Here is a 57,671-nt window from a genome sequence, read left to right on the forward strand (position 1 = left end):
TACCGCGGCTGCTGGCACGTAGTTAGCCGGGGCTTCTTAGTCAGGTACCGCTTTTTTCTTCCCTGCTGATAGAGCTTTACGTACCGAGATACTTCTTCACTCACGCGGCGTCGCTGGATCAGGGTTGCCCCCATTGTCCAATATTCCCCACTGCTGCCTCCCGTAGGAGTCTGGGCCGTGTCTCAGTCCCAGTGTGGCCGTCCACTCTCTCAAGCCGGCTACCGATCGTTGACTTGGTAGGCTGCTATCCTGCCAACTATCTAATCGGACGCGGGCCCATCTCTCACCGGTATCCCTTTTTGTATATTGACATGCGTCTATATACTTTATGCGGTATTAGCAGGAGCTTCCCCCTGTTATCCCACGGTGCGAGGCAGGTTGCCCACGCGTTACTCACCCGTCCGCCACTAAGACTTTCTCTTGCTCCCCGAAGGTTACACTGAAAAAGTCTCCGTTCGACTTGCATGTGTTAAGCACGCCGCCAGCGTTCATCCTGAGCCAGGATCAAACTCTCTGTTTGATTCTCTCATTATGCCTGCCGGCATTTGTTTCCTTTTTTACTTGGTTTTTTAGGTTTTCGTTCCTTGAAACCTGCCGCTTCTTTGCGGCAAGGTGCAGCATTTATTTATAAACTTAAATTTTATTTTATAAATAACATACATAAGTATACATATATATACAATATATACATATATAAATAAATTTATACATGCTGCATTTCTTATTGTTTTTAAGAAATTTCAGGGTTGTGTGTACTGTTTAATCTTTGGTTTTCAAGGTTCAGTTCTTTGCACCGCTGTTTTATATATTTTAAAAACAGCGCAGAAGGAGGGATTTGAACCCTCGCACCGCTATTAACGATCTACTCCCTTTCCAGGGGAGCCCCTTCAGCCTCTTGGGTACTTCTGCTGAATCGGTTTTGCTAAGAGTTCTTTTTCCATCTTTATATTACTGCAAAATATGCAATAACTGCAAATATGCGGCTCGTCCGCCGACATACAGCATAAAGCCAGCGGAGAGGGTGGGATTCGAACCCACGCGCCCTTGCGGACAAACGGTTTTCAAGACCGCCTCGTTATGACCACTTCGATACCTCTCCGTAAGGTGCTTTGTTATTTTAGCCGTATAGACTTGTTTTGTCAAGCACTTTTTAATTATTTTGTAAACTATTTTAAATGATAATTATATAACTTGATTATAAGCACTATATCTGCATACTTACATCCGTATCCACCATATATGTAGTTGTGGTAAAAAATACATTTAAACATACTCATTTAAAAATAGCATAGAAAGAATCACACCTATATGATACAATATCTTAAAAATATATTAGATTCATGGAGGAAATATAATGAAGCTTGGAATTGTAGGGCTTCCAAATGTAGGAAAAAGCACATTATTCAATTCCCTTACAAAAGCAGGGGCAGCTGCAGCAAATTACCCTTTCTGTACTATTGATCCTAATGTAGGGGTGGTTGCCGTACCCGATAAAAGACTTAAGCTGCTTGGAGATTTATATAAATCAAAAAAAGTAACACCTGCAGTAATTGATTTTGTAGATATAGCAGGTCTGGTAAAAGGTGCAAGCAAAGGTGAAGGACTTGGCAATCAATTTCTTTCCAATATACGTGAATGTGATGCCATAGTTCATGTAGTAAGATGTTTTGAGGATGAGAATGTAGTACATGTCGATGGTACAGTTGATCCTATACGTGATATAGAAACAATTAATCTTGAACTTATATTTGCTGATATTGAGATACTTGAAAGGCGCATTGCAAAAACTGCAAAATCCGCTGTCAATGATAAAAAACTAAAAAAAGAGCTTGATATTATGAAAGAGCTTAAGGATATACTTGAATCCGGAAAGCCTGCAAAGATATTTATAACTGACGATGATGAAATAAGCGATTTTGTATCTTCACTGGGGCTTATAACCTATATGCCTGTAATTTATGCTGCAAATGTAGCTGAAAACGATTTAATTGATGAAGGAGAAAACAATAAATACGTTAAGGAAGTACGAAAATTAGCTTCAGAAACATCTTCAAAGGTTTTTTTAGTTTGTGCTAAAATAGAAGAAGAAATTGCACAGCTGGATGATGATGAAAAATCGGAATATCTTGAAGCATTGGGTATAAAGGAATCAGGGCTTGATAAGCTTATATCTGCAAGCTATGATCTTTTAGGACTTTTGAGTTTTTTAACATCGGGCGAAGATGAAACAAGGGCATGGACTATAAAAAAAGGAACAAAAGCTCCCGGGGCTGCAGGAAAAATTCACAGTGATTTTGAAAGAGGTTTTATAAGAGCGGAAGTAATTAATTTTCAGGATCTTATTGACTGCGGTTCATCGGCAGCGGCAAAAGACAAAGGTCTTATGAGACTTGAGGGCAAAGAATATGTTGTAAAAGACGGAGATGTGATACTTTTTAGATTTAATGTATAGACAAAAAACCAACCCTTTTCTTAAATGAGGGCTGGTTTTTTTGTAAAATAAAATCGAGACTTTTACGATTTTAAATTTACCTCAATCTTTAAAGTCGTCATCTTCTGAAAGAAATTCTTCAAATTCCTGCATATCAAGTATTTCTTCAAATGCATCAACTACAGCCTCATATTCCTCATCGCTTTCTATATTCGTCAGTTCAGGTTCCCCGTCATCTTTCTGTGTATATCTATAAAGATACACATCTTCACATTCTTCATCTTCAGGCAGAACCGCTATATACTCTCTCGTATCAACCTCAAATATATTAAGCACTATACATTCAATTTCAGTATTATCCTCAAGCTTAATTGTTACAGTAAGCTCATCACCCTCAAACAAATCGCCTTTATCATATTTATCGCTCATAAAATTCCTTTCTAAACACACTGCATCTAAATATCAGTGTCTACAAATTTACTGTTTTAATTCATTTAAAAATATAGAAGGTTCATTTTTTCCGTTAAATCCCCTTTTGCAGGTACATAAAAAAAGTCTGTCTCTAGCTCTTGTCATTGCTACATAAAACATCCTTCTTTCTTCCTCCAGTTCATCCTTTGATACCGCCTTTTTATATGGCATGATCCCCTTGTTTACATCAATTATATAGACTATTTTATATTCAAGTCCTTTTGAAGAATGAAAACTCATAAGACTTACACCGCCGCTTTTTTTTGTTTTTATTAAGCCGGAGCTGTTTGCAAGTTGTATTCGATAATCATCTATATATTTAAACCAGTCTTTAAAAGTCTTAAAACCTGAACTGCTTTCTTCAAGCTCAGATAGAATATTCAAAAAATCATAATCGTCTATACCTCTGTCATAAGCATACTCTCTTATAAAATCATCATAACCCACTGCACCTCTTATGTATTTAATTGCTCTTACCGTACTTAAGCTCTTTACTACACGAATATTATGCTCTAATTCACTAATTCTTTTAATCATATATTCCGTATCTGAATAATATGAATACAGCTGTTTAATACATGAGCATGAATCTGATCCTCTTAAAGCCTCTCTCTTTATATATCTGTTCGGATGATTTATTATCCTTAACCAGTCATTTAAACCGGCAATACCGTTTGCAACCTTAATATAAGATATTATATCTTCTGAAATCCAGTGCGAATATAAATCCGGAACGGTATCATTTATAGTAAACGGGATATTTTCCTCCATAAAAAATTTTGTAAGAAGCCTAGGCTGTATATTTATCCTATAAAGTACTGCTATATCATCATAGCACCAACCCGATTTGATATATCCTTTTATATCCTGAATAATTGACTTAAACTGATGCATAGGGCTGTTATATTCTATAATTTCAGGAGGTCTTGATTCTCTTTCTGAGGCGAAAACTTCCTTTTTAAAGCGTTTTTTATTATGTGATATAAATCTTTGTACACAATTTACTATGTGAATACCGGATCTGAAATTGATATCAAGCAGTATAGTTTCCGAATTTGGATAATCATTCTTAAAACCAAGCATAATCTCAGGTCTTGCACCTCTAAAACCATAAATAGACTGATCGTCATCTCCCACAACTGTAAGATTTTGACTGTTTCCTGCAAGCATCCTTACAATTTCATACTGTATACGATTAATATCCTGAAACTCATCAACAAGTATATACTTAAATCTCTCATTATATGCTTTCCTTATATCCTGCCTTTTTAGCAGCAGCTCATAAGCCATCAAAAGCATATCTTCAAAATCAATTTTCTTTATAAAAGCAAGCCTTTTTCCATAGCCTTTGTAAATTTCTCTAAAAACATCTGCCGCACACGATTTTGAATAGTAATACCTTATATCAATCATCTCCTGCTTTATAAGTGCAATTTCCTGTATTATTTGCGATATAAGAGTCGAAAGTTCTTCCATATCAGGTTCATACTGTTTTAAAAGCACTTTTATAATATTGTATTTTTCATCTTCATTAAGTACCTGAGCTGCATTATAGCCATAGACAGCCTTAATCATAGAAAAAAATACGGCATGAAATGTTCCCCATGTAACTCCGTCATAAACCGTGTCAATATAAGAAGATTTTGATGTGTATTCTATAAACCTCTCCTTCATCTGGAGTGCCGCCACTCTTGAAAAAGTAAGTACCAATATGCTTTTCGGTTTTACCTTAAGGTTCTTTATAAGATACTTTACTCTCATTGTAATTACAAAAGTTTTCCCTGAACCCGGACCTGCAATTACCATAAGAGGACCATTACCATAGGTAACTGCCTTCTCCTGATTTTTAGTAAGCTGTAGCATATCTTTGTCCCTTATATATGCAACAGTTTATACTTGTTACATATTTAATCATAACTGTATTACATTTCAAATAGTTTCTGATAGTGCCGTTATGCTGTTTTAAGCTTACCAATACCAATTTTTATCCTCTCAAGACTTTCTTCTTTCCCAAGTATTTCCATAATTTCAGTAGCACCTGCGGGAGTCATAAGCCTGCCTGAAAGTGCAGTCCTTAAAGGCCACATTATAAAACCTATTTTATAATTATTGCTTTCTGCATATTCACGCAGCCTACTATACAGTGAATCATTTGTATAATCGTCCATTTCTTTAAGCAGTACAAATGTTTCCTCAAGCACCTTAAGCGAGGAAGCGGCATCAGTTTTCATCTTTTTATGTATATACATGGATATATCATATTCAGGCAGTTTTTCAAAGAAATCTATGTGTGAAGCTATTTCAGTAAGCACCTCTATTCTTGTCTTCACCATAGCTGCTATCTTTTCCCTGTTAAGCGGCTTTTTTATGACTTCGTTTATGTAAGGCTCTGCCATAGCAAAAAATCTCTCTTCATCCATAGCCTTTAAATACTCACCATTCATCCACCTAAGCTTTACCATATCAAATACTGCCGGAGATTTACTTATATGCCTGTAATCAAAAGCCTTTATAAGTCCCTGCATTGAAAATATCTCCTGATTATCCTCAGGCGACCATCCAAGAAGTGCTACAAAATTTACAATCGCCTCTGCACTGAACCCTTGCTCTATTAAATCCTCAAATGAAGCATGCCCGCTTCTTTTTGAAAGTTTTTTATGCTCCTCATTGGTTATAGTAGGACAATGTATATATACAGGTATCTCCCAACCGAATGCTTCATAAAGTCTGTTATATTTAGGTGATGATGAAAGATACTCATTTCCTCTTACAATATGAGTTATCCCCATAAGATGGTCGTCAACCACATTTGCAAAATTATAAGTCGGATAACCGTCCGATTTTATAAGTACCATATCATCGAGCTCTTTATTATCAACAGTTATATCTCCATATATCTCATCATGGAAAGTTGTAGTTCCTGTATTCGGATTATTCTGCCTTATAACATAAGGCATGCCCGATTTTAAATTAGCTTCAACTTCCGCTTTTGAAAGCCCCAAACAATGCTTATCATATACAAAGATTTCCTCATCTCCAACACTGCTTTTAAGCTTTTCAAGCCTTTTTTCATCACAAAAGCAATAATATGCCTCTCCCTTTTCTATAAGCTGCTTTGCATACCCAAGGTACATCCCTGCCTTATGTCTCTCGCTCTGAACATAAGGACCACAGCCTCCATCCTTATCAGGACCTTCATCATGTATTAGTCCTGTTTTCTCCATAGTTCTATATATTATATCGACTGCACCGTCAACCTGCCTTTCTCTATCAGTGTCTTCAATACGAAGTATAAATTCTCCGCCTTCATGTTTTGCTATAAGATAGGCATATAATGCGGTACGCAGATTGCCGACATGCATCTTGCCCGTAGGACTTGGTGCAAATCTGGTTCTGATTTTCGTCATATTTATATAAATTCCTTTCAGTTTTTAAAATTGTATAAAATATGCAAAATTGCCGTGTTTCTATCATTTGAAACGAACGATAACAGTATACTCCAACATTGCAAGTAAGGCAATATTATAAAAGTTTTAATAATATCATTTCAGCAGACTCTTTATATTTTACCCACTAAAATATATGTGTACTTAAAATAATTATAAAAATATAAAGATAAATATTTATCATTATCATATAGATAGAATAATTTAAATATTATATAAGAGCATTATAATAAGGACCGGGTTTCACACAGAAAACCGGTCCTTATATTAAAAAGTATATACGATATATTTAAGCTAATGCATTTTCATAATTTTTTGAAACCTTATTCCAGTCAACTACATTAAAGAAAGCCTTTATATAATCTCCTCTAAGATTTTTATACTTAAGGTAATAAGCATGTTCCCATACATCTATACCTAATACAGGTATAAGCCCTTTTCCTTCCATGATTGGATTATCCTGATTTGGTGTTGCAGACACATAAAGCTTTCCGTTTTTATCACTTGAAAGCCATGCCCAGCCTGAACCAAATTGTCCTGCGCCTGCGGCACTTATCTTTTCTTTAAAAGCTTCAAAGCTTCCAAACTCCTTATTTATAGCTTCTGCGAGCTTGCCCTGCGGTTCTTTGGCACCGTTCGGAGCCATTATATCAAAATAAAGGTTATGATTATAGAATCCTCCTCCATTGTTTCTTATGGCCTTTCTAAGTCCTTCATCCGCAATTAAATCAAGCTCTGCAAGCAGTTTTGTGATTTCTTTTCCGTCAACCCCTGCTTTTTGTGAAGCATCATTTAAGTTCTTTGTATATGCCGCATGATGCTTTGTATAATGTGTTTCCATAGTAAGTGCATCAATATAAGGTTCAAGTGCATTAAAACCGTAAGCAAGTTCAATTTGTTTGTACATAGTAAAATCCCTCCTTAAAAATTAAAGTATATTATTTGTAAGTTGCTTTGAATTTGGCAAACTGCCATATAGACAGTTCATAATTTACCAAAATTATATGGGTTGCAAGTATATCTGAAACAATCAAATATCTTATATAAAGGATAGCATATAACAGATTAAAGTCAAGAAGAAAATGCAATAAATATGACTTTAGAAGTAAATTCGTCTATGTGCACAATATAATTGTGTAAAATTTTTATTAAATGTACAATAAGCAAAATATAGAGCTGCCGCAACGAAAAAACTCGTTAAACGACAGCTCTATACTAAAAGGTTTCAACAAGAATAAAGTCATATATTCATTAACAGGCTTTATCTGATTTTACACTTAATAGAAGTCTCTAAAATCATAATAATAATCACGTTCGCCACCAATTAAACTAACCACATCCTTATCAAGCAATTCATCATGATCTTTGTCTTTCCATAATTTTAAATCACCTTTATTCCTATTCTTGTTATAGTTATTCACATAAACTACACTTTTATCACTGAGAATTTTATGATCATAAACATCTGCTGCTATCTTTTCCGCTTTATTATCAGCATCAAGTTTATAAAGACTGTAGGTTGCATTAATACCTCTATCGCTTTCAGTCTGTAAATAAATTGTACCGTCATTTACAATGATATTATCTATATCAGGTCTTATCTTCTTACCGTCACAATAAAGTGTACCATTAAAAGAATATTCATAGTCATTATTAAGTTCATCTTTCATATAGTAAATCTTTCCGCCATATACACCGCTTATGCTGCTGACCTCATCATCCATAAGTTCAAAATTATCAACCTTACTTTCAGACAGATCAGCCTTACAAAACTCCATAGGAACTAAATAAATTTTCTTATAATCCAGACCCTCGGATTCCATTTTAAAAAAGTATTCATTAAATGTGCTGAGTTCTTTTAACATTTTTACTCTCTCATCACTAAATCTCCTAAAGTAAACTTTTTTATTTTTATTGTCAACACATACATCAATTATATAATCATTGTCCAGATTAAAACCGTAAACCTCATCACCTGATACAAAACATGTATTAAATACTTTTTTACGTATAATACCTAGTACGTAAAAAAACTCATCCGCAATATCGTCTGAAGTATCACTGTAACTCCAGCCATAGTAAGCACTGTCATAATCATAAATATCATCATCATATAAACTGTCGTATTCATCTTTGCCATATTCATACAGGCTATTGTCATCACCGTAGTCTGAGGATGTTCCATGCTTCCTGCGTTCTTCTTCAAGTGCCTCTTCTTTGTCCTTTTTATCTGTTTTTCTATAATAAAAATATTCTCCTAAAGGACTTTGTCTTTCATGATAATACTCATATATCAGTTTATCTATATCTAATTCCTTTGCTTTATCATTATCTTCTTTATCAGCTTTTTTATATTCATCATCTGATGAATAATTCATCTTCTGATTAAGACAATTTAAATAATCGCTAAAGGCTTCAGACAACTTTATTTTTTCAATATTGTTGACATCAATTTCATCAAAAAAAACCGTATTGTTTTTTATAGTATTTTCAACACGTTCATACTTGGGTATATACATATATGCATTATCAGAAAGCTTCTTTGATTCACTTGTGTTATAATAGAACACAGCACCGAAATGAAATATTTTAAATTTTTCTTTAAGAGATTTTCTGAATTCTTCCTCCATATTTAGTAGAGCATATTCCTTAAGTTCCTTATCAGATATAACTTTCTTCGTCTCAAACATATTTTTTTTATCTTCCTCACTTATTTGAGGCTTTGCAGGATTTTCAATATCAGTAGTCATATCATCATCTATAAACAAATCATATAACCTGTCATCTTTCTCCTCTATCTGGTAATAAAAATTGCCTGTTTCAGAATCTACATGCAGATTATTTATAATATCTCCCTGTGCTATAAGCTCAGGCTCAACTGTATTATCAGCACTTTCTTTAAGCCCTTTTATACAATAGAGAACCTGTTTGTCTTCTTCTTTTTTAATATAATATACAATTTTAAAGTCCTGTGAATATTTAATGCTTCCTGTCAGTATGCCGTCCTGTATCTTCTCTCTGCCCTTTTCATTATTTTTAAGATCATAATAATAAAGTGTACCTGTTTCGCATGGTTCAATGCCAGCAATCATTGAATTATAGTAAGATTTTTCTTTATAAATATCGGAACCGGTATTATCAGTATAAAAAAGCATAAGGTCCTCATCTTTATTTAAAAAATACTCCTCAACATACCCTGAAATTTTATCGGAATCATTATCTCTATATATGTATAAACCGCCTTCTGAAGACTTTTTATATAATATCTCTCCACCCTTTAATATCCTAAAATCCTCAACATCAGAAGCAATTACATTGTTTTCCCGGCTGTTATCCTCCTGATCCTTATTGTTTGATTCAGCCTTATCAGACTTTTTACCTTCTTTACCGGGTTCCATAACCTTTAATGTATTGCCTGAATTAGAACGTTCAAGATAATATAGATATTTTCCATCTTGTGAATACTGTGCGGCAGGACCATTTGTATCCATTTTATTAAAGTTATAAGTCCTGTACAAAAGGTTATTTGTATTATTTGAAAAACTATGCTCATACAGACCGTCTTTTTTTATATAAAGTACCCCGTTCTCAGTCTGTCCGTCCTTTTTAGCAGTATCATTCATCGAATCAGCATTATTTTTATTGTTTTGTGAACAACCCGATAATGCCGAAACAGCAAGTATACATGCTGTAAAAAGTACGACTGCTGTTTTTAACATCCTGCTTCTAAAGCTTTTTGTTTTAAATTCATTCTGAAACTTTTCTCTTATCACTTTCATCTTCCTCTCCTTATATAAATATTAATACCTTCCGACATATTTGCTGTTTGATTAAACTATATTTTTACCATAAATACAGGCAAATATATGCAACAAGTAATATTTTCCGGCATATTCACCGCCATGCGTTATAGTTTTTTTTGTTACAATATTAATATACCTTTAAACTGTCTCTTTGTCCATATATCTATGTATGGCATTTTTACTAAAAATCAGTTATAATGATCCCTACCTTGAATTTTATACTATTATTTTTGCATATTTATATTGTTACAAATATACAGTTCTAATGAAACGATAATAAAATCATCATTCATTGGTCGATTGTGCATGAATACAAGCATACATAGCATAAGAATAGCATAAAGTACCTGCAATGTTTAAACCGGAAATACCTGATTCAGCAGGTTCATAAATCAAGAAAATATTACAGACATACATGTTCAGATTATAAAAATACAGCAAATGGAGGCATCTATGGCTTTTGACGGTATAGTAACAGCCAATCTGGTTTTTGAACTCAATTCAAAACTTACAGGAGGCAGAATATCAAAAATATCAATGCCTGAGAGTGATGAGATAATACTTAATATAAAAAACAATTCACAAAACTATAAGCTCCTTATATCGGCAAGCCCCTCACTGCCACTTATGTATCTGACTGATGAAATCAAAAAAAATCCCTCAACTGCACCGGCTTTCTGTATGCTTTTAAGGAAACATATCGGAAATGCCCGTATTATCTCTATAAAACAGCAGGGTCTTGAGAGGATAGTTGAAATTATATTTGAACATTTTGACGAGCTTGGTGATATATGCCATAAAAAGCTATATATTGAGCTTATGGGAAAACACTCAAATATAATATTTACAGATTTATCTGACAAAATACTTGACAGTATAAAACGTATTCCCTCACATTTAAGTTCATTAAGAGAGGTTCTCCCGGGCAGAAGTTATTTTTTACCTGAATCACTTAAAAAAGCAGAACCGTTAAGTACATGTTTTGAAGAATTTTCAGTTTTACTTAGAAACTCCAAACAGAATCTGGGTAAAACACTTTATATGTCTTTTTCAGGAATAAGCCCTCTTTGTTCAGATGAAATTTGTTTAAGATGCGGTATAAACAGTGAAGCTGCCTGTGATTCATTTGATACGGATACAATAACGCATATTTACAATATATTTAATATATTGCTTGATGATGTAAAACAATCCGTATTTTATCCCCGGATTATATATAAAAATGGGGTTCCTGTCGAATTTGCATCTTTTAATTTAAGTTCATTTAAATCACCTGTTTATGAAACAGTTATTTACACAAGTATAAGCAGTCTTTTATATGATTATTACTCTCAAAAAAGCAGATATGAACGTATAAGGCAGAAAACTGCCGAATTAAGACGTCATATAAACAGCCTGCTTGAAAAAAACAATAAAAAATACGCTCTTCAGGAAAAGCAGATTATAGACAGTGATAAAAAGGAAAAATTCAAAATTTATGCAGACCTTATAAATACTTATTCATACGATCTTAAAGGCGGAGAAGATATTTTAATATGCAAAAATTATTATGATAATGACAACGAAATATCCATACCACTGGATAGTACTATGTCCGCATCAGAAAATGCAGTTAATTATTATGAAAAATATTCAAAGCTTAAAAGAACAAAAGAAGCACTTTCATCTGAAATTAAAAAAACCCGTTCAGATATAGAACACCTTAACTCAATCTTAGTATCACTCGACCTTTTGGAAGATGATGATGACCTTTTACAAGTTAAAAATGAACTTGTCCAATATGGTTACATTAAAAAAAGAAGCAGTGTTAAAGATACTAAAATAAAATCAAAACCACTTCATTTTATATCTTCAGACGGATTTGATATATTCGTGGGAAAAAATAATTATCAAAATGAAGAAATCACTTTTAAAAAGGCTGTTTCTGATGACTGGTGGTTTCATGCAAAGGGAGTGCCCGGTTCACATGTTATAATCAAATGTGAAGGAAAGGAACCTACTGACAAAACCTTTGAAGAAGCGGCAGGGCTTGCCGCATACTATTCAAAATCAGGAAAAAATTCAAAAGTTGAGGTTGATTATGTCAGAAGAAAAAATATCAAGAAAGTAAACGGTACAGCACCCGGATTTGTAATATACCATAATAACTGGTCAATGAGTATAAATCCTTCAAATAAACTTCATGAAGTTAAAAAATAACCTCCAAACCGGGTAAAGCTTTCTTTATACCGGTTTGGAGGTTTACAAAAACTTCAGGATACTCACCTGACCTACATCATTTAATGCCTGATTTAAAATTTTAAATCAGGCATTTACAATATATTTTCAAGATTATGCCTGATTGCAGTTATAAATTCCTCTGAATTAAGTATTTTTTTGATGTCTCCCGTAAAAATACCTGCCAGATCGCCTGTCATCATGCCGGATTCAATAGTTAAAAGCACCGACTTTTCAAGTTTCTTTGAAAACTCTAAAAGCTCGCTGATACCGTCCAGTTCAGCTCTCTTTTTTAATGCACCGCTCCATGCAAAAATTGTGGCAACAGAATTGCTTGAGGTGCTCTCTCCATTTAGATATCTATAATAATGCTTCTGTATAGTCCCATGTGCCGCCTCATATTCATATACTCCTTCAGGCGACACAAGAACAGAACTCATCATTGCCAGTGAGCCAAAAGCGGAGGATATAAGATCACTCATGACATCACCATCATAATTTTTAAGTGCCCATATAAATCCGCCATCAGATTTTATAACTCTGGCAGCAGCATCATCTATAAGGGTATAAAAATATTCTATGTTTTTTTCCTGAAATTTTATGCTGTATTCTTCATCATATATTTTTTGAAATATATCTTTAAAATGATGATCATACTGCTTAGATATAGTGTCTTTTGTTGAAAACCAAAGATTTTCCCCTTTATCAAGAGCATAATTCATGCAGCTCCTTGCAAAACTTTCAATTGAACTGTCAATATTATGTATTCCCTGTACTATGCCCGGACAGTCAAATTCATGTATCAGACTTCTTTCCTGCCTGCCGTCCTCATAGCTGACTACAAGCTCTGCCTTTGCTCCTTTCTGGGTATAAAGCTCAACATTTTTATAAATATCACCGTAAGCATGCCTTGCTATACTTATAGGTTTTTTCCATGTTCTTACATATGGCTGTATTCCTTTAACTATTATAGGACTTCTGAATACGGTACCGTCAAGCACAGCCCTTATAGTGCCATTTGGGCTTTTCCACATGTTTTTAAGGTTATATTCCTTAACTCTCTGGGCATTTGGAGTTATAGTGGCACACTTTACTGCTACCTTATATCTTTTAGCTGCCCTTGCCGCCTCCCATGTAACATTGTCATCTGTATAATCACGATTTTTAAGTCCTAGATCATAATATTCACTTTTCAGATTGACATAAGGACATATAAGATGTTCCTTTATAAGTGCCCATAAAACTCTTGTCATCTCATCTCCGTCCATCTCAACGACAGGGATATCCATATCTATTTTTGCCATAATTCAAGCTCTTTCTTTATCATCTGTATTTATAACAACTTAAAATGATTCAATGCAAATGCTATTTTATAAGCTCCTGCCCTCCCATATAAGGTCTAAGCTTCTCAGGAATTCTCACACTACCGTCTCTGTTTAAATTATTCTCAAGCAATGCAATAAGCATCCTTGGAGGAGCGGTTACTGTATTGTTTAAAGTATGTGCAAAATATCTGCTTCCATCCTGGCACTTAACTCTTATTCTCAGTCTTCTTGCCTGTGCATCTGTAAGATTTGAGCAGCTTCCCACTTCAAAATATTTTTTCTGACGAGGAGACCATGCCTCAACATCATACGATTTAACCTTAAGATCTGCGAGATCACCTGAACAACATTCAAGCGTTCTCACCGGTATGTCAAGACTTCTGAAAAAGTCAACTGTATTCTGCCATAATTTATCAAACCACATTCTTGACTCATCAGGCCTGCATATAACTATCATCTCCTGTTTTTCAAACTGATGTATACGATATACCCCTCTTTCCTCTATACCATGTGCTCCCTTTTCTTTTCTGAAACATGGAGAATATGAAGTAAGTGTATATGGAAGTTTTTCTTCATCATTGATTGTATCTATAAATTTTCCAATCATTGAATGTTCACTTGTACCTATAAGATACAAATCTTCGCCTTCTATCTTGTACATCATTGCCTCCATCTCACTAAAGCTCATAACGCCTGTTACGACCTCAGACCGTATCATAAAAGGAGGTACACAATATGTAAAACCACGGTCTATCATAAAATCCCTTGCATATGAAATTACAGCACTATGAAGTCTCGCTATATCTCCAGTCAAGTAGTAGAAACCGTTTCCGGCAACCTTTCTTGCACTGTCAAGATCAATACCGTTAAGTTTCTCCATGATATCGGTATGATAGGGAACTTCAAAATCCGGTACAAAAGGATCTCCATATCTTGTAACTTCCACATTTTCAGTATCATCCTTTCCTATAGGCACAGTTTCATCTATAATATTAGGAAGTACAAGCATTATATCCCTTATCTGTAACTCAAGTTCGCTTTCACAAGGCTCAATCTCCTTAAGCCTGTCATTTATTAAGGCAACTTTATTTTTTACACTTTCTGCTTCTTGAGTATTGCCTTTTGCCATATATTCGCCTATTTTTTTACTTATTTTATTTTTTTCAGCCCTTAAGTCATCAGCCTCTTTCTGAACCTGTCTTGATTTTAAATCAAGTTCTATTACCTTATCAACAAGAGGAAGTTTTTTTTCCTGAAATTTCTTTCTTAAATTCTCCCTTACAATATCTGCATTTTCTCTTACAAATCTTATGTCAAGCATACTATTCCTCCCTTTATATTTATACTTTTTCCAAAAAATAACCCATACATCAAACTACAGCATAAATTATACTATAAAGGTATTATCTTTACAATAATTAACGTCTAGCATTTGCGTTCGGCACCTGTGTTTGGAATATTTTTCTTAATTTAAAATCAATATAAAATCTATTTTTTATATAATGACCTTCTACCGTTGTAAAACATCATAAAAAATATAAAAAAAGACATAATGTATGCAGACATATAAGCCGGCAAATAATACATAAGGTAAGTGGCACTTGATGTTAAGAATACCAGTGCAACCCTGCCAAATACAGTTAAAATTACAGTAGCCATAAACCAATCTCTTTTTAATATTTTATATATAAAACAAAATATTATTAAAATAAGCGGAATAAAAAGATTCCAGAAAATTCTATACAATACAGTAATTCTCGCTCTGCTGTTAATACCACCTATCATCCTTATAATATCCATTCTTAATTTTTGATTAATTGGTTTTTTAAACATTGAATCTGTAACATCCCATGCATTTTTTGTAGACGGCTGCTCACTCCATTCATACAATGCTGTCTGCGGAATTATTTTTTCGTCTATAAGCCTCTCCATTTCAGACTGTTCTTCAAATAAAGTGTCATATACATAAATATTTGAACGAAGCAGCGGATATCCGTTTTCAACTGTTGTAATACCTGATGAAGCTAAAAAATTATCCCACATGGGCTTAAATGCTCTTAAAGGATATCTAAGTACAAGCTTTAAATATGCTCCCATATATTTCTTATAATCGGCATCTGAATACTCCTTCCTTACCAAATCCTTGTCCCAAAAAAGTCTCTCAGCAGTTTCATCCGGATTCTGGTATATTACATTCAGATCTATAACTTTATCCATTTCAGATAAAATATCTTTGTCCTTTGCCTTATCAGCATTAAGAACAAGGTCCGGAAGTGGCATAAATGTTGCAGTAAGTGAATAGTTGCTGCTTCCGGTAGCTATATTATTGAGTTTTCCTATTAGCACTGAAATAGCTGCTACTACAATACAATAGAACATTATACTGAGATTTTTTTCTATTTTATCTTTTATAAATATTAACAGTATCGGAAATAAAATAATATAGTATATACCTTCTGTTCTCCATACTGCCAGCATAATACATAATACAGTCAGATCTGCAAGTTTATTCTTTCCTATAATTTTATCCTGCTTTTTTATCGTTATTATTTCTGATATAAACAACAGCTCAAAAAAAGTATATAAAGCTATCCTGTATCCTGACAGACTATATGCCATAACCGGAAGAAAATTTACAGGCAAAAAAAGTATTGCCATTAAAATTTTTCTCCTGCGGGGATCATCAACATATGCAAAGGCTATATTTGAAATGCTGTATCCTGTTATAAGTGCTATTATATATAATTGAATTATAATAAGTCCCGTTGCAAATGGCAGTGTTTTCAGGCAGACAAAATAATATATACCGGTAATAAAATGCTGCCATACATATAATATATAGGATTTAGTATATAAAAAGCTCATTAGATCATCGTGCCTCATAAGTCCGGGCCATATTAAAAATAAAATTATAATATTAAATATAAAATATACCGCTGCTATACATATTGCAGCCTTGTATTTATCATCTTTAATATTAATTATAAAATGCTTTGTACGATGGACAAGAAAGTATAAAAATGCAAGATGTAATAAAATAAATTCCATATGCAACTCGTCTGTAGGCTTAAAATACATACTGGCCCATCCGGTAAGGTTCATAACCAACCATATTACTAAAGCTATTGCAAAAGATTTTTTTTCTTCTGAATCAAATAATTTTATATTTCTGATATTACTTATTTTCATAACCTAAAAAGCTTTTATAAATTCCTCTTCTCACAGAAACAGGAATAAAAAGCTACCCTCCTCACATCATAAAGTAGTATTATGTATCTTCCCTCTCCGGGGACCGTATTCCAAACTATTTTAAAATAAACTGCCAAAACTGTGGCTGTTGTTATTATATTAAAATCAATATATAAATCTAACTGTTATTTAACGGCTTTGTACTTTTGTAAAAAATCATAAATATTATAAAAAATGATAAAATGTATGCCGACATATAAGCAGGTATATAATACATTAAATAAGGGGCACTTGATGTTACAAATACAAGTGCCGTCCTGCAAAGTACAAGTAAAATTACAGCAGCAATAAACCAGTCTCTTTTTAAAATTTTATATATAAAACAAATCATTACCAAAATAAGCGGAATAAAAAAGTTCCAAAAAATCCTATATAATATAGTAACTCTGCCTCTGCTGTTAATACCTGCTATAATTCTGGTAACAGCTGTTCTCAATTTTCGGTTAATCGGTTTTTTAAAGATTGAGTCTATATTATCCCACCCTTTCTTTGTAAGCGGCTGTTTTTTGTATTCATATAATTCTGTATGTGGAAGTATATTTTCATCTATAAGTCTGTCCATCTCAGACTGCTCTTCAAACAAAATATCATATACATAAAGATTTGAGCGAAGCAATGGATATCCGTTTTCAATAGTTGTAATTCCTGCTGAAGCCAAAAAATTGTTCCACATAGGCTTAAATGCTGTTAAAGGATGTCTAAAAACAAGCTTTAAATATGCTCTGATATAGTTTTTGTAATCAGCATTTGAATATCCTTTTTTTATCAAGTCCTTATCCCAAAAAAGTTTCTCAGCAGACTCATTCGGATTTTGATATATTACATTCAGATTTATTACCTTATCCATTTCAGATAAAATCTCTTTATCCCTTTCCTTATCAGCGTTAATAACAAGCTCCGGAAGAGGCATAAATGTTGCGGTAATTGAATAATCATTACTTGAAATAGCTATATTATTAAGCTTTACCATTAACATTGAAATTATCGCTACCACAGCACAGTAAAAAATTATACTGGTTTTTTTTTCTATTTTATCTTTTATAAACATTAACAATACAGGGAATAAAATAATATAATATATTCCCTCAGATCTCCATACTGCCAGAATAATGCATAATATAACCAGTCCCGTAAGTCTATCTTTTTCTATAATCCCATCCTGCTTTTTTATGGTTATTATTTCAGCTATAAAAAGCAATTCAAAAAAACTATATAAAGCTATCCTGTAACCTGACAGGCTATATGACATAACCGGAAGGAAATTTACAGACAAAAAAAGTAATACTATTAAAATCTTCCTGCTTCGAATATCATCAACGTACGCAAAGGCTATGCTTGAAATGCTGTATCCTACTATAAGTGCTATTATATACACTTGAATTATAATAAGTCCGGTTGCAAACGGCAGCGTTTTCATGCAGAGCAAATAATACAATGCCGTAATAAAATGCTGCCATACATAGAATGTATATTCTCTAATACATGAAAAGCAAAGTAAGTCATCAAAACGAATTAGTCCTGGCCAGGTCAGAAGCAAAATTATAATATTCAGTATAAAATATGCTGATGCTATATACAATGCAGTCTTATACTTATCATCTCTAATATTAATTATAAAATGCTTTGTATGATGAACAAGAAAATATAAAAACACCAGATGTAATAATGAACATTCCATATCTACTCCACTTGTACCTCTAATATAAATCCTTGACCATCCGGTAAGGTACATAGTCAACCATATAACCAGAGCTATTGCAAAAGAAATTTTCTTTTCCGAATCAAATAATTTGATACTCCTGATATTGCTTGTTTTCATAGCCTACAAAAGCTTTTATAAATTCCTATCTTCACAGAAACAGGAATAAGAAGCTGCCCTCCTTATTTAAACATTATTTTACATTGAAAAAGCTAAGTTTTTATCTGAAATTATCCTCCATAGATAAATTCAGCTTCATAAAACTTTTAATAAAACACTATTTATCAATTGTATTTAAATAAATTATATATTCAAAACAAAAAAAAATCAATAATATAAATATATTTAATATATATTCTATATACTGTCTAAAGCTTAAAATATAAAAAATCCCCTGCCTATAACTGTTTTATACAATCTATAAGCAGCGGATTTTTAAACTTATTTTATTATTTATTACCCTCTTTTTTCTTAGTAGCAGACAAAAACAATGTAACAGAGGTATAGAAAATAACTACTGTTACAAGAACCTTAAGCACTCCAAGAGGCATATCCTTAACAATAAAGAATGCAACCAGTACACCAATTACTCCGCCAATTGTAATCATAAGAGATGCCACTCTGTTATAGGCACCTTCCTTTACAAACTTTATTGAAGCCACAGGCATAAGATATGCACATGAACCCATCATAATAGGAAATGCCACCCTTGGATTCATTCCCAACAGATATACAAGTGCCATACATGGTGCATACAAACCGATTCCTGCAGTCATAAGAGCACCTAAAAGGAAATTTACAGCTATAGCTATTATAAGCTGTATACCTGTAAGTCCTACAACTAAAGATTGTTCATCACCTGAAGGGAATAACTTGGCAAGCTGAAGTGCAAAAATTACACCTGTTACAAATAATGCAACTCCCATTACAAGCTGCACCTTTTGAGTAGGAAGCTTTGAAACTATACCTGCACCTATATATGAACCTACTGTTGCAGCTACAATCATACCTACAAGGGTTACCGGGCTTACATCTACCGCCTTTATAAATAAAAACGCCTCAGCAATAACCGGAATACAGCAGGCAACATTTAAAGTACCGGGTATAAGCCTATCCTCAGTCTGCTTTGTAAATCTAAGTGCAGATGTTGTAGGGGCAAATGAACCTATTCCAAGTGTATCAAAGAAGTTTGCAACTGCACCTATTATAAAAGTTACTATAAAACTTGTATCTTTTTCAAGTTTATCTTTGTGATCCATAAGATCTTTAACAAAGACTACTGCAAAAGCAAGTCCAAGTATTGCAAGAACAACAAGAAGCACAGTCGCAACCGGAAATGTAGATTTTGCTTCTGCTGATGTAAACATTAAAATATTCATACTTATCTCCTAAAATTTAAATAATTCCTTTGCCTATTGAAAGGTTTAGCTAATACTGCAAGCAGTTATTTTAATACAAATCCGTATTTTACAGGATCTGTTTCATCAATTACAAAATGATTAAATCCTGTAATATATGCTGAACCTGCAATCTTCGGAAGTACTGCATTATATTCACCCACTTTTGTTGTACCTACAATCTCGCCGTAAAAAAGTGTACCCAGTATACTTTCATATACAAATTTCTCGCCTTCCTTTATCTCACCTTTTGCATGAAGAGTTGCAAGCTTTGCTGAAGTTCCTGTTCCGCATGGTGAACGGTCAACCTGTCCCTGTCCGAATATAACAACATTTTTATAATTTGCCTCGGGATGTGTTGGCTTATCATAGATCTCTACCAAATCAACAGTCTTGATATGTGAAAGTGTCGGATGCGCAATTTCAATAGTAGAATTAATTTTATCCCTGAGCTTAAGTGCCGCCTCAGTAAGTTTTGAAGTATTTTCAGGCTTAATTTCAAGTCCGAACTGACCTGCATGTACTATTGCAAAGAAACTGCCTCCAAAAGAAATATCAAATTTAATATCTTTTCCGTCAAGATTAACTACCTGATCCTTTTTATACAAAAATGCCGGAACATTTACAAATGCTACGCTCTTTACCTTTTTATTTTCAACATTTGCCTCTGCCCTTATTATACCTGCCGGAGCTTCAAGAACTACCTTTGTTACGGGTTCAACCATATCAACCATACCTGTCTCAATCGCAGCAGTAACGGCACCTATTGTACCATGTCCGCACATGTTAAGATAGCCGCCTCCATCCATAAATATTATCCCAAAATCAGCTTCATCATTTGTAGGTGTAGTAAGTATAGAACCGAACATATCATTATGCCCTCTCGGCTCAAGCATTACAGCTGTTCTTATATGGTCAAGATGCTTTTCAAGATAAGCTTTTTTTTCAGGCATACTTGAACCCTTAATATTCGGGATACCTCCTATAATAATCCTTGTCGGCTCACCTGCTGTATGTGAGTCAATTGCATGTAATCCTCTAGAAAAAATCATTATTCTTCCTCCTTAAAATATTTATAAAATACTTAATACCTGTGAACACCGGATATATTTTTAAGCCAGCAAATAATCCGTATTGCCACAAAGTAATTTTTATACAGTATTACAATATAATATATTAACCACTGCTATCTTGTATTATTACGCATCTTAAGTTTTAAGAATGCAGCAGCCTTTCTTGCATCCGTTTTATTAACAGTATTTTCTCCTACTACCTCAGTTTCTATGCCCTTTTCCGATTTATTCATATCAACTATGGTATCCATATATTTATTGCTGACTACAAACTTTGCCTGAGTTCCGTTAAATGTTATACCTACTACCGGTATATTTCTTATACCTATCTCCTCTATAGTATTTGCATAGTCAACGTGTGAATTCCCCCAACCGTCGCATGAAATTATACATCCGTCGGCACGCATAGCTTCAAGAAGCTGTGCAGTCCTTTGACCCACTCTCTCTTTAGAAGCATTATCCTGAGGTGTACCCACTATTATTACACCAAGCAGATCAAGGTCTGTATCCTCGGATATTACATCAAGCAGCGGATCCCTGAAATGATGCAGACTTGTTTCCTTTGTAGATGGTCCTACGCCCATAAATTCTCCTTTCTAATCCATTGAACGAAGTGTACCGTCTCTATACTCATTTGGCGATAAAACTATCGGCATATTGCCTATATCTATTATAGAGACTCCACCGTTATATCCTGAGGGCTGGTCCGGAAAAAGCCAGTTGTCATACATGGCTCCCTGCCCTGCCACCTGTTTCACTATGGCTACCTTTTTTGCACCCATCCTGACTCTGTCATAAAATTCATGAACCTCATCGGCACTTCTTGCATCCTGAGTCCTTAAAACCCCACGTATATGGCTTATTATCTCATCACAGGCTCTAAATGCGGCAAGCGGCAGGTGTCTGTCGTATACTTCCCCTCCTTTTAAAAGTACATCAACATGTATTATTATATCCTGAGAGGAAGGAGTTCCTGCCATATTAAGCCTTAGCTTTTCCTTAAGTATACCTTCCGATGACCCGAATTCATGCATCTGACGCCCGTCTTCATCACATCCTGTAAGCATAACATAAGCCCCTGTAATTGTATGTGTTATACCGCTTCCAAGCTTTCCAAGAGCCTTTACCGATATAGGTATTATGTCCATTATTGTATTTATCTCAATATCATGCTCATGCGGTTTTATAATTCTTATATCAATTTTTTTTATAAGCTCATCTTCTAAAAGAGGAGCTATACAAGAATTATCAATACATAAGACTTTATTGTTAAAACTAAATTTTTCACAAATCTTAACCTCATTTACATGATATGAACGTACTACAAGTCTCCTCAATTCTATACTATCCACAGTATACCTCCAAAATTTAAAAAACCGCCATATTTCAGGAAATACAATTATTTTTTGATTTGCAATTGATACAAATCTCTAAGTAGATTTTATCATAAATTTGTGCTAAAAACAAATGAAAATCACTACTACTTAAAATAATATAAATATCCTTATATGACGGTTTGATTTATTTTATAATATTTTATCCAAATCTTATACTTAAAAATATAGGATTTATGTATATAAATATTATTTTAAACCTTTGCGGTATATTCATACGGCAGAGGAACTATCTGACCTGCACTTGAAATTTTTAATAACTCCTCAAGTGCAGCCTTAACTATAGCTGTCTGCATCTCTTTATCATGTGGAGCACCTGCATTTGCACCCATAGGAACACGTGGAGCAACTGCCCTTGGAGTTCCGTTTTGTCTTACTACAGGAGGTAATGCCGCAATTATAATTGTCGGAATACCTGCTGCTTCAATCGCTCTCTGCACAATCACGGCAGAGCGGTGGCAAGTACCTCAGCCTGCGGTTAAAAGAGCGTAGTCCACACCTTCATCTTTAAGTATCTTTGCTATCTCGGGACCTGTTTCATGAGTAAACTTATCCTGGTCTCCGCCGCCTCCCATAAAGCCTATATGTGTAGGTGCAACTGCTTTTATAAAGCCTTCCTTTGCAATTTCCTGAAGTCTCTCTATAGGAAACATACAGTTGATGTCCTTATTAACATCACCATTATCATATCCTCCGTGGGATACCATTAATTCTTCACCTTTTACATCTCCGGGAATTTTTCTGAATGAAAAATCACCTGCAAGATTAAATCTTTTATCTGTCTTTAAATGTACACCGGCTGCCGTTGCAATTGCAACAACTGCATCTTTTAACGGTTTTGTGGCAGGTGTCCATACCGGCGGCGGTGTTACAGGAACAAATATTTCGGACTGAAGCCCTTTTATTGCTGTAATGCTCATTCCTTCTCCTCCATTTCTTTTTCTTTTAATCTTTTATGTTCTATGTTTTGAGAATATTTTTCATTAATCTCAGGACCGAGAACTTCAGGATAACTAAGCAAGAAGCCAACCTCAAGTCCGGGTTTAAGCTCATAGTCGGTTATAACCATTCTTACCGGCACTCTCCAGCTTCCCATCCTTCCTTTAAGATCAATCCCTACAAGTCCGTCCTTTACCTCTACTATAACTCCTTCTACATAATTTTCAGTAGAAGCATATTTAAGATTATACATATATTCTCCTTAATTAAATTTTATATGGATATTTTATATAGTACCGTTTTTTAATTAAACCCATGTAAAATAAGAGCATATAATTAAAACAGTCTCTAAAAAAACATATAAGTATTCTGCAGAGCCTTACATAGAGTTACTCTTTTTCATATATTTCAATACGTTTTTTGCTCTTTGGAAGTACCTGTTCATTATCTTCAAGTACAATTTTCTTTCCGGTAGCCTTTTCAATTGCTTCAATATTGTTCAGCTTAACATTCGGATTCCACTTTCTTTCCGCCTCTTTAACGCTCTCACCCACCATAACTGTCTTAAGCATAGCAAGTGCACGAACTGCATCTTCAGGAGAAAGTGTATTATTTCCTAAAATTTCATTTTCAATTCCCTGTGCAGATTTATTGTTGTCAATCATATTCTGCATATATTTATTTCCAACAACAAGTGCACCCTGTACTGCTGAGAAGGACACACCTACTACATCCACGCCTCTCATTCCTATCTGCTCATGGTGTGAAGCGAAGTCTATATGATTATTTCCGAAGCCCTCAGTTGTAATTATAGCACCGTCGGCATCCATCATTTCAATCATCATTCCAAGTCTGCCTGAAACATAGAATTTTTCAGAGTTAATCTGCGGTGAGCCTACAAATACAACTCCTGCAAGATCTATCTCGTCATCGGCAAGTGCCTCAAGTACAAGCGGCTCTCTAAAATAATGCCTTGAGGTCTCTTTTGAAGCCGGACCTATACAAGTAAGGGCATGTATGCCTCCGTCAAGAACTTCAAGCGGAGAAAGTGCCACAGGGAGATTTCCGAGGTCAACATTGGGTTTTGCACCAAGAGTACCGACCGGTTCAACCGGCAGTATGAGATTGTCATGCATAGCACCCTGACCCATAATTTCCTTTACTATAACTACTTTTTTCTTTCCTGAATGTCTTTTCTGTACGAACTCCTCTTCAGAAACGATAAGTGATGCATCCGCTTCTTTAATTGCCTTTCTGATCTCATCGGTAATATAATCTGAAGCCCTGTGTGCAGCCAGAGGCCCTGGTCTTTCCATATTTGTATGTGCCTTTATTACAACCTCTGTCTTTATAAAGATCTCACCCTTATCAGGTGAACCCGGTCTGCCCCACATTATATTCTTTTCAAGCTCACCCTCTGAAGATCCGAACTCACCTATCTGTACCCCACCTTCATCAGTACCTGTTACCAGCATAACAACTCCGTCAAGCACTCTTGTAACACCTGTTCCGAGTTCTCCCTCTTCTTTTGCAGCTATCGGCTGTACATCCATGATCGTTTCGGAATACTGACTATACTTATCGGGTGTGATTATATCAAGCTTCAATGAAACTACAAGTTCCTGTGTTTCAACCGCTTCTTTTTCAATTCCCTTTCTTATATAGAGAGTAGTACCCTCTATCTTGGTTTCGTCTCCTATCTCAACCTTTTCAATTTTTAAATGCCTTCTCTTAAGGGTTCTCATAACCCTTTCATCACCTTCGATTTTCTTGCTTTCGCCTCCGGCAACACCGGCTTCAGCCTGAGGTACTCCCCCGGCAGCCGCAGATACCGCAGCGGGCTGCAAAGCCGGAACAGCTGCAACACCCATTGATGCGGCAACACTTAATGGAAATTCAAGATTGATATCTTTTCCCTCTCCAATATGTATTCTTACGCTTCCGCCATTACCTGATGACACAAATGCCGGTGCAGACACTGAAGATGCTGTCTGTACGGGTGCAGACGAGATTTCAGCCTTATCCTCAGCCTTAAGATCCTCAACTGATTCTGATGAAGCTGCAGCCGCACCTTCAAGCAAATCATTTGTTAAAGGTGTAAGTGCATCTGAAGTTTTTATAAGCTTTGCACCCAAAACTTCTTTAATCTTAAGGGTATTCTCTCCGATCTCAAGCAGACCGGAATCTACTAAATCCGGGAAAATTGCCGGATCTTCAAGATTTGAAGGTTCAATGATAGTTCCTGCTTCAAACCTACAGCATAATACGGCAGGATCATTTTCATGCGCTTTAGCTGTTTCTTTTGTAATTGACATAGTTTCCTCCTTTAAATTTTATATATATTTAAAGTAGCCCGGCATACTGCAGTTTTGACATTGCATTATGCCAAACTACAAATATACCTAATCTTTCTTTCTTCTGTATAACCTATGACCGCCAGCCCTAAGCGCATAATCTGTAGTATGATAAACCGGGAGTCCCAACCTGGGAGCTGCTTTAGATACTGTATTCGTTCAGTCCTCGCAGGTTCCTACAATTACGGCCTCCGCACCCATCTTCTTTAACTGCAGAACTTTTTCCGCCTGTCCGGGGCATATACCCGGAAGTTCACATCTGAATCTTCCGTTAACTTCTTTCATTCTTTTGCATTTTACGGAGCCAACTATCTCTGCACCCATGTCATTTGCAACCTGGGCAAGGCGATCATACTGTGCCCCGCACTCACATTCTATGAATCCCACTTTTCTGTGGTCTTCAATAAACGGCATTGAAACTATTATTCCTCCAAGAGTCTTAACTACCGGAGCATTTTCCTCTCCATGCTTACCTGTAAAGGGTCCTCCCAGAAGTATCTCTCCATGCGGCTCTATATAGCCTCCGCATGCATCTATATAATCCTTTATACATGCCCCTATCGGAACATCCATAAATACTTTCGGCTCATTTACTCTACCTGCTACAGTAATATCCTTTGTGATCACAGGCATCTTATCTTCTATCGCACGTGCAACATTTTTAAGGGTCTCAACATTGCTGACTATAGTTTTTGCTTCAATCGGCAGGGCACCCGGAGGCAGTTCAATACCTATAAGTTCCCTTATAATAACCCTCTCATCACCCGCCGGATACATATCAGGCAGGAATTTGATCTGTATATTGTCATATTTTTTTGCCGCTTTTGCAATGGCAATCATCTCTTTTTGGTGTTTAGGCTTTATAGCAACATATCCCTTAGGAGCACCGGTTATATCCATAACATATTTCATACCCCTAAGTATTATATCCGGATCATGAAGAATCAAATTCATATTATGGCTTAAAAGCGGCTCACATTCTGCAGCATTTGCTATAAAAACACCATCTTCAAGTCTTGATTTGTACTTTACATGTGCAGGGAAACCTGCACCTCCGGCTCCAACTATGCCGGCTTTTTGTATAAGCTCAAGGTGATCCTCTCCCTCAAGTCTTACATAATCATTAAAATCTACTTTTCCGTCATATTCTATTTCGATTTTGTTCTCATCAACAAACGACACACTTCCGGTTACGCTTGCATGTATATTTGCGCCCAACCCTGTAGGCTCGGCAATGAGCTGCCCACGCTTTACCTCATCGCCCGCCTCAACGATGGGCTTGCAAGGGGCCCCCACATGCTGCCTGAGCGGTAACACAACCTTCATAAATAATTTCCTCCTTTTACTCTTATGGTGTAAAACCATTATTACTACATATGAAATGAAAGCCTGAACTTAAATTCAGATATTTATCAATATGAAATAAAACTCTGAACTTAAATTCAGATATTTATACACACCTCAAAGCCTGCAGTAAAGAAAATATCAATAAATCTTCAATACCGCAAGCAGTGTTATATATCTTTGTCGTTAAATAATCAACTAGGGATTTTAAAAATATACAATGAAATATCCGCATTTAGAATCTCTGATGATCTCTAGCCAGCTATTGAGCATGAACATCCGGCTTTTATCAAAAATAATATCATATGTTTTATCACATACGGTATTCTAACATTGTGAAGTTTTTTTTTCAAGATAGTACTAAATTTTCGGCTTTATACACTAAAAGTAGATATGAAATTTGTGCATACTGTATATTGACTTTTTTAATATATAAATAAATATTGATTAAATCAGTATTTATTTATATATTAAAAAACTGTAGAAGTATGATATTTAATCCACTTTTACAGTTTTTTTATTTAAAATTATCTATTTTACAGTCGAAATACGTTTATTTGTGATTTGACCGCTTATTATATTAAACAGTCCTGCTTTTTTAAGTGCCGGTCTCAAAGCTGTATATACAAATACTACCACTACTACGCATACTGCCGCATTTATTGTAGTTGCAAGCCCTGAGAGTTTTGCAATAATACTTACGGCTTTTACATCCATTCCTAAATAATATCTGTTGAAAAAAAATCCAAACAGAGGATCCATTATTACATTAAATCCCAATGCCACAGCACTTGAAATCAATGTCCATTTAAAAACATATGATTTTTCATCATGCTCATTGATATGTGCTATCTTATGTGCTATAAATCCCGCTATAAATCCTATACAAAATTTAAGTATAAAGGTTTTTGGAGCACTTGTCTGATACCTCGGATCCATAAGATCTGCAACCGACATGCCTATACTTCCTGCAAAACCGCCATATTCACCTCCTAAAAGCAGTGCCGCAAGCACACATATTGCATTTCCGACATGAAGTGCAGTATGTTCACCGTTTGGAGTCGGGATCGGTATTTTCAGATAAGTAAACGCTGCATAACACAGTGCTGCCATAAGCGCAGTAAAACTTATCTTATAAATAAGTGAGCTGTTTTGTCTTTCCATAATTACCTCCGGTATATACCAAATATAAATTATAATGGAAGTGTTAATATATGTAATACATATTAAAATCTCCGCTTCCTGCAACATATAATAGCATAAAAATGGACTTTTCAGTATTGCCGGTTATTTATTATTTGACCAGTCCGGTTTTTTGTCTCTGCTTTCTATAACCATAACCGCACCATCTTCAAAACTTACATATCCACTTGGCTCTATAAGTTCATTGCTTATTGTTAAGCTTGGATTTAACCAGCTGTCAAGAACCTGTGTCCTAAGCGGATACTTAAATCCTGTAATATAAAAGTTTGAAACAGGTCTGTAAGTTGAAAAAAAAGCAATATACTTTCCATATAGATTTGATCTGTTAAGCTCAAATGACGATTTTCTGAAATAGATTTTATTAAATTCATCAAAAATATATACATCTACATCATTTTTTATACATTTATATGCCAGATATATATTGGCGAAGGTGTGATCCATCCTGCCGCCAAGACAGTTTAACATATATATTTTTCTTATGCGGGCTTTTATACACTCATCTACTGCAAGTTCAGTATCGGAAGCATCTTTTATAGGATTATGCCTTATTATCCTTATATCCTTTTTGTCAATATATTTTTTCAAAATCCCTTTTCCTACCGAATCAAAATCTCCAAGAATTATATCAGGAACTATATTTATTGAATCAAGTGCCTCAAGCCCCGAATCAACAGCAAATATAAGCTCATTGTCCTTTTTATTTATTAAAAAGTTTTTTACAAACGCTTTATCTGAAGGCTTTCCTGCGATCAAATATACACTTTCAGGTGTTTTTTTTAAGATGCCCATAATAAACTCCCGTTTTTAAATTACTCTCTTTCTTCAAGCAGACCTTTTAAAAATCTTATATTATCTGAAATATCACCTGAAAATATTGCTGAACCCGCAACTATATTATCCGCACCAGCCTCTGCTATATCTGCGATATTTTCCTTATTTACTCCCCCGTCAACCTGTATTGAATATGAAAGTGCATTATCTGATTTTATTGCTTTAAGGCGTTCTATCTTTCTTTTAGTATATTCTATAAACTGCTGTCCGCCAAACCCCGGATTTACACTCATCACAAGCACCATATCCACAAAAGGCAGTATCTCATCAAGAAGAAGTACAGGAGTTGCAGGATTTAATGCAACACCGGTTTTTTTACCGCTTTTTCTGATTTTTTCAAGTGCACTGTCAAGGTGTCTGCAAGTCTCTATATGCAGTGTGATAGAATCAGCCCCTGCATATATCATATCATCAATATATCTTTCAGGTGCTTCAACCATCATATGTACATCAAGAAACATATCTGTATATTTTCTCAATGATTTTATAACAGGCGGACCAAAAGAAATATTCGGAACATACATCCCATCCATAATATCAAGATGAAGACTTCTTATGCCGTTTAATTTTAATATATCAATCTGACTCCTTAAATTAACAAAATCAGCAGCCAGCAAAGACGGTGATAAAGTAACCATCAGTACCTCCTCTTATTTGCAAGTTCATTATATATTTTTACATAATTGTCGTACCTTAACCGTGATACTGTATTATCATCAAGAGCCTGTTTTACCGCACATCCCGGCTCTGATATATGAGAGCAAAGTGCAAACCTGCATTTCTTACCGGGTTTTGTAAACTCAGGATAATATTCTCTAAGGCTTTCTTTTTCAAGTCCTTCAAGCGACACAGAGGTAAACCCGGGTGTATCAAATATACAGGTTGTCTTATCAACTATAAATACCTGTGAATGTCTTGTAGTATGCTTACCTCTTTCAATTTTTCTGCTTATCTCGCCTGTCTGCATATCAGCCATAGGAAACAGGCGATTTGTTATTGAAGATTTTCCAACACCTGAAGGACCGGCAAAAAGTGTAGTCTTGCCTTTAAGAAATGCCCTGAGGTCTTCCATTCCATACCCATCACTTGCACTTATTACTATATTTTCATAGCCTGCTCTTTTATATGCTTTGACATAATCCGGAATATCAGGACTTAAATCATTTTTATTCCAAAGTATGGCAGCATCAAATCCCTGAAGTTTTATACTTATAAGGTATTTATCAAGCATGCACAGCTGTGGCTTCGGCTTAAAAAAAGACAATACTGTCAAAATAATATCAATATTTGCCGCTGCAGGGCGTAAAAGCTCATTCTTTCTGGGAAGTATATTTATTATATTTCCATTTTTTCCTGCAGCATCTAAAATTTCAAATTCCGCATTATCCCCCACAAGCGGTTTTATATCATTGCGCCTGAACAGTCCTTTTGCCCTGCATTCATATATATCTCCGCCATACAGCACATAGTAAAATCCCGCTATGCCTTTTATTATTTTTCCTTCCATAAACTAAATTTAAATTAAAGCTTTATTCCATTTTAAAGAATTCAACATTATATGACTTAAGTACATTCTGGCTGTCAGCCTCAACAACTTCTACCGTTCCCTGGTCTACACCGTAGGCTCCTTCAATATTCCTAAATCTTATCGGAAGTATTGTATCCCCCGTAATTTTTCTCGGTTCCATAAGAGTTGTATAAACATTCTGACCATTGACTGTCTGTTTAAGTCTTATCATTATATTTACACTTGTCGTTGATGAACCCGGACCGACAAGATCCGAGATATTATATGTGGCATCTATTGAAGCAACATATTTATAATTTTTAGGTACTGTTGCGGCAGTGGTTGCTGCAGTAGTCTCAGGAGGTTTCGGACCAAGACTTAAAACATAGTCAATCTTACTGCCTTCGGGCAACATAGCATTTTCCTCGGTAGACTGAGAAATTACACTTCCTTTAGGTACTGTATCATTATATTCACTTTTCACCTCTCCTGAGACAAGCTTTGAAGCTTTAAGTATTTTATTAACTTCGGCTTCAGTTTTTCCCACCAGCTTAGGCATCTTGACTTGTTTTATTTCTTTGCCTTTGCTTGAATATAAGGTTACACTTCCATTTTTGGTTGCAATTTCAGGATCATATTTTATAAGCATTCCCTGTTCTATATTATCATCAAACTGCTCTACGATAGTTACTTTTACACCATGACTCTCAAGTACATTTCTGGCATTTTCCGCTGTCAACTTATCTATGCCTAACTTTTTTATATCAATCTTATCGGTACCGAGGCTTACTATAACCTCAACATTTGAATATTTTGCAATTTTTTCATTAGCACCGGGACTTTGTGATATAACATAATCTTTATCAACATTATCATTATATACACTTTCTTTAACCTTAAACTGCAATGAAAGTTCCTTAAGCCTCGCCTGTGCAAGATCCTGATTCATACCTGTCAAATCAGGAACAGTTACAAGATCTTCCTGTGAACTTTCTGAACTTGAATTACTGATTATAAAACCTGATGTTGTAGTGTCTATTCTTTTATTTTTTTTGTCAAGCACACCGCTTATAACTATAAATATAAATACCAGTACAAAAACAAGTATAAATGCTATTATAATTCCCGCAATCGTCATAGCCTTGTCAAAACCTGTTCTTTCCTCATCAGGCTGCTCTAAAATATCTTCTTTGCTCACATTCCTTGGAATTGCATTATTCCCTCTTGACATTCTATGAGCCTCTTCAATACGGTTGTTGTCAGATTTATCCTTTCTGACATCATTTTTTATATCATTATTATACCTGTTGTAGATTTGAGATTGACTGTTTACAGGTGCCTGAGCACCATCCGCCTGAATATCTTCTTTATAATTTCTTCTTCCTTCCGGTGCTGCATCTAAAATTTGTCCAATTTTTACATTATCAGATCTTCTGACAGGAGAATAAAATAGTGTATCACCTTTTAAAGACTTTTTTTCTTCTTCCTCTTTTTTAAGGCTTTCCTTGCGTTCTTCCTTTGCAATTGCTCTTCTAAGGTCTGCAATAAGACTGCCAATATCATTATACCTTCTTTCAGGCCTTTTCTGTATACATCTTAAAATAATCCTCTCTAAATCCTCATTTATATCAGGATACCTTACACTTGGAGGTATAGGAGCATCTTCAACATGTGCAAGTGCTACACTGACTGCGGTAGAGCCTTCAAACGGAGGTCTTCCGCATACCATCTCATACATTGTAACACCAAGTGAGTATATATCGCTCCTTTCATCAATAATTCCACCTTTTGCCTGTTCAGGTGAGATATAATAAACAGAACCTATTGCCATATTGAGCGGTTCAGATGATGCTGCACCCGCTATTCCAAAATCAGCTACTTTAACACATGAGTTTTTTGATAATATTATATTTTGAGGTTTTATGTCTCGATGTATAATGCCTCTTTCATGTGCGACCCTAATACCCAGCGCCACACTAAGAGATATACTTGCAGCACTGATAAAATCAAGCCTGCCTTTTCTGGCTATATATGCCTTAAGTGTGCTGCCTTCAATAAGCTCCATAACTATAAAATGAATCTTTCCATCATCAACTACGTCATATACTCTTACTATATGTTCATTTTCAAGTTTTGCAGCCGACTGTGCTTCTATTTTAAACCTTTTTACAAATCCCTCATCATCTGCAAATTCATCTTTAAGTACCTTGATTGCAACAAATCTTTCAAGTGTATGACATCTTGCTCTATATACATCAGACATTCCGCCTGAACCAATTTTTTCTATAATTTCATATCTGTTTAGAAGAAATGTTCCGGGTCTTAATATCATAAATCCACCTCATCAACACCGTAATTGTCTGAAGTTACTAAAATCACAGATATATTATCTACACCACCCCGATTGTTAGCTAAGGCAACAAGTGTTTTGGCAGCATTATCAATGTCCCCGGCATTTCTCACTGTCTCTAATATATCATCGTCATACAGCATATTAGTCAGTCCGTCAGAGCACAGCAGTATTACATCCCTGTCATTAAAATCCATTTCAAATATATCTATATCTATATCTTTTTTTACACCAACTGCACGAGTTATAAGATTTTTATTTTGCTCATACTCAATACTGTTTCTGTCCATAAATCCCTTTAAAACCATCTCTTCAACATAGGAATGATCTCTTGTAATCTGCCTTATACTGTCATTTACAATATAAAGCCTGCTGTCTCCTACATTACATACATATAGAATGCCTTCTGTAATACTTGCAGCAACCAGAGTTGTACCCATACCATGAAGATTATCGTTGTTTAAAGCCTCCTTATAAATAGACATGTTGGCGTAGCATATTGCATCTGCGAGTACCTTTGACGGCTTATTTTCTTTTTTTGTATTTACATTACCGGTACTGTTTTGAGTCATATAAGCCAAAAGATATTCTATCGCAGAGTTTGAAGCATATCCTCCGGCTTTTTCACCACCCATACCGTCTGCCACTATATATAAATTCGGCAAGCATCCTACCGGTTTGATGCTGGTAAAAATACTATCCTGGTTGGCAGCACGTGCCATGCCCTTATCAGACAATGCAGCTACACGCATATCTGACATCCCTCCTGTAAAAAATATTTTATAGCATAGCAGTTTAATATATGCTGTATAAATTAATAAATTACATTTAAGTAAACTGCTCAAAAAACCTAATAGCTTTTATAATATCATAAAATCACTTATATGAATAGTATAAAAAAGCAATGTAGCAATGCTCTCTTGTACGTTTATTATACTTAATATTGTAAAAAAATATAAAAAAAGCCCACAAACTCTTTACTTATGCCTGTTAAAAGCAATTTAAAGTAGTTCGCAGACTTTTTAAATATAGATTTCATATCAATTAAATAAATAATAAAATTACCTTGCCTGTAATGATGAACCTGCCGCTGTCGAAGATGCTCCACCTGCTGCCTTAGTGGTTGAACCACCTGCTGCTGTAGTTGTAGCGCCTGCCGCCTTAGTGGTTGAGCTGCCTGCCGCTGTAGTTGCTCCGCCTGCCGCTGTGGTTGCCCCGCCCGCTGCTGTAGTTGAGCTGCCTGCTGCTGTGGTTGCCCCGCCTGCCGCTGTGGTTGCTCCGCCTGCCGCTGTGGTTGAGCTCTCACTGCTTGCATTTCCTCCGCATGCAGTCATACTTAATACAAGTGATCCTAAAACAAATGCTCCTAATAATTTTTTCATAATATCTCCTTTTATATATATAAATATAATTATTTATGTCTTAAACGTATAAGCTGATACCGCTAAAACATGGTGCTATAATATCACAAAATATTAAAGATTTCCAGTTTTTTATATTATTGACAATTTATCTCATTAAATCAGTTTCGGTAAACACCGGTTAAGCATCTTATATGCGAAAATTTCAAGAACTTTTTATACTCTTATGCGGCTTTAGATAAAACCCACTCTAAATTTGTAATAAATATTATATAATAATCAGTTTTAATTATATTTTAATTTTTCTCCTGATATCCCATCTTTGTTAATTGTGTGTCTATTTTAGACATCTTCAAATCATCATTTTGTGAATATAAAAGAGTTCCCTGGGCTTCACCAAGCTTTTTTAAATCAACTTTACTAAAGTCAATTGATATATCTTCAACATAATGATCTTCACCATATTCCACTTTTAAGTCAACTCCGTCAAGTGCGGAAATTGTTTTTTCAAGAGGCTCCAATACCTTTTGTGCTTCTTCTTTGGTTTTAACATTGAGCTTACTATACATCATCTTTGTATTTCCGGTCTGGGCAAGCACATTATCGTCATTATAGTCAAATTTAACCTCCAGTTCATTTTGACCATCACTGAATACATAAGTCTTTGTCCCTTGACCTTTAAAATCTTCAGCACTTTTGCTCTCTTCCTTATTCTCAGCTTTGCCCGCTCCTCCTGAACACGCTGATATGCTTAACACTGCCGCTCCTATTAATAATACACTAAAAATCTTTTTCATAACATATCTCCTTTAGATTTTTTATATACATCCACCATGTATATCCTTGGTGATTCTAGCATAAATCGTATATTTATGTCAATATTTTTAAATGATTCCATCCTCATAATGACGCCTGAGCTGTCCACACGCACCGTCTATATCTCTTCCCATTTCACGCCTTATAGTTGTATTTATTCCTGCTTTTAAAAGTAAATTCTTAAAATCTTCAGCCTTTTTCTTGTCTGACTGCCTATACTGCCTTTCTTCTATAGGATTTACAGGTATAAGATTTACATGGGCTTTTTGATTTTTTATAAGCTTTATAAGTTTATATGCCTCCTGTTTGCTGTCATTTACACCTGCAACAAGTGCATACTCAAATGAAACCCTCCTGCCGGTCTTTTTAAAATAATAACTGCATGCATCAAGCACTTCATTTATGTCATAAATTTCAGCAACCGGCATAAGCCGTTTTCTTGTGATATTGTCAGGAGCATGAAGTGAAAGAGCTAGAGTAACCGAAAGCTTTTCATCTGCGAGTTTTTTTATCTGAGGTACTATACCGCAGGTTGATATGGTAATATTTCTCTGGCTTATATTTAAACCGTGAATATCACTTATCATATGTACAAAACTTACTATATTTTCATAATTATCCATAGGTTCCCCTACACCCATTATAACTATATTTGAAATTCTTTCACCCACACTCCTTCCTATAGAGTATACCTGTGCCAACATCTCTGCATTTGTAAGGTTTCTTACAAGTCCTCCAAGTGTTGATGCACAAAAAGTGCAGCCCATCCTGCAGCCTACCTGAGAGGAAATACACACGGAATTTCCATGTTTATATCTCATAAAAACACTTTCTATAATATTACCGTCATCAAGCTTAAAAAGATATTTTCTTGTACCGTCAATAGGCGACTCTTTAAACATTACCTCCTTAAGACCTGAAATATAATATTCCTTAGCCAGTTTCTTTTTAAGCTCTGAAGGTACATTATTCATCTCTTTAAAATCTGATATATGTTTAATATGTATCCATTCATATATCTGCTTTACACGGTAAGCAGGCTCCTTAAGGTTTTCAATCACATGGCTTATTTCTTTAAAATCGAGTTTTTTTAAATCTTCCATAATACTATTTTATTATCTTCTCAAACACTGCAATAAAAAATCCGTCATGGCTATACTTTGTAGGTATAAGCTGTACACAGCCCTTTTTTGAGGTGTCTGAATTAAATCTTTTTTTAAATTCATTGAAATCAAAGCCTATATCAGCACATTTTTCTAAATCAACCATTTTAAAATCATGATTATTTTTAAGAAAATATTCCACATTTTCTTCATTTTCAGCACTGTTTAAAGTACATGTACTGTATATAAGCCTACCCCCGTCTTTTACATACAAGGCTGCTTTGTCAAGTATACTTCTTTGAAGACCGGCAAGATTTTCACATTTTTCGGGAGTCATATTATATTTTATATCAGGTTTTCTTCCAATTACGCCAAGCCCTGAACATGGCAGATCCGCAATAACCACATCGGCAATTTTCTCAAGTTCCTTATTAAAGCAGGAAGCATCATTTATAGAACAGTATATATTTTTAAATCCTGATCTTTCAGCATTTTCCTCAAGTCTTCTAAGTTTATTTTCACTCAGATCAAAAGCCAGCACCTTTCCGCTTCCATTAAGTATATCTGCTGCATGGATCGTTTTTCCGCCGGGAGCCGCACAAAGATCAACAACTGTATCACCCTGCTTTATTCCTGCCATCTTTGTTACAATAAATGAACCCAAGTCCTGTATATATGCTTCTTTTCCTGACAATACTCCAAGTCCTGCCAGATTATCGAAACCGGATATATATATAAGTTCATCAAAAAAATCCGAGTATGATACTTCAATGCCAGAATCTTTAAGTTTTTCAACCACTTCTCCTGTACAGGTATTTGAAATATTTATCCTTATGCTTAAAGGGCTTTTTGCTAAAAAAGCTTCACATATAGCCAGAGTATCAGTATGATTAAATCTTTTTTCAAGTAAATCCATAATCCATTCAGGCATTGAGTATTTTATCCTGTCATCCGGAAACTCTATAGCAGATATATTTGATGCGGTTTTTCTCAAAACTGCATTTACATAGCCTTTAAGCCCGTAAAATCCATGTTTTTTTGTAAGTTTTACCGCTTCATTGCATACGGCGGCAGCATGTATTTTATCCATATACATAATCTGATATATGCTTATTCTTAGTATATTCTTTATATACGGTCTGATTTTTAAGGGCTTCACATTACTGTAAAGCCCTATTATATAATCAATACATATAAGATTCTCATATGTTCCCTTGACAAGCCTTGATATAAAGGCTCTTTCAGCCTTTGATATATATGCATATTTTTTCATTGCCATGTCAAGAAGCTCATTTATATTTTTATTTCCGGATCCGGCGATACTTATAATTTCTACCGCTATCTCTCTTTCATTTATATGTTTATCAGCCACGCCTGCTCCTTGAAAGAAGCATCAGCCTTAAAAGCTGAAGTGCATTTGCAACAGCAACTGCCACATATGTAAGTGCAGCGGCATCAAGAACTTTCTTCGCTCCCTTTATTTCATTATCCTGTATGATTCCTCCTGATTTAAGTTGTTTAAGTGCCCTTGCCGAAGCATCATACTCAACCGGAAGTGTAATTATCTGAAACAGTACTACAATTAAAAACATAAAAATTCCAAGCTGTATAAAGAAAGTACCTGCCTTACTAAGTAAAAATCCTATAACTATAAGCGGCCATGATAAAGCTCCACTTATACTTGCAAGCGGTACTACCGCCGTACGCAAAGTAAGCGGAAGATATTCGCTGTTATGCTGTATAGCATGTCCACATTCATGTGCTGCCACACTTATTGCCGCTATTGAAGTTGAGTAGTATATGCCTTCACTTAGATTAACCGTCTTTGAAACAGGATTGTAATTGTCTGTAAGTTCTCCATTTATAGGCAATACCTGAACATCATATATACCATTATTTCTAAGTATGGCAAGTGCGGCATCAACTCCTCTAATTCCGGACATACTCGGTACCTTTAAATATTTTGAATATATAAATCTGAGACTCGCATTTGCAAGCATCGAAAGCACTATTCCTATAATAACCAACATGTATGTAGGATCATACAAATAATATAGTAAATTAAGCATTTTTCGTATAAGTATATTTATAAAAAATATACTCAATTCTCCTTTCTCTTTTGCTCATAGTTAAATTATTAAATAATAACTTAATCATCACTTTCTTTATAGACTCTGTCTGGATACGCAAAAAATCACGGGCTTTCAAACAGCATTTTCTTAATTGTATAGCCACGCAGGAATGAAGCCGTGTCCATACGTTTTTTACCCTCAAGCTGAAGACTGAGTATTTCAAGAAAACCATCTGAGCATACCGTATAAAGTCTTTCTCCTATACATATCAAACTGCCATGCTGAAGCTCATTAAAACCGTTCAAACTGTTAAACTCGCTGTCGCATATATCTGCCGACCATATTTTCAATGTTTTTTTATCAAGCCATGTATAGGCACTCGGCCATGGATTAAGCCCTCTTATAAGCCTTTCTATATATGCCGCAGGTTGAGAAAAGTCTATAATCCCGTTTTGCTTTTTTATCATTTTTGCATATGAACTGCCCGATTCTTCCTGCTTTACCGGCTTTAAACTTCCACTTCTTAAATCATTTAAAGTATCAATTATAGCCTCTGCTCCTAAACATGCCAGTCTTTCAAAAAGTCTTCCGGCAGTTTCTTTCTTATCTATAACAACTTCATATTTTTTTAAAATATCTCCTGTATCAAGCCCCTCATTCATAAGCATTGTGGTAATACCGGTTTTTTCAATTCCGTCAATTATTGCCCATTGTATAGGAGCGGGACCCCTATATGCCGGAAGTAGTGAAGCATGTATGTTTATACAGCCATAAGGCGGTATATCCAATATCCTTTTAGGAAGCAGCCTTCCATAAGCGGCAACTATAAAAACATCCGCATTTAAGGATTTCAGCTTATCAAATATCTCATCACCTTTTAAATCTTCAGGCTGCAGCACCTCTATAGAATGTTTTAATGCTTCCTCTTTTACCGGAGTAAAAGTAAGTTCATGACCTCTGCCCCTCGGTTTATCTTCTCCTGTAACAACCGCTGCCACTTCATAGCCGTCTCTTATCACTGCTTTAAGCGCTTCAAGTGCAAAATCAGGTGTTCCCATAAATACTACTTTCATTATTTTCACCTATTTTATTTTTAATTAAAAATTAGACATCAACATCAGCTTCTTCATCTTCAACATCAGATACATTTTCATCCTCATCAAGCAAATCTTCAGTATTTTTCAGTTCACCTTCAACAAGGTCTACATAAAGTTTGCCGTCAAGATGATCACATTCATGGCATATCGCCCTTGCAAAAAGCTCCTTTGCCTCCAGTGTAAATTTTTCCATTTTTTCATTATATGCCTCAACCTCCACATAATCAGGTCTTGTAACTATACCCGTCTTCCCGGGTATACTAAGGCAGCCCTCATATCCTGTCTGTTCTCCACTTTTTTTAATAATCACAGGATTAATAAATACTACCGGACTGTCCGGTTCAGTTTCAACTATCATTATTCTTTTAAGTACACCTACCTGAGGTGCTGCCAGACCTACTCCTCCCGCCTCTCTCATAGTTTCCATCATATCTTTTATAAGCTCCTGAGTTCTTTTTGTAACTTCCTTTACATTTTTACAGGGTTTTAAAAGTATTTCATCACCCCATTTCCTTATTTCCCTTATAGCCATATTTAAACCTCTTTTTTTATCTTTATATATCCTTATGCCGACAAAGCGGATTATTTTAATATATTATTCAAAATCATATAGGATACCCACATTGACGGCATAGGTATGTTTATCTGCATAGACCTGAAGCTGTTGTTTTAGTCTTAACAAGATATCATAGTCTATATGTTTAATATACACCAATTTTCTGTAAAAATCGTGAACTTTATAAATTCTTGCAGGTGCAGGACCTATAATATAAGCGCCGTATTTTAAAGCTTCTTTTTTTGCACATTCCGCATAATATTTAGAAAATTCATCAACATATTTTTCATTTCTTGATGAAAATTGTATACTTAATATATGAATCATAGGCGGATAAGCCGTTATTTTCCTAAAGGCGGTTTCCTCTTTGTAAAATCTCTCAAAGTCCTGTTCGGCGGCACACATCACCGCATAGTGTTCAGGTCTGTAAGTCTGTATAACCACATCTGCCGCCTGACCGGCACGTCCTGCCCGCCCTGCCGCCTGTGTAAGGAGCTGAAAAGTCTTTTCAGCTGAATTATAGCCTCCTACATAGAGCGAAGTATCCGCTGCCATAATACCTACAAGGCTTACATTTGAAAAATCATGCCCTTTCACTATCATCTGAGTGCCTATAAGTATATCAGCCTTATGCTCTGAAAAATCCTTTATTATAGATACTGCACCATGTTTTTTTGAAGCGGTGTCTGTATCAAGTCTAAGTACACAGGCTTGTGGAAACATTTTTTTTGTTATAGTTTCAAGCTGCTGTGTACCTATACCGAAACCTGCAATATATCCCGAACCGCAAGCCGGGCATTTATCAGGCACTGCAAGTGAATATCCGCAGTAATGACATCTTAATCTGCCATCTTTATGAAGAGTAAGACTTACATCACAGTGTTTACATTTTATAGCTTCACCGCAAGAACGGCATGACACAAAATTTGAGTATCCTCTGCGATTCATAAAAAGCATTACCTGCTCATCCATGGAAAGCTTTTCTTCAATCATATATTTAAGCTTTTTACTGAATATGCTCTTATTACCTGCCTTAAGTTCTTCTCTTAAATCTACTATATGAGTTTTTGAAAGTGAAGCACCCGGCACAGCTTTTTGTGTAAGCTTAAGACATTTTATTTTGTTTTCAAGCACTTTTTTATAAGTCTCAACTGACGGTGTGGCACTTGCAAGCACAAGGGCTGCATTATGGATTTTTGCAAGCTTTGCTGCCACCTCTCTTGCATCATACCTCGGGACGGTTTCATTTTTATATGCGCAGTCATGCTCCTCATCTATAATTATAAGACCTATATTATCAAACGGTGCAAACAAAGCTGAACGAGGACCTATTATAATATCCGCCTGTTTTTTTTCTGCAAGCATAAACTGACCATATCTTTGAGAAGCTGACATTGACGAATTCATAATAGCAATTCTTTTACCAAATACATTTACAAATCTTCTTACAGTCTGATATGTAAGACTTATTTCAGGAATTAAAACTATTGCCTGTCTTTTTTTTGATAAAACGGTCTTTATCATTTCTATATAAACTTCAGTTTTTCCGCTGCCTGTGATTCCATATAGAAGATATTCCGGTAAAAAGTCATTTTTTATAAAATCATTATTAAAAACCTCAACAGCCGCTTTTTGTTGTATATTAAGCTCATGTATTATTTTAGAACCGTCAGATTCACCCTCTTCAAAGCCGTATAGAGTTTTATTTAAAGACAGGCTCCTTTCTTCTTCTAATATATAAATCAGACCTTCAACCTCCATACGTATCAATGTATATAAATTTATCTTTAAATGATTTCTTATAAACCCGCCTTCAAGCCCATTTTCATTTTCTGCAAGCGCCTTAATCAGCCTGATCCATGCAGTCTTTTTTTTTGATTCAAGCTCTTTTACACAGTCTTTAATATTATCCTTGTCTATTTTCAAAAATACTTTTCTAAAAGTCTTTGCCTTTATTTTATTTTTTACCGGAAGCACGGTCATAAGTGCCTTATACATTGTAGTTCCGTAATGTTCCTTCATCCAACAGGCAAGTGATATAAGTTTTGTTCTCGCAGACAGCTCATCTGCGGCAACTGAGTCTATGTACTTAATCCTGTTTTTATCTATATCAAGTTCAGCCTCACTTATAAAATCAATAACATATGCACTGCGAAGTGATTTCATACCTCCAAATACTACCTTTACAGGACAGCCCACATAAATTTTATCTATTAATTCGTCAGGTATGGCATATGTAAAAACTTTATCAATTGCGTGGCTTGTAATATCTACAACCAGTTGGACATACTTATATTCTACCGGCTCAGCATCTGTTTCACCTGTGCCTAAACAACCTGTATAAATTTTATAATTATCCTCATTATTTAAATCCATATAAACACCATACAGTATCAGGCATTTTCAAGCAGCCTGAAAAGTGCCATACTGTTTGAACCTTTAAACAATACCGCATCCTTATTTTTTAAGGTATTTTCAACACCTTTTTTAAGGCTTTCAAAATCATAAAATGTCTCTCCTCCTATATCCGGTTTTAAAGATTCCGCTTCATCAAATATATAAAATGCAAGCTCACCATATGTAAGTATTGTATCTGCAATATTATTTTCAACTAAATAGCGTCCTATATCCCTATGCATTTTTTCGGCATCTTCTCCAAGCTCCTTCATATCGGCAAGAACTGCAACTTTCTTGCCGCTGCATTCAATATCTTTAAGTATATCAAGTGCCGCCTTCATAGATTCCGGGCTTGCATTATAGGTATCATCTATTATAGTAATTCCGCTTCTGCAATATATCTGCTGCCTATGCTTAAATCCTGTAAATTCACTTATCTTTGAAGCGGCAGACCTCAAATCAATACCGTAATGTGCTGCCGCAGCCAGACAGACAACCGCATTTGATACCTGATGTCTGCCATAAACATTTAAAGAAACCTCTACGGTTTCATCACCTATATGTGCCTTAAAATGTGCAAGTCCTGACCTTATAACTACCTCATCGGCATAATATCCGCATTTTTTTCTTCCTGAATAATATTCCTTTTTAATTCCCTTATACACATCTGATTTTTTTAATATATCACTATCGGCATTTAAAAATATAACACTCCCCTCTGCCATACCTACCATTATCTTAAATTTTTCATCCCTTATTCCCTCTTTTGATTTGAGAGCAAGTATATGTGTATTTCCTATATTTGTTATAATAGCACTGTCAGGCATTACAAGAGAAGCAATTTTTTCCATCTCACCCGGCTCACTTATGCCAAGTTCAATTACGCCTATATCATAGCTTTCATCTATTTCAAGCAAAGTAAGCGGCACACCTATCTGACTGTTATGGTTTGCAGGTGTCTTAAAAACTTTTTTTGCGGATGAAAGTGCATACCAGAGCATCTCCTTAGTAGTAGTTTTTCCTACACTGCCTGTAATTCCTATAAGAGTCAGCTTTAAATTTTTTCTGTGTGCTTTTGCTATATCTTGAAGCGCTTTTACAGTATTTTCAACATATATATAATTCATACCCTTTATAAGCCTGATGTCTTTTCGCTGTGTAAGAGTAAGTCTGCATCCTCTCTCATATACATCATTTATAAAATCATGTGCATCATTTCTTGCACCTACTATAGGTATAAATAAGCTGTTTATACCTGCATTTTTTGAATTAATACAAAAATCATTTATTTTAATGCTTTTTAGTTTATTTTTTTCAGTATTATTAATTTCAGACCCGTCGGCATAATCTGTAAGCAGTGTTCCATTGCAGGCATTTATAATAAAATCCACACTAAAATCTTTCATTATATCAGTTTTTCCAACCCTTTCATTTTTTCAATGCTTCCATGACAGCCTCTCTGTCAAGAAAATGATGTCTTATACCGTTTATCTCTTGATAGTCCTCATGTCCTTTCCCTATAACGGCTATTATATCGCCTTTTAACGCATTTTCTACAGCATAGCTTATAGCTTCCTGACGGTCAGGTATCTCTATAAATTTTCCACCTGTTTTTTCTATGCTTTTTCTTATATCCGCTATTATACCCTCAACCTTTTCAAAACGAGAGTTGTCAGCTGTTATAATAGACAAATCCGCCTTTTTCCCGGCTATCTCACCCATGCTGTAACGCCTGTCTTTTGAACGGTTTCCGCCGCAGCCGAACACCACTACAAGCCTCTTCGGATTATAATCTCTAAGAGTATCCAAAAGACTTTCCATGCTCACCGCATTATGTGCATAATCCACTATAACAATATATTTATCAGATTTATACACAACCTCCATCCTTCCGTCTACATGCAGGTTTATAAGAGCATTTTCCAAAATATATCTGTTAACATTTAAAAGAAAAGCTACTGCCGCTGATGCCGTAGCATTAAGTGCATTAAACCTGCCAGGTATGCCTACATTCACATTAAGTTTGGCATCACCTTCGTCATGTTCCGATATTTCTTCTTTCTGCGGTGTTTTTATAATACAGCTTATACCTACAAAATCTTTTTCAGCAAGGTAATTGATTCCGCAAAGCCTAAAATCCGCTTCATCTGCCTTGCCAAAGCTGTAAGCTTTAATTTTACTTTTTTTACATGTACTCAGAGCATCAGCTATTTTATCATGAACTATATTTTCATAAATTTTCTTTCCATTTATATCATCAATATTTATAATAGCATGCCTGCACTGTTTATAAAAAAGGGTTGACTTATAATATAAGTATTCATCAAAGTTCTCATGTTCAGCAGGTCCTATATGATCCGGTGAAATGTTTGTAAATACAGCATAATCAAATACAATTCCCGCTGTTCTGTCAAGCTTGAGACCCTGACTTGATACCTCCATAACTACATATTTGCAGCCGTCTTCATATATCATATTTAAATATCTGTGAAGATCATATGACTGAGGGGTGGTATTTACAAGGGGAATATGCTTTGAACCTGTATATACTCCATTTGTGCCTATCATACCGGTTTTTTTACCGGCAGACTCAAGCAGCTTTTTTATCATATGCGCAGTTGTAGTCTTGCCTTTAGTTCCTGTAACTCCTATACTTATCAGCTTATCCGCCGGTCTGCCGAAGTACTCTGCCGACATAACAGCCAAGGCATATCTTGTATTTTCCACTTTTATTATATATGACTCTCTAGACGGTTTAATATCTTTTATTTCTGCTTTTTTTATATCATGTTCTACAAATACCGCCAAAGCACCTTTTTGTATAACCTCATCCAGAATATCATGTGAATCAAACCTTGCCCCTTTTATACATACAAAAGCACAGCCTTCACTTACTTTCCTTGAATCATAGACTATATCCGAGATTTCAATATCTAAAAAATCAAGTTCATTTTTTTTACCATCATTTTTATCTATATTTTCATATCCGGTATTTTTATACACTTCAGTATTAACTGCATTATATTCAAGAGCTGCAAGTAAATTTCCAAGCTTAATATTTCCCATTTTTATATCCCTTATATTATATATAATTTATAAATCAATATTCATATATTCGCTTCAAAAAAGTTAAAGTATTTTTTCAAATTCATCAAGTGTCATAGTAATACTTCTTTTTTTAGTGCCCTGCTCAGTCTCAACAACTCCGGCAGCCTCAAGCTGATCCATAATCCTGGCAGCCCTGTTAAACCCAAGCTTAAAAAGCCTCTGTATATATCCTATTGTAGCATTATCCTGTTTTATAACACATCTGCCTACATCAGAAAAAAGTTCATCTCTTTCGGAGCCTGTATATGTTTTATTTCCTGTACCTGCTTCTTCTATATCTGCCGCCACCTCTTTATCATAATCATTTACATCGCAATTGGCATTAATAAATGCTACAACATCCGATACTTCCTTGTCAGATACAAAAGCCCCCTGAATTCTTACAGGCTTAGGTGTTGACTGTGAATCAAAAAGCATGTCTCCTTTACCGAGGAGCTTCTCAGCCCCTCCGCCGTCAAGTATAGTTCTTGAGTCTATCGCCGATGAGACGGCAAAAGCTATCCTTGAGGGTATATTTGCTTTAATAAGACCTGTAATTACATTGACGCTGGGTCTTTGTGTGGCAATAACAAGATGAATTCCACATGCCCTTGCAAGCTGTGCGAGTCTGCATATATGATCTTCAACTTCATTATGTGCAACCATCATAAGATCTGCAAGCTCATCAATTATTATAATTATCTGCGGCATTACTTCAAACTCTTCTTTTGGAAGTGTCTTTTTCATCTTTTCATTATAACCCTTTAAATCCCTTACTCCTGATTTTGCAAATAATTTATATCTTTCTGCCATCTTTGAAACAGCCCAGTTTAAAGCAGCCGCAGCCTTTTTAGGATCAGTTACAACAGGTATAAGAAGATGCGGTATGCCATTGTAAACCGAAAGTTCTACAACTTTCGGATCTACCATAATCATTCTTACTTCTTCCGGTGAATATTTAAACAGTATACTCATTATAAGCGTATTTATACATACAGATTTTCCTGAGCCTGTGGCTCCGGCTATAAGAAGATGCGGCATCCTCGCTATATCCGCAAATACCGGTTTGCCGCTTATATCCCTTCCAAGGGCAAAACTTAATTCACTATGCCCATATCTGAATTCATGTGATTCTATAAGTTCTCTTAAGTGAACCAGAGTATTTTCCTTATTTGGAACTTCTATACCTACAGCTGCTTTACCTGGTATAGGAGCTTCTATCCTTATATCACTTGCCGCAAGATTAAGCTTTATATCATCGGCAAGTGAAACTATACGACTTACCTTAACACCCTGCTCAGGCTGTATCTCATATCTTGTTACAGTGGGTCCGCAGCTTATATCCCCTATACTTACATCAACACCGAAATTATGCAGTGTCTGTTTTAACTTTAAAGCTGTACTTCTGTATTCTGCATCATCTGAAGCAGCAGGCGGTTTAGCTTTTTTAAGCAGCTCAGTAGATGGAAATATATATTTTTTATACGTTTTTTATGTTTATGCTTATCTTTATTATATATATTATGTTTATCTTTATTATATGCAGCAGTTGTATTGCCGGGCATAATATTCGGTATCTTTTTATTTGACATATTGTTTTTTAAAACCGAAACGTCAGATATATCTCTATCTGCACCGTTCCTATTACCGGCAGTTCTGCCATAACCCTTATCATCTGCAGTATCTTTTAATAAATCAACCGTTGCACTGCCTGATTTATTTTTTGATATGTCATCTGATATATTATTTGACTTATATCCTGATATACCGTCATCTAAGCTGTCTGAACTATCACCTGCCGTATCCGTGTTCATATTATCGTTAAAACCAGCTTTTTCATCAGTTTTTGAAGCACCTTGTAGAAAAATTTCTTCAAATTCATCATCGGCTGTATCTTCAGTTTGCGATGATGTAAATACATGCCCCTTATTGTCAGAATCTTTTTTGGCAAATTCAGATTCAGCCCCTTCTTTTAAAGCTTCTTTTCTTGCAAGGATCTCATTTGCCTTTCTTATTGTCTCTTCATCAAGCGGATCATCTTCATAAGCCATATTATTATAATCTTCGGCTCTTATTATCTTTCCGGTAAATATCTCTGAATTATCCGAGTCAACTCCGTCATCAGATATCACAGTAATACCTGTGTCATCATTCCTCTTTTTATCATAAAACGCATTATTATAAAAGCCTTTATTTTTTCCGGTATTTTTATCACCCTTTATTTTATAATCATGCGGAGCATTTTGATATAAAGCTTTATTTGCTTTTGTCATCTTTGCAATCTTTGAAAATACAGTATCGTTACTGCCGTTATCTACACCATACAGTTTATCATTCACAGACTCCGCTTTAAAACCTTTATTATCATCCCCTGAATCTTTGTCATCAGGCTTTAAAAACAGTTTTTTTGCAGGCTCCACTATAAAATCAAATATATGGTTTTGTTTTTTAGGATATCTGATTTTATCAATATCGCAGCCTCCTGAAGCTGTATTATTATAGTTATAATCTAAATCACCGTTTTTCCCGGTATTTTTATCAAAAATATCGTCAGAACCGTAATCCTCATCATAGCCGCCTATATCATCATCTTCCTCATACTGCTTTCCTTTTTTTCTCAGACTTAATAAATCATCTACTATATGCCTATATGCATTGCTGCCGTTTTCACTTACAAAATTTACGAAAGAACGCTCACTTATACATATTATACATATTGCCAGAAATGAAAACATCAAAACTACAGTACCTATTTTGCCGGCGAATTTGATTGAATATGAATAAAGCAGCGCACCTATAATCCCTCCTGCCTTCTTTTCATTATAAAATTCCATCATATTCACTGCAAGCTCAGTATTTTTACCAAACAGTGAATGCATAATACCTGAAACACAAAGCAGTATACCTGCACCTGCCGCTGCTTTCATAATTGATTCAGCACTTGCTTTATTAGATATTAAAAATGCCACACCTACAAAAAATATTACCGGAAATAAATACCCTGCAACTCCAAAAAGACCCAGCTGAAAATCTTTAAAAAATCTTCCCGCTGTGCCTCCTAAACCGAAAATTCCTATAAAAAGCAGTACTGATACTGCAAAATCCACTATTATAAGTATCTCGCCTGCAAGAAAATTTTCTTCAGGTGTTTGATATTCTTTTTCATCAAAATACTCATTATATACAGATTTTTTTTCCGTATTTTTTCTGACTGTAGATTTTTTAACCGGACTTTTTTTGACTGCCCTTTTATTTTTTGTCTCAGTCTGGTTTTTTGTAACGGATGCCCTGCGAACTGAGCCTGAAGTGCTCTTTGTGCTTCTTTTTCCTGCCAATCCAAACACCTTCCTGTAGCCGTAATTTAAAAGCGAGCATAACTGTAAGCCGGGTTCTGTATCAGACAATCATCTATCTAGCTCTGCCGTTGCCGGCAGAATCAAGCGACAAACCTGAGCTTGGACGGGCAGCCCCTGTATTAAAAATACGCTCTATTTAGTCTTGCTTCGGATGGGGTTTACATGGTCCCCGTATGTTGCCATACAGGCGGTAGTCTCTTACACCACCTTTTCACCCTTACCGCATAAGCGGCGGTATGTTTCTGCTGCACTTTCCTTAGAGTCGCCTCCACCGGACGTTATCCGGCATCCTGCCCTGTGAAGCCCGGACTTTCCTCATACATAGACATAATCCTAAAAAGGTATATATTATAAAGATAATCCATACCCTTTTACATTAGATTCATATAGTACAAAATAGCTAGAAGAAGGAAAAAATGAAAGTCATAAAGTATATGCATGCGATTGTCTGTTATACTCGCTTTATACTGCAAAGCATATGCCTCGCAGTATAAAGTATATCATCAAAATCTGATTTTCTCAATATACTTCTGTCTCTTGCAACAGATGTACCCTTTATACATAAATTCCATTTTATACACAGTCTTTTAAAGCTGAGTTTTTAAGGTAAATATACTTTCAAAAAACATTTTTTTGCATATTCTGATGTTCATTTTATGCTTAAATACCATACTATACAATATAATTTAGGACTTGCTATAAATAACATGTTCTGATAAACTATGGTGGTATATATAAATGTCGGTATAATCGACTTATTAAATTAAGGAGGATGTTTTCTATGAAAGCATGTGTTATTTATTTTACAACTTCAGGCAATACTGAAATGTTGGCTGAAAGCTTAGCAGAAGGACTTCGTTCAAAAGCTGAAGTTGAATTAAAGAAAGTGTCAGATGCAGAAACTTTAAACCTTTCTGATTTTGATATAATCGCTCTCGGTTCTCCTGCACAAGGAACTGAAGAAATTGATGAAACTGAGATGAAACCTTTTTATGACAGTCATGTAGACGAACTCAAAGGTAAAAAAGTTATACTTTTCGGCTGCTTCGGATGGGGCGATGGAATGTTTCTTGATACATGGAAGGATGATGCGGTTTCACACGGTGCCAATGTAATAAAAACTTATGGTAATCTTGAAACACCTGAAGCTGCCGCTCTTGATGAGATAAAGGAAATAGGTGCAAACGCCTAAAATCACATCAAAAATGTGTTTTTCCACATAATGCTAAGGCTATTTTGGGGCTGTTGCATTAAGAATTAGAGCTACAAAAGATATTGATTATTTTAATGTAAATCTGCTATATCTTGTAGAGTTTTTTCTTTAATGCATCAGCCTCTGCCCGTTTTATTAAAGGAACAGGGCTCTGTCTTTAGAAAAAATGATAAGACCGGTAATTTTTTCGGTCTTATCACTGAAATTTATAATAAAATATACATTATATACAATTATTGGACTTTTTCATTCAAAAAGCATATCACCGTATCCTGGAACCGGCCAATACTTTCGATCGGTAATAGTCTCGAGCTTGTCAACAGGAACCCTAAGTATTTCCATTGCCGAAACTACCCTGTCATGGTAAAAATGTGCGGCTGCGCATCCGCAATCACTGTCATTACGACTTTTAAAAGCTTCAGCTTCATCAATCACTCCCTTAAGATTATTATATGCTGTTTTAACCTGCAATAACAGATCTGTACACTCATTTAACAAATCTTCATGTACTGAAAAAGAGCTTTTGTTGCCGGCAGCTTTAACTTCATTTAAAGAATGTGCAATCATACCTGTATACTTAATAACTGCCGGCATATAGAGCTTTCCAGCCATATCAAGCATGGTTCTTGCCTCAATTGCAACCGCTTTCATATAGGACTCAAATTCTATTTCAGCTCTTGATTCAAGTTCTGCCCTTGTGTAGACTCCAAAACTCTCAAAAAGTTTTACCGCTTTTTCACTTCTTAAGGCTCCTATCGCATCCACCATGCTCTTAAGATTCGGAAGTCCTCTACGCTCCGCTTCCTTAACCCATTCATCTGAATATCCGTTGCCGTTAAAAACTATACGCCTGTGCTTTTTTAAAAGCTCCTTTATAAGATCATGAACCTCCATCTCAAAATCAGCACTGTTTTCAAGCCTGTCGGCAGCCTCTTTAAAAGACTCGGCAACTATAGTATTTAAAACCACATTGACTGAAGATATGGATTCAGAAGAACCAAGCATCCTGAATTCAAATTTATTATTAGTAAATGCAAATGGCGATGTACGATTTCTGTCTGTTGCATCCTTTTTAAAATCAGGCAAAGTTGCAACTCCTGTTTTTAAAGTTCCTCCGCTTTTAGATCTCACCGCCTCGCCTGTATCACACAACTGGTCAATAACATCCTCAAGCTGTTCACCTAAAAAGACAGATATGATTGAAGGCGGTGCCTCATAACCGCCAAGCCTCTGTTCATTTCCCAAAACTGCGGCAGTTTCTCTTAAAAGATCCGCATGAGTATCAACCGCCTTTAATATACATGCAAGTACCAGTAGAAACTGTATATTTTCATGTGGCGATTCCCCCGGATTAAGCAGATTTATTTTATCATTACTTACAAGCGACCAGTTATTATGCTTTCCTGAACCATTGACTCCGGCAAAAGGCTTTTCATGAAGCAGACATGAAAGACCGTGCTTTGCGGCTACTCTTTTCATAGTTTCCATTATAAGGTGATTATGGTCAGCGGCGACATTTGCCTGCTCATAAACAGGTGCAAGTTCGTGCTGTGAGGGAGCAGCCTCATTATGCTGCGTTTTTGCAGGAACTCCAAGCTTCCAGAGTTCATCATTTAATTCATTCATATATGCCGCAGCCTTATCCCTTATAACTCCAAAATAATGATCGTCCATTTCCTGACCCTTAGGAGGCATTGCTCCAAAAAGCGTTCGACCTGCATAGATAAGATCAGGTCTTTTTAAATATTTATCACGATCTATAAGGAAATATTCCTGTTCTGCACCTACACTTGGAATTACCCTCTTTGAAGTTGTATTGCCAAACAATCTCAATATCCTTAAAGACTGAATATTTACCGCCTGCATTGAACGCAGCAGTGGAGTTTTTCCGTCAAGTGCCTCACCCTTATATGAACAGAAAGCTGTCGGTATACATAATATTACACCTATTTTATCTTTAATTAAAAAGGCAGGTGATGTACAGTCCCATGCAGTATACCCCCTTGCCTCAAATGTAGCCCTTAGACCTCCTGAAGGAAAGCTTGAAGCATCAGGCTCTCCCATTATAAGCTCCTTTCCTGAAAATTCCATGATTACATTGCCATGTTTTCCCGGAGCTGATATAAAAGAATCGTGTTTTTGTGCAGTTACTCCGTTTAGAGGCTGAAACCAATGTGTATAATGTGTTGCTCCGTTCTTAAGAGCCCACTCCTTCATACCATGTGCCACTATATCTGCAAGTTCGGCATCAAGTTCAGTTCCGTCCTCTATTGTCTGCCTGATTTTCCTGTATACACTTTTGGGGAGGTAGACAGACATAGCAGAATCGTTAAATACATTACATCCATAATAATCAGCTATACAGCGTGCCATATCTTATTAAGCCTTTCCTTCTGAGCCAAAAAGCCCTGGTTTTTCACAAACGGTCTGCATTATAACATAATGCTTCCCCCTTTCCCTTTTTAACATTTCTGTTACCGGAACTGACATTACTTCCTTCTCCTTTATAATTAATAGTAGTATGAATTTTTTTATTATACTATGTTATAGATATTTTCTCTATGTTTTTATAAAATTACTGTTGTCTTTTTTATTTAAATAGATATCTTAAAAATAGACATCTTAAAAATAACATAAAGTATTATATAGTTATTTTAAAAGCTATATTTTAAAAGCTATATTTTAACAATCTGAAGTTGTTTATTTTATATTCTATACTTTTAGCCCAAGAACCTTTTTAACCATATCGCCCATAAGCTCTATATCACATTCAAGCTTATGAATGACAGGTGCATCCTTTATATCAATCACCGCCTTTGGAATCGCAACACCCGATGTCTTATTAAGCATTTCTATAACTTCCCAGTCATCCATACCGTTTATATCAGCTATGGCACCCATTACGCTTTTTGCGAATTTATAAGGACTTGCAGTGGCAGCTATCAATGTTTTTGTATCGTCATGGCTTTCGTTTTTATATTTTTCATAAACACTTGAAGCTACCGAAGTATGAGGATCAATTATATATCCGCTCTCTTTATAAACTCTTTTTATATTCTCCAGATTTTCATACTCTGAAGCAAAACCTCCTGTAAAATCAGACATAAATTTCATCATTGATTTATCAGCACTATAATGCCCTGAACTGTAAAGCTCATACATAAGCTTTGAAGTCTTTGCACCGCTGCAGCCGCAGCTTAAGTATATAAGTCTTTCAAAATTGCTTGATATAAGTATATCCATAGATGGTGATATTGTAAGTGTAAAGTTACGGTTTTTATCATAAATCCCTGTTTTAAAAAAATCAAACAGCACTTTATTTTCATTTGATGCACATATAAGCTTATTTACAGGAAGTCCCATAAGTTTTGCAAAATAAGCTGCAAGTATATTCCCGAAATTACCTGTAGGCACACATATATTAACTTTTTCGCCATCATTTATATCACCGGCTTCAAGCAGCTTTATATATGCATGGACATAATATACAATCTGCGGAACAAGTCTGCCTATATTTATAGAATTTGCACTGGAAAGCATTATATCATTATCTGCAAGAAGTTTTTTAAAAGCGTGATCTGAAAATATTTTCTTTACACTCGCCTGTGCATCGTCAAAATTGCCGTGTACCGCAAAAACCTCAACATTCGCCCCCTTCTGTGTTGTCATCTGAAGCTCCTGTATACTGCTTACACCGCCTTTAGGATAAAAAACTATTATACGGGTTCCCTCAACGTCTGCAAATCCGGACATGGCAGCCTTACCTGTATCTCCGCTTGTAGCAGTAAGTATAACTATCCTGCCATGTATATTATTTTTTTTTGCAGCAACTTTCATAAGATGAGGCAGAATTGAAAGAGCCATATCCTTAAATGCTATCGTTGCACCATGAAAAAGTTCTATATAAAAAGCTCCGCAGGCATGCTTTATATCTATAATACTTTCAGTGTCAAATTTTCCATCATATGCTTTATCTATACATTCCTTTAATTCATCCTCACTGTAATCTGTAAAATAAAGCCTCATAATCCTGTATGCCGTATTTTTATAATCTCTGCCAACTAAATCTTTAAGCTCAAAATCAAATACAGGTAACTTTTCAGGCATAAAAAGACCTCCATCATCAGCAAGTCCTTTAAGTATAGCCTGTGAAGCACTCAGTTTCCTGCCATCTCCTCTTGTACTTATATATTTCATATCATTTATATGCTTATACATTAATCATGTCCCCTTTATAAAATCCCTGAATGTAATTAAAAACTCCTTCCGCCTCCACCATGTCTGGTGCCGCTGCTTCCGGTATGTGTAGTTGAACGAAAACCTCCTGATGAGCCTCTTGATGAACCCGAGCTTCCTGAACTTATATATCTTGTCTTTGTATGTCTGCCTAAAAAATCATCTATATTTTCAGAAAGTACATAACCGGCACCTGATCTGTAAGCAAGTAAATACTGAGGTGCTGTGCCTGTCAATTTTTTCATTTTATAATTATCAATAATTACTTTAATATTAATACCGGCTATAATAACAGATATTATAAACGATAGTATAAACTCAACTGCCGTTATTCTTTTAGGAGGTTTGTAAAAGCTTATCTCTCCTGTTTCTCTGTCATAATTATACTGACCGCTTCTTACTCCCTGCATGACATATTCGCCGGCTCTTTCGATAACGGTATCAGCACATCTGTAATATTCCTTTGACTGCATATATTCTGAAGCCTTGTCAAGAATTGAGTCAATCCTGTCATCATCAAGTATCCTTATCATATGACCTGTGGTAGATATATGAATTTTTCTGTTGTCAAAATCAATTAAAAACAGCATACCGCTATGATCCTTTGAAGTTCCGAAGCCATTTTCATCATAAAAATCATCCGCATAACTTTCAGCGGATTTTCCCTCAGCATCATTGGTAGTTACTATAACGTAGTCCATACCGGTCTTATCTTTCAGTTCTCTGATTTTTTTCTCAAGCTTATCCTGCTGAGTGCTGTCAAAAACACCTGCCATATCATATACATAGGTATCTGAATCCTTTGCATAGGCTGTAATCCCGACTGCTTCACCTATAAATATAATGCACAAAATCATAAATAAAGCAAAAATCTTAAAATCTATTAAACCTGAATTCAATCTCTCATTACTTTTCATTTTTCATCTCCCTTATAAAATAAAATATGAAAATAGCAGAAAAATCACCATACAAAAAGCCGCAATAAGCAAAAAATGAATCATAAGCTTTTTACTGTCAACCGGCAGCTTTCCTATAACATTACCCTTTTGCCCGTTTATTGAAAAATAATAAATTTTATTATTTTTTCTATCATTATAAGTAAGAGTCCATACAGGCATAAGTGCATATTTCCAACTATCCTGTATTATTGCAGCTTCTTTTTTAAAAATATTAATATCCGAATATCCTGCAGTATAATCATCAAGCTTCTGCATCGCATAGCTATGTACCTCAGCCTCTATATTCTTTTCAAAATCAGAAACCTGCATATCCTTCCTTTCAGCCATAAAGCCTGAAAGATATGACATTTTAAACTGCACCGCTTTAGCGAAGTCATATGGCAAAACACCTTCAACAAGTACCTTGTTTGCTTTTTTAAGAGCATTTCTTGCAATATTGTTTAAATCCATATCGCCCTCTTTTTTTATATGATAGCTGTCAATATCTGTATATTCCGTATTTCCAATCCTTCGTACGCTGTTTTTTTGTGCTGTTGCATCAATACAGGCATGTATCCTGCAATTATATAAAATGTACGGAAAATAAACTCCGCTTAATTTATCTATCTGATCATTTGAATAAAAATCCTTTGGAACATACTTTTTCTTTGTTATCCATGCGGAAAATATCTGCTGTGCAGTATTTCGGTCAATCTCAAAAGGTATTACATAATCAGGAGTGTCAGCTCCGTCCAGTCTACCTGAAAGAATTACCGGAGAATGACAATAATAGCAAAATGTAGCGGCAGTAGTTTGATCTGTAACTATCTGGGCACCGCAATTAGGGCAGTTATATAAAAGTGCCTGCTCAGCTGCAGTATTTTCATCAGCATTAAAAACATCTTCAATATGCTCATTTTGTGCCGACTCATTTAATGCCCTTTCTTCCTGCTGTGCAAATTTTGAATCCAATTCCTCCTGTGAATACTCCAAAAGACAGTAATCACATTTATATCCCTGTGTCTGCGGATTAAATTTAAGCTCCGCTCCGCAACTGGGGCATTTATATAAAAGTGCATCCATATGATTTTTATTTTATGTATCTATATTGCAGTCAGATTTAATCATGACTTTAGAAAAATATCAGCTTTATACACTAAGTAAAGTCTATATATTTTCTGAAAGTCAATTTTACCGGTTTTGAAGTTTATATAAACAGGTACAAAGTCTGCTGCATATTTTTATAAATACACAAGCCCTCCTTTTAAAATTTTAATACTGTGCTTAATCTCTCTTAAACAGTTTGAATCTGCTGTAAGGTGTGATATTGCATACTGATAATGCAGTTAATACGGTTGCCGCTGTAAATTGGAAACCCATTCCTATGATAAACCAATTCTGCCTGATAAATCCCGAACCGGAGCCCCCTATTAAATCAAAGATTGAATCAATAGTTTCCTTATTGCCTATCACCATGTTAAGATTAATATAAAATACTGTGATTGGGTTGGTGGAATATATCCAGCCCATAAGCAATGAAGCATTTTCATGTGCATAAGCATCTCCAACTGCACCTGCATCCATAGGCAGTAAGGTCTGCTCAGAAGCCTCAATTGAAAAACCTCCTGATAAAATACCATGCGGCAGTGTCGCAAGCATAAGAACAATAAGTACTGCATAGGCAGCCGCAGCTGCTACATTGGTACTGCGGCTGAGTGATGAAGCAAAAAGCCCTATACTTCCTGCATAGTATATCACAAGTAAATATGAAATTGAAAGTTTTAGAATATCCCCCACAGTTATACCGCCGTAAACAAATACAAGTGCCATTACAGGCAGACTTGAAACGACAAGCATAAATGTAGCAAAAAATGCTGCAAGGAACTTGCCTGCTACTATATCAAACGGCTTTATACGTGTTGTGTAGAGCAGGTCAAGTGTTTTTCTCTCCTTCTCTGAACTTATGGCACCTGCAGTAAGCGCCGGTATTATAAATAAAACAACCAGAAATTCTATAAGTGCTACAAGTCTGAATATCATTAGAAAAGAAGTATACTGCACCATGGCAGTAGTCTTTACATTCTGTATCACACTGCTCATTGATACAAATACTATAAAAGCAAGAAATGCATTAAACAGACTTATAGCTATTGAAAATTTTATACTTCTTACCATGACTTTTTTTTCATAGGTATATACAGGATTAATAATCATTTTCAATAATCACCCTTTCTTCATCATGATTTGTTATCTGCATAAAAAATGACTCAAGACTTCCGGTTTCTCTTACAAACTCACATACAGGCACTTCCATATCCATAAGTTCATACAAAAGTCTTGCCTCCTCAAGTTTATCTCCGTCAAACTTAACCATAAAGGTATTTTCATTTCTCGAAACCGCTT

41 protein-coding genes, 2 tRNA genes, 1 rRNA gene, 1 other RNA gene and 2 pseudogenes (1 of these 47 running past the window's edge) are annotated in these 57,671 nt (G+C 35.3%); 3 read left to right on the forward strand and 44 right to left on the reverse strand.

The features are described from left to right. The 3 genes from HMPREF9333_RS04500 to HMPREF9333_RS04510 all read right to left on the reverse strand — a co-directional run. Positions 1–520, reverse strand: a 16S ribosomal RNA gene (locus HMPREF9333_RS04500); the annotation flags it as partial. 300 nt (positions 521–820) lie between these two features. Continuing rightward, positions 821–909, reverse strand: a tRNA-Ser gene (locus HMPREF9333_RS04505). Between the two features lie 104 nt (positions 910–1,013). Further along, positions 1,014–1,099, reverse strand: a tRNA-Ser gene (locus HMPREF9333_RS04510). A gap of 255 nt (positions 1,100–1,354) precedes the next feature. Between HMPREF9333_RS04510 and ychF the strand changes: the two genes are divergently transcribed. Beyond that, the gene (gene ychF, locus HMPREF9333_RS04515; RefSeq protein WP_005540151.1) at positions 1,355–2,452 is read left to right on the forward strand and encodes a redox-regulated ATPase YchF; all 1,098 of its coding nucleotides are present in this window, start codon (positions 1,355–1,357) and stop codon (positions 2,450–2,452) included. A gap of 81 nt (positions 2,453–2,533) precedes the next feature. Here ychF and HMPREF9333_RS04520 read toward each other — a convergent pair whose 3' ends face one another. The 5 genes from HMPREF9333_RS04520 to HMPREF9333_RS04540 form a co-directional block, all read right to left on the reverse strand. Further along, positions 2,534–2,860, reverse strand: a complete 327-nt coding sequence (locus HMPREF9333_RS04520; RefSeq protein ID WP_005540152.1) for a DUF1292 domain-containing protein — start codon at positions 2,858–2,860, stop codon at positions 2,534–2,536. Positions 2,861–2,908: 48 nt separating this feature from the next. Continuing rightward, positions 2,909–4,765 carry an ATP-dependent helicase gene (locus HMPREF9333_RS04525; protein ID WP_005540153.1) on the reverse strand — a complete coding sequence of 619 codons (1,857 nt, stop codon included), beginning with the start codon at positions 4,763–4,765 and terminating at the stop codon, positions 2,909–2,911. A gap of 89 nt (positions 4,766–4,854) precedes the next feature. After that, a complete protein-coding gene (gltX, locus tag HMPREF9333_RS04530) occupies positions 4,855–6,309 on the reverse strand; it encodes a glutamate--tRNA ligase (protein WP_005540154.1) in 1,455 nt (484 codons plus the stop codon). A 328-nt stretch (positions 6,310–6,637) separates the two neighbouring features. Further along, positions 6,638–7,255, reverse strand: a complete 618-nt coding sequence (locus HMPREF9333_RS04535) for a superoxide dismutase (protein WP_005540155.1) — start codon at positions 7,253–7,255, stop codon at positions 6,638–6,640. A 370-nt stretch (positions 7,256–7,625) separates the two neighbouring features. After that, the gene (locus tag HMPREF9333_RS04540; RefSeq protein WP_005540157.1) at positions 7,626–10,127 is read right to left on the reverse strand and encodes a hypothetical protein; all 2,502 of its coding nucleotides are present in this window, start codon (positions 10,125–10,127) and stop codon (positions 7,626–7,628) included. Positions 10,128–10,604: 477 nt separating this feature from the next. On the opposite strand from HMPREF9333_RS04540, the gene HMPREF9333_RS04545 reads away from it, so the two are divergent. After that, complete coding sequence (locus HMPREF9333_RS04545; protein ID WP_005540159.1) at positions 10,605–12,350, forward strand: Rqc2 family fibronectin-binding protein; 1,746 nt, start codon at positions 10,605–10,607, stop codon at positions 12,348–12,350. Positions 12,351–12,463: 113 nt separating this feature from the next. Here HMPREF9333_RS04545 and HMPREF9333_RS04550 read toward each other — a convergent pair whose 3' ends face one another. The 30 genes and pseudogenes from HMPREF9333_RS04550 to rnpB all read right to left on the reverse strand — a co-directional run bounded on the left by HMPREF9333_RS04550 (position 12,464) and on the right by rnpB (position 49,251). Continuing rightward, a complete protein-coding gene (locus HMPREF9333_RS04550; protein ID WP_005540162.1) occupies positions 12,464–13,672 on the reverse strand; it encodes an NADP-dependent isocitrate dehydrogenase in 1,209 nt (402 codons plus the stop codon). Between the two features lie 61 nt (positions 13,673–13,733). After that, positions 13,734–15,014: a serine--tRNA ligase gene (gene serS / locus HMPREF9333_RS04555; protein WP_005540163.1), complete on the reverse strand. Its 1,281-nt coding sequence runs from the start codon at positions 15,012–15,014 to the stop codon at positions 13,734–13,736. 167 nt (positions 15,015–15,181) lie between these two features. Then, complete coding sequence (locus tag HMPREF9333_RS04560) at positions 15,182–16,882, reverse strand: hypothetical protein (protein WP_005540164.1); 1,701 nt, start codon at positions 16,880–16,882, stop codon at positions 15,182–15,184. Between the two features lie 178 nt (positions 16,883–17,060). Then, entirely contained in the window at positions 17,061–18,761 is a 1,701-nt protein-coding gene (locus tag HMPREF9333_RS04565) for a hypothetical protein (RefSeq protein WP_005540166.1), read from the reverse strand. Positions 18,762–19,090: 329 nt separating this feature from the next. Then, entirely contained in the window at positions 19,091–20,020 is a 930-nt protein-coding gene (locus HMPREF9333_RS04570) for a sulfite exporter TauE/SafE family protein (protein WP_005540168.1), read from the reverse strand. 65 nt (positions 20,021–20,085) lie between these two features. Further along, a complete protein-coding gene (locus HMPREF9333_RS04575; protein WP_005540169.1) occupies positions 20,086–21,090 on the reverse strand; it encodes a proline racemase in 1,005 nt (334 codons plus the stop codon). Positions 21,091–21,224: 134 nt separating this feature from the next. Continuing rightward, a pseudogene (gene prdD / locus HMPREF9333_RS13250) lies at positions 21,225–22,463 on the reverse strand (proline reductase cluster protein PrdD). A gap of 236 nt (positions 22,464–22,699) precedes the next feature. Then, the gene (prdB, locus tag HMPREF9333_RS12515) at positions 22,700–23,425 is read right to left on the reverse strand and encodes a D-proline reductase (dithiol) protein PrdB (RefSeq protein WP_083816578.1); all 726 of its coding nucleotides are present in this window, start codon (positions 23,423–23,425) and stop codon (positions 22,700–22,702) included. After that, the gene (locus HMPREF9333_RS04600; RefSeq protein WP_005540178.1) at positions 23,422–23,697 is read right to left on the reverse strand and encodes a CBO2463/CBO2479 domain-containing protein; all 276 of its coding nucleotides are present in this window, start codon (positions 23,695–23,697) and stop codon (positions 23,422–23,424) included. Before HMPREF9333_RS04600 ends, prdB begins: the two co-directional genes overlap by 4 nt. A gap of 136 nt (positions 23,698–23,833) precedes the next feature. Continuing rightward, positions 23,834–25,759, reverse strand: a complete 1,926-nt coding sequence (prdA, locus tag HMPREF9333_RS04605) for a D-proline reductase (dithiol) proprotein PrdA (protein WP_005540179.1) — start codon at positions 25,757–25,759, stop codon at positions 23,834–23,836. Positions 25,760–25,846: 87 nt separating this feature from the next. Further along, the gene (gene prdC, locus HMPREF9333_RS04610; protein ID WP_207635714.1) at positions 25,847–27,124 is read right to left on the reverse strand and encodes a proline reductase-associated electron transfer protein PrdC; all 1,278 of its coding nucleotides are present in this window, start codon (positions 27,122–27,124) and stop codon (positions 25,847–25,849) included. A gap of 549 nt (positions 27,125–27,673) precedes the next feature. Then, positions 27,674–28,306, reverse strand: coding sequence for an ECF transporter S component (locus tag HMPREF9333_RS04615; protein ID WP_005540182.1), 633 nt, complete (start codon positions 28,304–28,306; stop codon positions 27,674–27,676). 123 nt (positions 28,307–28,429) lie between these two features. Next, complete coding sequence (locus HMPREF9333_RS04620) at positions 28,430–29,137, reverse strand: thiamine diphosphokinase (protein WP_005540184.1); 708 nt, start codon at positions 29,135–29,137, stop codon at positions 28,430–28,432. Between the two features lie 20 nt (positions 29,138–29,157). Continuing rightward, on the reverse strand, positions 29,158–29,817 hold the full coding sequence (rpe, locus tag HMPREF9333_RS04625; protein ID WP_005540186.1) for a ribulose-phosphate 3-epimerase: 660 nt from the start codon (positions 29,815–29,817) through the stop codon (positions 29,158–29,160). After that, the gene (gene rsgA, locus HMPREF9333_RS04630) at positions 29,817–30,686 is read right to left on the reverse strand and encodes a ribosome small subunit-dependent GTPase A (RefSeq protein ID WP_005540187.1); all 870 of its coding nucleotides are present in this window, start codon (positions 30,684–30,686) and stop codon (positions 29,817–29,819) included. Before rsgA ends, rpe begins: the two co-directional genes overlap by 1 nt. A 22-nt stretch (positions 30,687–30,708) precedes the next feature. Further along, positions 30,709–33,018 carry a protein kinase domain-containing protein gene (locus tag HMPREF9333_RS04635; protein WP_005540190.1) on the reverse strand — a complete coding sequence of 770 codons (2,310 nt, stop codon included), beginning with the start codon at positions 33,016–33,018 and terminating at the stop codon, positions 30,709–30,711. Further along, complete coding sequence (locus tag HMPREF9333_RS04640) at positions 33,015–33,788, reverse strand: Stp1/IreP family PP2C-type Ser/Thr phosphatase (RefSeq protein ID WP_005540192.1); 774 nt, start codon at positions 33,786–33,788, stop codon at positions 33,015–33,017. The genes HMPREF9333_RS04635 and HMPREF9333_RS04640 overlap by 4 nt, the downstream gene beginning before the upstream one ends. A gap of 309 nt (positions 33,789–34,097) precedes the next feature. Continuing rightward, positions 34,098–34,418 (reverse strand): hypothetical protein, encoded by a 321-nt coding sequence (locus HMPREF9333_RS12860; RefSeq protein WP_005540193.1) that lies wholly within the window; start codon positions 34,416–34,418, stop codon positions 34,098–34,100. 275 nt (positions 34,419–34,693) lie between these two features. Further along, positions 34,694–35,194, reverse strand: a complete 501-nt coding sequence (locus tag HMPREF9333_RS12185; RefSeq protein WP_005540195.1) for a DUF1307 domain-containing protein — start codon at positions 35,192–35,194, stop codon at positions 34,694–34,696. 87 nt (positions 35,195–35,281) lie between these two features. Continuing rightward, positions 35,282–36,316 (reverse strand): 23S rRNA (adenine(2503)-C(2))-methyltransferase RlmN, encoded by a 1,035-nt coding sequence (rlmN, locus tag HMPREF9333_RS04655; protein ID WP_005540196.1) that lies wholly within the window; start codon positions 36,314–36,316, stop codon positions 35,282–35,284. 4 nt (positions 36,317–36,320) lie between these two features. After that, positions 36,321–37,688: a 16S rRNA (cytosine(967)-C(5))-methyltransferase RsmB gene (gene rsmB, locus HMPREF9333_RS04660; RefSeq protein WP_005540198.1), complete on the reverse strand. Its 1,368-nt coding sequence runs from the start codon at positions 37,686–37,688 to the stop codon at positions 36,321–36,323. Then, entirely contained in the window at positions 37,681–38,385 is a 705-nt protein-coding gene (locus tag HMPREF9333_RS04665; protein WP_005540200.1) for a zinc metallopeptidase, read from the reverse strand. The genes rsmB and HMPREF9333_RS04665 overlap by 8 nt, the downstream gene beginning before the upstream one ends. Before the next feature lie 125 nt (positions 38,386–38,510). After that, positions 38,511–39,461 (reverse strand): methionyl-tRNA formyltransferase, encoded by a 951-nt coding sequence (fmt, locus tag HMPREF9333_RS04670; RefSeq protein ID WP_005540202.1) that lies wholly within the window; start codon positions 39,459–39,461, stop codon positions 38,511–38,513. A 31-nt stretch (positions 39,462–39,492) separates the two neighbouring features. Continuing rightward, entirely contained in the window at positions 39,493–40,017 is a 525-nt protein-coding gene (def, locus tag HMPREF9333_RS04675) for a peptide deformylase (protein WP_005540204.1), read from the reverse strand. Between the two features lie 63 nt (positions 40,018–40,080). Further along, entirely contained in the window at positions 40,081–42,417 is a 2,337-nt protein-coding gene (gene priA, locus HMPREF9333_RS04680) for a replication restart helicase PriA (protein WP_005540207.1), read from the reverse strand. Positions 42,418–42,434: 17 nt separating this feature from the next. Next, a complete protein-coding gene (locus tag HMPREF9333_RS04685) occupies positions 42,435–43,844 on the reverse strand; it encodes a UDP-N-acetylmuramoyl-tripeptide--D-alanyl-D-alanine ligase (RefSeq protein ID WP_005540208.1) in 1,410 nt (469 codons plus the stop codon). Between the two features lie 22 nt (positions 43,845–43,866). Continuing rightward, positions 43,867–45,504, reverse strand: a complete 1,638-nt coding sequence (locus tag HMPREF9333_RS04690) for a UDP-N-acetylmuramoyl-L-alanyl-D-glutamate--2,6-diaminopimelate ligase (protein WP_005540209.1) — start codon at positions 45,502–45,504, stop codon at positions 43,867–43,869. A 63-nt stretch (positions 45,505–45,567) separates the two neighbouring features. Next, positions 45,568–47,007 (reverse strand): annotated as a pseudogene (locus HMPREF9333_RS04695) (DNA translocase FtsK); the annotation flags it as partial. Next, complete coding sequence (locus tag HMPREF9333_RS12865) at positions 46,917–48,869, reverse strand: DNA translocase FtsK 4TM domain-containing protein (protein ID WP_156797276.1); 1,953 nt, start codon at positions 48,867–48,869, stop codon at positions 46,917–46,919. The pseudogene HMPREF9333_RS04695 and the gene HMPREF9333_RS12865, both read right to left, overlap by 91 nt. 20 nt (positions 48,870–48,889) lie before the next feature. After that, an RNA gene (rnpB, locus tag HMPREF9333_RS12230) (RNase P RNA component class A) lies at positions 48,890–49,251 on the reverse strand. 411 nt (positions 49,252–49,662) lie between these two features. Between rnpB and HMPREF9333_RS04705 the strand changes: the two genes are divergently transcribed. Beyond that, the gene (locus HMPREF9333_RS04705; protein ID WP_040882298.1) at positions 49,663–50,073 is read left to right on the forward strand and encodes a flavodoxin domain-containing protein; all 411 of its coding nucleotides are present in this window, start codon (positions 49,663–49,665) and stop codon (positions 50,071–50,073) included. Between the two features lie 267 nt (positions 50,074–50,340). Here HMPREF9333_RS04705 and HMPREF9333_RS04710 read toward each other — a convergent pair whose 3' ends face one another. The 6 genes from HMPREF9333_RS04710 to HMPREF9333_RS04735 form a co-directional block, all read right to left on the reverse strand. Continuing rightward, positions 50,341–52,467, reverse strand: a complete 2,127-nt coding sequence (locus tag HMPREF9333_RS04710) for a glutamine synthetase III family protein (RefSeq protein ID WP_005540214.1) — start codon at positions 52,465–52,467, stop codon at positions 50,341–50,343. A gap of 339 nt (positions 52,468–52,806) precedes the next feature. Beyond that, the gene (thrC, locus tag HMPREF9333_RS04715; protein ID WP_005540215.1) at positions 52,807–54,312 is read right to left on the reverse strand and encodes a threonine synthase; all 1,506 of its coding nucleotides are present in this window, start codon (positions 54,310–54,312) and stop codon (positions 52,807–52,809) included. Between the two features lie 35 nt (positions 54,313–54,347). Then, a complete protein-coding gene (locus tag HMPREF9333_RS04720) occupies positions 54,348–55,247 on the reverse strand; it encodes a TPM domain-containing protein (RefSeq protein ID WP_005540216.1) in 900 nt (299 codons plus the stop codon). A 12-nt stretch (positions 55,248–55,259) separates the two neighbouring features. Then, entirely contained in the window at positions 55,260–56,351 is a 1,092-nt protein-coding gene (locus HMPREF9333_RS04725) for a hypothetical protein (protein ID WP_005540217.1), read from the reverse strand. Between the two features lie 201 nt (positions 56,352–56,552). Then, complete coding sequence (locus tag HMPREF9333_RS04730; protein WP_005540218.1) at positions 56,553–57,482, reverse strand: ABC transporter permease; 930 nt, start codon at positions 57,480–57,482, stop codon at positions 56,553–56,555. Continuing rightward, positions 57,472–57,671, reverse strand: partial view of an ABC transporter ATP-binding protein gene (locus tag HMPREF9333_RS04735; protein ID WP_005540219.1) — the end only. The gene runs 751 nt beyond the window's last position; only the last 200 of its 951 coding nucleotides appear in the window; the start codon falls outside the window, past its right edge — the gene reads right to left on this strand; it ends in the stop codon at positions 57,472–57,474. Before HMPREF9333_RS04735 ends, HMPREF9333_RS04730 begins: the two co-directional genes overlap by 11 nt.

This window comes from Johnsonella ignava ATCC 51276 (genome assembly GCF_000235445.1).
GTDB classification, from domain to species: domain Bacteria; phylum Bacillota; class Clostridia; order Lachnospirales; family Lachnospiraceae; genus Johnsonella; species Johnsonella ignava.

What these genes read in the sequence shown, in the direction of transcription:
- prdA (WP_005540179.1), bottom strand. Translation starts at nt 25,759, where the DNA reads ATGTCAATTACAAAAGAAACAGCTAAAGCGCATGAAAATGATCCTGCC.
- rpe (WP_005540186.1), bottom strand. Translation starts at nt 29,817, where the DNA reads ATGGTTACTTTATCACCGTCTTTGCTGGCTGCTGATTTTGTTAATTTA.
- def (WP_005540204.1), bottom strand. Translation starts at nt 40,017, where the DNA reads ATGGCTATAAGGGAAATAAGGAAATGGGGTGATGAAATACTTTTAAAA.
- HMPREF9333_RS04720 (WP_005540216.1), bottom strand. Translation starts at nt 55,247, where the DNA reads ATGAAAAGTAATGAGAGATTGAATTCAGGTTTAATAGATTTTAAGATT.
- HMPREF9333_RS04710 (WP_005540214.1), bottom strand. Translation starts at nt 52,467, where the DNA reads ATGGCACGCTGTATAGCTGATTATTATGGATGTAATGTATTTAACGAT.
- fmt (WP_005540202.1), bottom strand. Translation starts at nt 39,461, where the DNA reads ATGAAAGTAGTATTTATGGGAACACCTGATTTTGCACTTGAAGCGCTT.
- HMPREF9333_RS04540 (WP_005540157.1), bottom strand. Translation starts at nt 10,127, where the DNA reads ATGAAAGTGATAAGAGAAAAGTTTCAGAATGAATTTAAAACAAAAAGC.
- HMPREF9333_RS04575 (WP_005540169.1), bottom strand. Translation starts at nt 21,090, where the DNA reads ATGATTTTTTCTAGAGGATTACATGCAATTGACTCACATACAGCAGGT.
- priA (WP_005540207.1), bottom strand. Translation starts at nt 42,417, where the DNA reads ATGGATTTAAATAATGAGGATAATTATAAAATTTATACAGGTTGTTTA.
- HMPREF9333_RS04600 (WP_005540178.1), bottom strand. Translation starts at nt 23,697, where the DNA reads ATGTATAATCTTAAATATGCTTCTACTGAAAATTATGTAGAAGGAGTT.
- HMPREF9333_RS04665 (WP_005540200.1), bottom strand. Translation starts at nt 38,385, where the DNA reads ATGCTTAATTTACTATATTATTTGTATGATCCTACATACATGTTGGTT.
- ychF (WP_005540151.1), top strand. Translation starts at nt 1,355, where the DNA reads ATGAAGCTTGGAATTGTAGGGCTTCCAAATGTAGGAAAAAGCACATTA.
- serS (WP_005540163.1), bottom strand. Translation starts at nt 15,014, where the DNA reads ATGCTTGACATAAGATTTGTAAGAGAAAATGCAGATATTGTAAGGGAG.
- thrC (WP_005540215.1), bottom strand. Translation starts at nt 54,312, where the DNA reads ATGTATAAGCATATAAATGATATGAAATATATAAGTACAAGAGGAGAT.
- HMPREF9333_RS04705 (WP_040882298.1), top strand. Translation starts at nt 49,663, where the DNA reads ATGAAAGCATGTGTTATTTATTTTACAACTTCAGGCAATACTGAAATG.
- HMPREF9333_RS04620 (WP_005540184.1), bottom strand. Translation starts at nt 29,137, where the DNA reads ATGGGCATCTTAAAAAAAACACCTGAAAGTGTATATTTGATCGCAGGA.
- HMPREF9333_RS04550 (WP_005540162.1), bottom strand. Translation starts at nt 13,672, where the DNA reads ATGGCAAAAATAGATATGGATATCCCTGTCGTTGAGATGGACGGAGAT.
- HMPREF9333_RS04685 (WP_005540208.1), bottom strand. Translation starts at nt 43,844, where the DNA reads ATGAAAGATTTTAGTGTGGATTTTATTATAAATGCCTGCAATGGAACA.
- HMPREF9333_RS12185 (WP_005540195.1), bottom strand. Translation starts at nt 35,194, where the DNA reads ATGAAAAAGATTTTTAGTGTATTATTAATAGGAGCGGCAGTGTTAAGC.
- HMPREF9333_RS04730 (WP_005540218.1), bottom strand. Translation starts at nt 57,482, where the DNA reads ATGATTATTAATCCTGTATATACCTATGAAAAAAAAGTCATGGTAAGA.
- gltX (WP_005540154.1), bottom strand. Translation starts at nt 6,309, where the DNA reads ATGACGAAAATCAGAACCAGATTTGCACCAAGTCCTACGGGCAAGATG.
- rlmN (WP_005540196.1), bottom strand. Translation starts at nt 36,316, where the DNA reads ATGGAAGATTTAAAAAAACTCGATTTTAAAGAAATAAGCCATGTGATT.
- HMPREF9333_RS04690 (WP_005540209.1), bottom strand. Translation starts at nt 45,504, where the DNA reads ATGGGAAATATTAAGCTTGGAAATTTACTTGCAGCTCTTGAATATAAT.
- HMPREF9333_RS04635 (WP_005540190.1), bottom strand. Translation starts at nt 33,018, where the DNA reads ATGATATTAAGACCCGGAACATTTCTTCTAAACAGATATGAAATTATA.
- HMPREF9333_RS04725 (WP_005540217.1), bottom strand. Translation starts at nt 56,351, where the DNA reads ATGGATGCACTTTTATATAAATGCCCCAGTTGCGGAGCGGAGCTTAAA.
- HMPREF9333_RS12860 (WP_005540193.1), bottom strand. Translation starts at nt 34,418, where the DNA reads ATGAAAAAATTATTAGGAGCATTTGTTTTAGGATCACTTGTATTAAGT.
- HMPREF9333_RS04525 (WP_005540153.1), bottom strand. Translation starts at nt 4,765, where the DNA reads ATGCTACAGCTTACTAAAAATCAGGAGAAGGCAGTTACCTATGGTAAT.
- HMPREF9333_RS04560 (WP_005540164.1), bottom strand. Translation starts at nt 16,882, where the DNA reads ATGAAAATAAGTAATATCAGAAATATAAAATTATTTGATTCAGAAGAA.
- rsgA (WP_005540187.1), bottom strand. Translation starts at nt 30,686, where the DNA reads ATGGAAGGAAAAATAATAAAAGGCATAGCGGGATTTTACTATGTGCTG.
- HMPREF9333_RS04640 (WP_005540192.1), bottom strand. Translation starts at nt 33,788, where the DNA reads ATGCGTGTAGCTGCATTGTCTGATAAGGGCATGGCACGTGCTGCCAAC.
- HMPREF9333_RS04545 (WP_005540159.1), top strand. Translation starts at nt 10,605, where the DNA reads ATGGCTTTTGACGGTATAGTAACAGCCAATCTGGTTTTTGAACTCAAT.
- HMPREF9333_RS04565 (WP_005540166.1), bottom strand. Translation starts at nt 18,761, where the DNA reads ATGAAAACAAGCAATATCAGGAGTATCAAATTATTTGATTCGGAAAAG.
- HMPREF9333_RS04570 (WP_005540168.1), bottom strand. Translation starts at nt 20,020, where the DNA reads ATGAATATTTTAATGTTTACATCAGCAGAAGCAAAATCTACATTTCCG.
- HMPREF9333_RS04535 (WP_005540155.1), bottom strand. Translation starts at nt 7,255, where the DNA reads ATGTACAAACAAATTGAACTTGCTTACGGTTTTAATGCACTTGAACCT.
- HMPREF9333_RS04520 (WP_005540152.1), bottom strand. Translation starts at nt 2,860, where the DNA reads ATGAGCGATAAATATGATAAAGGCGATTTGTTTGAGGGTGATGAGCTT.
- HMPREF9333_RS04615 (WP_005540182.1), bottom strand. Translation starts at nt 28,306, where the DNA reads ATGGAAAGACAAAACAGCTCACTTATTTATAAGATAAGTTTTACTGCG.